We start from the raw sequence: 55644 nt of genomic DNA on the forward strand, positions 1-55644 counted from the left end.
GGTCGCGATACACTTGCGCCCGGGCAGGGTCCATTTCGGCCGGTGGCGCGAAATGCTCGGGATCACGCAGGTACCGGCCCATGGTGCTTTGCTGGTGATGCAACGATTGTTTATCCACGGTTCAAACCTCCTGTTGCAGGTGGCGAATGGTCTGCAACTCCGCCACCAGTTCGGCGAATGCCGGAAAATTGAAATCGCGCTCCAGCAAGGTCGGCCGAGCACCGAACCGGGCGTAGGCCTGGGCCAGCAACGACCACACCGCCGGCTTCACCGAAGCGCCATGGGTGTCGATTTTCAAGGTATCGGACTCGTCGAAATGCCCGGCGATATGCATCGCCACCACCCGGCCCGCATCGATGCCCGCAAGAAACGCCTGTGGATCGAAACCGTGGTTGATCGAGTTGACGTAGACATTGTTGACGTCCAGCAGCAGGTCGCAATCAGCCTCGCGCAACACCGCATTGGTGAACGTGACCTCGTCCATGTCCCTTTGGGGCGCGGCGTAGTAGGAGACGTTTTCCACCGCCAGGCGCCGGCCAAGGATGTCCTGGGCCTGACGGATACGCGCGGCGACGTGGTGCACCGCTTCTTCGGTAAACGGCAACGGCAACAGGTCGTACAGGTGACCGTCATCGCTGCAATAGCTCAAATGCTCGCTGTACAGCGGCACGTTGTAGTGATCGAGAAAGCCCCGGACTTCCTGCAAAAACCCGACGTCCAGCGGCGACGCCCCGCCCAGGGACAGGGACAGGCCGTGACAGGACAACGGATAACGCTCGGCCAGCGCCCGCAGCGCCGCACCATGAGCACCGCCGATGCCGATCCAGTTCTCCGGCGCGACTTCCAGAAAGTCGAAATGGCCGGCCGGGGCCGCTTGCAGTTCTTTGAGTAAACCGCGACGCAGGCCAAGGCCTGCGCTGGCCCTGGCTACGGGGGCAATGGATGTCTGCATGGTGTCGATCTCGCATGTGTCCAGGATTGCGGGCAGGTGCCCGCCTTGAGACACAGTTAATCGAAGGGGTGTATCGGGACTGTGTTCGACAGGGGTCGACAATGGGTGTCTGTGTATCGAAACCGGGGTTGGACACAATGGAATACACAACTCAAATCCCTTGTGGGAGCGAGCCTGCTCGCGATAGCGAGTTTACATTCAATGCTAATGGTGGCTGATCCGCCGCCTTCGCGAGCAGGCTCGCACACAGGGGTTTAGTGTCAGTCAGGGGGGCTTTCGTCGCTCGAGACAGCAGTACACACGCCCCGAACTAAACTTAACGCACACAGGGCCCGCTCAGCGTCCTGCACATCCCCACGACCACCGCCCAGCGGCGAACACCTCGCCAGACAATGCCCCTGGACCGTGATCCTGCTGAAGGAGCACACGTGATGGACGAGGCCAGACTCAACGATTTCATGGGCAAACTGGTGAATGACATGGGCGGCGCGGCGATGCTCGCCAACGTCATCCTCGGCGAAGAGCTCGGCCTGTACCGGGCGATGGCCGACAGCCAGCCAATGACCCCGGAAGCACTCGCCGCCAAAACCGGCTGCAACACCCGCCTGCTGCGCGAATGGCTCAGCGCCCATGCCGCCTCCGGCTACATGGAACACCACGACGGCCAGTTCCGCCTGCCCGAAGAGCAAGCCATGGCTTTGGCAAACGAAGACTCACCGGTCTATGTGGCGGGCGGGATCAGCGTGGTCGCGTCGTTTTTCCATGACAAGGACAAACTGGTCAACGCCATGCGCGGCAACGGTGCCCTCCCCTGGGGCGATCACCATCCGTGCATGTTCAGCGGTACCGAACGCTTCTTCCGCCCAGGCTACAAAGCCCATTTGGTCGCCGAATGGTTGCCGGCCCTCGACGGCGTGGTGGCCAAACTGGAAGCCGGGGCCAAAGTGGCGGACATCGGCTGCGGTCATGGCGCCTCGACGGTGATCATGGCCCAGGCGTTTCCGGATTCGCGCTTCGTCGGTTTCGACTACCACGCGCCGTCCGTTACCGTCGCCACCCAACGCGCCGAAGAAGGCGGTGTGTCCAGCCGGGCCAGGTTCTTCCAGGGCACGGCCAAAAGCTACCCCGGCAGCGACTACGACCTGGTCTGCTACTTCGACTGCCTGCATGACATGGGCGACCCGGTGGGTGCGGCCAAACATGCTTATGAATCGCTGAAGGACGACGGCACGGTGCTGCTGGTCGAGCCCTACGCCAACGACTTGCTCGACGACAACGTCAACCCGGTCGGACGCCTGTTCTACGCGGCCTCGACCTTCATCTGCACGCCCAACTCGCTGTCCCAGGAAGTAGGCCTCGGCCTCGGCGCCCAGGCCGGTGAAGCGCGGTTGCGCAAGGTGTTCAGCGAGGCTGGATTCAGCCGTTTTCGCCGGGCCACGGAAACGCCGTTCAACCTGATTCTGGAGGCGCGTAAATAATCCCGTAACCCCCCCCTGTAGGAGCTGGCTTGCCAGCGAAGGCGGAATGTCTGTCGAAACTCGATCGACTGGAAGATTGCCTTCGCTGGCAAGCCCGCTCCTACAAAGGTCGTTGTGCATCAGGGGCCTGTTCGGCGATGGGAAAATGCTACGCTGCACACATTCAAGTGCCCTGCGCAGTGCTGACCATGCTCGACCGCCAGACCCGTGACCAACTCGATCGACTCCATCAGCTCATGGCGGATCAGCCGTTTGCCGTGCTGACCGGTGCCGGTATCAGCACGCCCTCGGGCATCCCGGATTATCGCGACAACCAGGGCGTGCGCCGGGGCCGGCAGCCGATGATGTATCAGGAATTTCTCTCGGCCCCGGAGTCCCGGCGGCGCTATTGGGCGCGGGCGATGCTCGGCTGGCCACGGGTGCGTCTGGCGCAGCCGAACGTGGCCCACGACACCCTGGCCCGTTTGCAAGGCACGCGGCAGATCAGCGGGTTGATCACCCAGAACGTCGACACGCTGCACGACCAGGCCGGCAGCCATGACGTGATCGAGCTCCACGGCAGTCTGCACCGGGTTTTGTGCCTGGATTGCGGTCGGCGCAGCGAGCGCGATTCGATCCAGCGCCTGATGGAAATACAGAACCCGTACCTGGCCGGCGTCGACGCGGTACAGGCGCCGGACGGCGACACCTTGCTAGACCCGGCCTTCGAGGCACGCTTCCAGGTCCCGCACTGCCCGCATTGTGCCGGGGAACGGATGAAGCCGGATGTGGTGTTCTTTGGCGAGAACGTCGCGCAGGCCACGGCGGCCAAGGCGATGGCGGCCGTCGAACAGGCTGCGGGGCTGTTGGTGGTCGGCTCGTCGTTGATGGCCTATTCGGCGTTTCGCTTGTGCCGGGCGGTGGTGGATCAGGGCAAGCCGTTGATTGCGATCAACCTGGGCAAGACCCGGGCGGATGAGATGCTGGATTTGAAGATCGAGGGGGCGTGCGAGCGGTTGTTGCCATTGCTGGCCGAACATCTCTCTTCCTGACTCCAAAAACCTGTAGGAGCCGGCTTGCCGGCGAAGGGGCCGGTACATTAAACATGGTTGCTGGCTGACAGACCGCCTTCGCTGCGATGCGGCGACCCGACAAACCAGCTCCTACAGGTTCCGTTCAATTCAAGTCAGTCGCTCGCCCAGGTTTTCCTCTTTCAGCACATCAAACAACGCCTGCGCCGCCGCCGACAGTTCTCCCCCAGGCAACGTCAGCACCCCAAGCGCCCGCTCCACCACCGGATCGCGCAAGGTAATGCAACGCGCGCCCAGCTCACGCATCTGCCCGGCACACAAGGCCGGCACCGCGCTCACGCCCAGGCCACTGGCGACCATGCGCCCGACCGTCGCCAGTTGATGGCTTTCAAACTCCACCGGCAATTTCATGCCGCGGGCCTGCAAATGCTCTTCAAGCATGACCCGCACGGTGGACGGTCGCTGCAAGGTAATGAACGGTTCCTTGAGCAAGGTCTGCCAGTCGATGTCATCGAGTTCGGCCAGTGCCGAATCCAGGGGCACCACTGCGACGAATCGGTCGATGTACAACGGCGTGAATTGCAGCGACGAGCTCATGGTCGGCTCGAACGCCACCCCCAGTTCAACCTGGCGGTCACGGACCATTTCCAGCACCTGCTCGTTGATCACGTCATTGACCGTCACGTTGACGTTCGGATAACGGGCGCGGAAGGTCTTGAGGATCGGCGGCAGCAGGTTGCCGGCGAACGACGGCATCGCCGCCAGGGTCACGCGTCCGCGCTGCAGGGTAAAGCGCTGGCGCAACTCATCTTCGGCATTGTCCCAGTCGGCGATCAACCGGCGCGCGAGCGGCACCAGGGATTCACCTTCGGCGGTGAGCGCCACGTTACGCGTGTTGCGGGTGAACAAGCGCCCGCCCAGGCCTTCCTCCAACGCCTTGATGGTCAGGCTCAGGGCCGATTGCGACAGGTGCAGGCGTTCGCAGGCCACGGCAAAGCTCAGGCTCTGGGCCACGGCCAGAAAGGCGCGGATCTGCTTGACGGTCATACTCGATTTCTCCCGGGTATTGTAGGAGCTGCCGAAGGCTGCGATCTTTTGATCTTGATCCAAAAGATCGCAGCCTTCGGCAGCTCCTACATATTGTTGAGTTTTATCTATTAATCAACCTTAAAAAACAACTTAACAAATGAATACTCCGGCGAGACACTCCATCCCATTCGGCTAGCCAGCCGCCCACAAAGAATAAAAGAGGTGCATATGGCAGGTTTCGACAAGCGCGTGAGTTCCTACGAGGAAGCCCTGGCAGGTCTTGAAGACGGCATGACCGTGATCGCCGGCGGCTTCGGCCTGTGCGGTATCCCGGAAAACCTGATCAACGAGATCAAGCGCAAAGGTACTCGCGACCTCACGGTGGTTTCCAACAACTGCGGCGTCGACGGTTTCGGCCTCGGCGTACTGCTGACCGACCGCCAGATCAGCAAAGTGGTGGCGTCCTACGTCGGCGAAAACAAGCTGTTCGAAGAGCAACTGCTCAAAGGCGAAATCGAAGTCATCCTGACCCCGCAAGGCACCCTCGCTGAAAAAATGCGTGCAGGCGGTGCCGGCATCCCGGCCTTCTTCACCGCCACCGGTGTTGGCACTCCAGTTGCCGAAGGCAAGGAAGTCCGGGAATTCCATGGCCGCAAGTACCTGATGGAAGAATCCATCACCGGCGACTTCGCCATCGTCAAAGGCTGGAAAGCCGACCATTTCGGTAACGTGATCTATCGCCACACAGCCCAGAACTTCAACCCGCTGGCCGCCACTGCCGGCAAGATCACCGTGGTCGAAGTCGAAGAAATCGTCGAACCCGGCGAGCTGGACCCGGCGCAGATCCACACCCCTGGCATCTACGTCGACCGGATCATCTGCGGCACGTTCGAGAAGCGCATAGAACAGCGCACCGTACGCAAGTGATCCCCTGCCCCCGGACCGAATGAAGGAATAACGACAATGGCACTTTCCCGCGAACAAATGGCTCAACGCGTCGCCCGCGAAATGCAGGACGGCTTCTACGTGAACCTGGGCATCGGCATTCCGACCCTGGTCGCCAACTACATCCCCGAAGGCATGGAAGTCATGCTGCAATCGGAAAACGGCCTGCTGGGCATGGGTCCGTTTCCCACTGAAGAAACCATCGATGCCGACATGATCAACGCCGGCAAGCAAACCGTGACCGCACGGACCGGCGCGTCAATTTTCTCCTCTGCCGAGTCCTTCGCGATGATCCGCGGTGGCCATGTCGACCTGACCGTGCTGGGCGCCTTTGAAGTGGACGTGCAAGGCAACATCGCCTCGTGGATGATCCCCGGCAAACTGGTCAAGGGCATGGGCGGCGCGATGGACCTGGTTGCCGGCGCCGACAACATCATCGTCATCATGACCCACGCGTCCAAGGATGGTGAGTCCAAGCTGTTGTCCCAATGCAGCCTGCCGCTGACCGGCGCCGGGTGTATCAAGCGCGTACTGACTGATCTGGCTTACCTGGAAATCGAAAACGGCGCGTTCATTTTGAAAGAGCGTGCACCGGGTGTCAGCGTCGAAGAGATCGTTGCCAAGACTGCCGGTAAACTGATCGTGCCGGACCACGTTCCGGAAATGCAGTTCGCTGCCCAGTGAGGAATCATTCCATGCAAGAAGTCGTCATTGTTGCCGCCACGCGCACCGCGATCGGCAGCTTCCAGGGTTCACTGGCCAATGTGTCCGCGGTTGACCTGGGCGCTGCGGTGATCCGCCAGCTGCTGGCGCAAACCGGCCTGGACCCTGCGCAAGTTGATGAGGTGATCATGGGCCAGGTGCTGACCGCCGGCGCCGGGCAAAACCCTGCACGCCAGGCCGCGATCAAGGCCGGCCTGCCCTTCGCCGTGCCAGCCATGACCCTGAACAAGGTCTGCGGCTCCGGTCTCAAGGCCCTGCACCTGGGCGCCCAGGCGATTCGCTGCGGCGACGCCGAGGTGATCATCGCCGGTGGCCAGGAAAACATGAGCCTGGCCAACTACGTCATGCCCGGCGCCCGTACCGGCCTGCGCATGGGCCACGCGCAAATCGTCGACACCATGATCAGCGATGGCCTGTGGGATGCGTTCAACGATTACCACATGGGCATCACCGCCGAGAACCTGGCCGAGAAGTACAGCCTGACTCGCGAGCAACAGGACGCGTTCGCCGCCGCCTCGCAACAGAAAGCCGTGGCCGCCATCGAAGCCGGGCGCTTCGTCGATGAAATCACCCCGATCCTGATCCCGCAGCGCAAGGGCGATCCGCTGTCCTTCGCCACCGACGAACAGCCACGGGCCGGCACCACCGCCGAATCCCTGGGCAAGCTCAAGCCTGCCTTCAAGAAGGACGGTTCGGTGACCGCCGGCAACGCTTCGTCGCTGAACGACGGTGCCGCGGCCGTGATCCTGATGAGCGCGGAAAAGGCCAAGGCCCTCGGCCTGCCGGTGCTGGCGAAAATCGCCGCCTACGCCAACGCAGGCGTTGATCCGGCGATCATGGGCATCGGCCCGGTGTCGGCCACCCGCCGTTGCCTGGACAAGGCCGGCTGGAACATCGACCAACTGGACCTGATCGAAGCCAACGAAGCCTTCGCCGCACAATCCCTGGCGGTGGCCAAGGACCTGGAATGGGACTTGAACAAGGTCAACGTCAATGGCGGCGCCATTGCTCTGGGTCACCCGATCGGTGCCTCAGGTTGCCGTGTACTGGTGACCCTGCTGCATGAAATGCTCAAGCGTGACGCCAAGAAAGGCCTCGCCACCCTTTGTATCGGTGGTGGTCAGGGCGTGGCACTGGCGCTCGAGCGGGCGTAAGCCAACAGCGTTCAACAGAGGGCGCGGGGACCCACGAAGATCCGTGACCGTCTGGAAAAACACCCGGTGCGATGCAAGTCGCACCGGGTTCTTTTTTGCCTGCGTTTTTTCAGGTGGACCGCGTTAGCGTTCTTCGTCGGATCGCCGCCCGGAGCAAGTCGGATCGCCGCACCGCCGCTCCCACAGTGGACCGCGCTCGTCTGGACAACTCGGTCAATTGTGGGAGTGGCGGTGCGGCGATCCGACTTGCTCGCGAAGGGGCCCGACGAGTCACCCAAATGCTGCAGAATCAACCATGGTTGATTGGCCCCATCGAGGGTTGCGCAAAAGACCTTCCGCAAAATTCCCAAAGGCTTGAATTTTGTATACAAAATTCGCACACACATAAAGCAATCTACCCGATGCAATGTTACCGTTGCCACCTCACTCAGGTCGGAGACGTGCGCGTGTTGATCCTTAAACTGCTGGTGATTCCAGGCTTCCTGCTGCTGATTTCCCTGGCTGGCAAACGCTGGGGGCCGAGCGTGGCCGGTTGGTTGTCGGGGTTGCCGGTGGTGGTCGGGCCGATTCTGTTGTTCCTCGCCCTTGAACAAGGCGAGGCGTTCGCTGCGCAATCAGCCACGGCTGCGCTGTCGGCCATGTTCGCGATGATTGCGTTTTGCGTGACCTACGCCCAGATTGCACAACGGGCCGGGTGGCCGCTGGCGTTGCTGATCTCGCTGTCGGTCTGGGCGCTGGTGGCGATTGCCCTGTCGCTGATCCCGGCATCCCTGGTGTTTTCGGTGTGCGCCGCCGCCACCGCGCTGCTCGCCGCGCCGTACCTGTTCCCCACCGTGCAACCGGTGCTCAGCGGCCCGGCGCCGAAATCCGACAAGCTCTTGCTGCGCATGGTGGCCGGTGCATTGCTCACGCTGGTCGTGACACTGTTGGCCAGCACCGTCGGCGACCGCTGGAGCGGCCTGCTGGCGGTGTTCCCGGTATTGGGTAGCGTGATGGCGGTGTTCTCCCAGCAAACCCGTGGCCCGGCCTTTACCGCCGCGTTGCTGCGCGCCACCGCCACCGGCATGTACTCGTTCGCCGCCTTCTGCCTGGTGTTGGCGCTGGCCCTGCCGACGATGGGAATGAACGCTTTTGTGCTGGGCATCACGGTATCGGTGGCCATGCTGGGCGTGACCAAACGCCTGCTGGCGCGGCCGGCCGGCCCGACGACGGACACTGGAGGAGCAGCCATCAAACGCTAAGCTGCATCCTGTCATCGGGCCAGGATAATGCCCGCCCCAGTGCGCTGAAGGAACCGTACACCTGCCGGCCAAACCGGAACGTTTGGCCGGAACCAAAGCACGCGGCCTGTGTGGCAAGCCACCTCAGCATAGGTGGGTGGTCGGCCAAAAGAGAGTGACCGCTGGGTAGAGCGCGCTGGAATGCACCACAACCTCCATGGGATGATCGCGCCCCACCGCGCCGCCCATCCCCGGAGATCCCGATGTCATTGTTGAGTAAAAAAGCCCTTGTCCTGCTGCTGGCAGCCGCTACCGGCCTTGGGGCTTTGAATGCGCAGGCCGCCAAGGCCACTTCCAGCGATGCGCCAGCCCAGAAAGTCTCGATGCTCGGCAGCAAGTTCACCTTCAACCTGCCCAAGGGTTTCATCGCCAACCCGCTGCCGGCCAGCCCGGAGGGTGCGAGCGGCACCCTGTACAGCAATGAAACCACCAAGACCGTAGTGATCGCCGCTGAAAACACCCTGCCCAACGGTGTCAGCGTCAAGGATAACGACGGAAGGTTCCTCGACGGCACCGTGGCCGATTTCGATGCGGCGCAACACAAATCCCTGCCTGACTACAACAAGCTCAGCGAGAAAGCCCTGACCCAGAAAACCGGGTTGGGCCTGCGCCAGGTCGACGGCACTGCAACGCAGGGCGGTGGCATGACCCTCACCACCACGCTGATGGCCGCATCCGGCACTCGCATGGCGGTGATCCAGGTGATTTCCCGCCCAGGTGACATGGCGGCCCACGAAACCCTGGTCAAACAGATCGTCAGCGGAAAATAAGGCTCAGGGGTTGAGACGCTGCAACCAGGCGCTCAAATCCTGTATCTCGTCGGCGCTGATGTTATGACCGACACCGGGGTAGCCGTGGAACTCGGGTTCGAGTGACACGCTCTGCAACAGGCTGTTGGCTTCGGTGCCGTCGCTGTAGGGAAGGCGTTTGTCCTGCTCGCCATGACCGATGAAGATCGCCAGCGACTGGCGTTTTTCATCCGGTACAAGCTCGGACTTGAGCACCGGCAGAATTCGTCCGCTCAACGCTGCGATCCCACCGAGCGCCTCGGGATGCCGCAGACCCACTTCGTAGGACATGATCGCGCCCTGGCTGAACCCCACCAGGAACACCTTCTCGGGTTCGGTGTGATATTTCTTCGCGGCCTGTGCGACGAAGTCCAGCAGTAACTGGCCGCTGGACTTCAGATCATCGGTCTCGCCGTTGTAAGCCCCTTCGCCCTTCTTGCGGAACCACTGATAGCTGCCCGCCTCCATCACCAAAGGTGCCCGTACCGACAGGTAGGTGTAAGACGCAGGCAAGTCATCCTTGATATCGAACAGGTCCTGCTCGTTACTGCCGTAACCGTGGAGGAAAATCACCAGGGGTTGATGGTTCGAATCGGCGTTGGCCTGTTCCAGGTATTTGAGCGGCAAGTCGGTTTGCAGCGGGGTTTGGGCGTGGACGACAGTGGATGCCAGGAGCGTAAGCAGCGCGAGAATCTTCAACATGGGTCTTCCTTCACGGAATGCAGGATTCGGGGAAGAGCCTAACACTGGTCAGTAGGCAGGAACATCTCGGGCGTGGCGGATGCCGCCTTCGCGGGCAAGCCCGCTCCCACAGGGATCATCCAAACCCTGTGGGAGCGGGCTTGCTCCGGGCGGCGTTCCGACGAAGAGGCCAGTACAGACAAAGAAAATTTCCGGCTCAGTCGTTGATTAACTTGCCCACCCGAATCGCCTCGCGCCCCGCCACTTTCGCCTGCCAGGTCCCCGGCTGGGTATAACGCCCACGGTCGATGGCAAACAGCACGCCGCTGGTACCAGCCTGCACGGTGGTGACCTTGTCGTTCAACGGGTCGACCACCTCGAACAGCGCATCGCCCTTTTCCACCCACTCCCCGGCCTCACGCAGGAAGCTGACCACGCCGTGATGCGGGGCGAACAGGTATTGGGTGCCTTCGAATGGCATGCCTTCACAGCAGTCGGCCGGTGCCGCCGGCCAGGTGCCGGAGATGAAACCCTGCTCGGCGAGGAACCCGAGAATGGCCTCGCAATTGGCCTGGGCCTGATCGACGCGGGTGTCTCCCATGCTGCCCAGCTCCAGCGTGGTCGCCAGGTTGGCCGGTGGAATCGCCGCCGTCGGGAACGCCCTGGCCAGGCGCAACCATGGCGAAGAACAGGATTCATCGAACGAACTGCCGCCGGAGTCTTCACACAACAGCGCCACGCCGGCCTTCAGGCGCGCCGCCAGAGATTGCCATTGCGGCCAGTGCTGCGGCAACGCGTAGATGTGGATCGCGGCGTCAAAGTCGCAATGCAGGTCGAGGGTGATGTCGGCGTCGCAGGCATGGCGCAGCAACAGACGGTGCATCGCCTCCAGCTGCGATGTCGCGGCCGGCAAACCGTCAAGGACCTGGCCCATGGCCTGGCGAATCAGCGCGATGTTGGCCTGGGCATCGCTGCCGAGACGATCACCGATCAACGCGGCCACCGGCGCACTGAGTTCGACGAACGAGCGGTTGAAGTTCTTGCCGCTGCCCAGCTCGAAGCGCCCCATGTGGCTGCCTTGCAGGTGCTGATCGAGGCCAATGGGATTGGCCACCGGCACCAGTTCGATCACACCGTTCAATTGTCCCTGTTGTTCAAGTTCGGTCAGGCGTTTCTTCAACTCCCAGGCCGTGCGCATGCCCGGCAATTCGTCGGCGTGCAGGCTGGCCTGGATGTACACCTTGCGCGTCCCCGCGCCATAACGAAACACGCTGAGGGTGCGCTCGGTGCCCAGGTGGCTCCAGGGAAGTTTATGGTCGATGCGTTGCATGGGAAACTCCTACAGAACCTGTAGGAGCAAACTTGCCAGCGAAGGCGTCGGCACAGTCAACAATAGTGTGACGGTCAGATCGCTTTCGCTGGCAAGCCAGCTCCTACAGTTGGGATATGTGTCAGGCAGGATAAATCAGGAACACAAAAAAAATGGCAACCGCGCCAACGGTTGCCACTTTTTCAACCCGCTCGCTTACTCGCCGTAAACGTCAAACTTGAAGTACTTGTCCTGCACTTGCTTGTACTTGCCGTTGGCGCGGATTTCGGTGATGGCGGTGTTGAACTTGTCCGCCAGTTCCTTATCACCCTTGCGCACGGCAATGCCGGCGCCGCCACCGAAGTATTTCGGATCGTTGTACTCAGGGCCGACGAAGGCAAAACCTTTACCGGCATCGGTTTTCAGGAAACCGTCGTCCAGGTTGACCGAGTCGGCCAGCAACGCGTCAATGCGGCCGGAGACCATGTCCAGGTTGGCTTCCTGCTGGGAGCCGTAACGCACCAGGACAATCCCCGCCGGTTGCAATACTTCAGTGGCGAAGCGGTCGTGGGTACTGGCGCGCAGGACACCGACTTTCTTGCCCTTGAGCTCGGTCAGCGGGTCCTTGACGTCACTGCCTTCCTTCATCACGAAGCGCGCAGGGGTGTGGTAGTACTTGATGGTGAAATCGACGTTCTTCTTGCGGTCGTCAGTGATGGTCATGGACGACAGGATGGCGTCGATTTTCTTGACCTTCAGCGCAGGGATCAGGCCGTCGAACTCTTGCTCAACCCAGGTGCACTTGACTTTCATCTGCTCGCACAGCGCGTCGCCGATGTCCACGTCGAAACCGGTGAGTTTGCCATCAGGGGTTTTCATCGAGAATGGCGGGTAGCCGGCTTCGATGCCGATGCGGATCGGCTTGGCGTCATCAGCCACGGCGGTCAGGGACAACATCGACAGTGCCAGGGCACCGAACATCACTAGCTTCTTCATTTATAACTCCTGTGTGCGGAGGCTTTTATTGGCAGCTTCGATTGGCAGCGTTCGGTTATCGCTTTGTGAGCGGGAACCGAAGTGGCCGGCAGTCTAGAGCGGTGACAGGAGGGCAAATTACGCTGAGGCGACAAATATTTACAGAAAAGTGGCGGCAGGATGGAGGTATTGAGGTGCTCGCGCCATGACGGGGCAAAGTCTGTCAGACAAGTCGCGTTTTCAGCACAAACCTGCAGCGTTTGCGGCTGCATCCGACGGAATGAGCCGACTGGCGATGCTGGATGTTTTACGGCACATTGAGTGCCCTTGCGTCCCATCGAGACTAGCGTAATGCCCACGTTGAACCTGATCCAGCACCACCCCGCCGAAGGTCCGGGTGCCATCGCCATCTGGGCCGAATCCCGAGGGCTGGCGCTGAACGTGTTTCGCGCCGACCTGGGCCAATTGCCGTCCGTCAGCGCCGACCCCGTGATCCTGTTGGGCGGGCCTTATGAATCCAATGCCGGTCCGGCCTGGCTGGAAGCCGAACGGCAATGGCTCAGAGGCAGTCTCGATCAGGACGCGGCTGTGTTCGCCATTTGCCTGGGGGCACAGTTGCTGGCGTTGAGCCTGGGCGGGAATGTACGGCGGATGGACCGGACCGAAACCGGATGGACCACCGTGAGCTTTATCGATGGTCAAACGCTGAAGGTGCTGGAGTGGCACGAAGACGCTATCGACCTGCCGCCTGCCGCGCAGCTATTGGCCAGCAGCGAGCACTGTGTGCAGCAGATGTACCGCGCCGGGCCGGCGCGGCTGGGGTTGCAGTTTCATCCGGAGTGGAACGCCGAGTCGGTGGCCATGCTCAATGCGCATTTTGGCGATGAGTCGCCGTTGCCACGGGGTTCGCAGGAGACTGAGGCTTACGCAGCGGTGGCCGCGTGGTTGGAAGCGACACTGGATGAGTGGTGGGCGGCCGGAAATCAATAAAAAAGATCAAAAGATCGCAGGCTGCGCCAGCTCCTACAGGCACCGCAATCCAATGTAGGAGCTGGCGCAACCTGCGATCTTTTTCGGTTACATCAACACTCGCAACCGACCACGCTGCTGGCTTGCCGCTGTACCCCGACACTCAACTCAAACCCTTCATCCAGCCACCCGGTCACGCCACCAATCATCTCCTTGACCGGATACCCCAGGGCCGCCAGTTTCACCGCCGCCTTGTTGGCGCCGTTGCAATGAGGCCCGGCGCAATAGACCACAAACAGGCTGTTTTTCGGATACCCGGCCAAACCTTCGGCGGTCAGCAAGCGACCGGGAAGGTTGATCGCTCCCGGCACATGCCCGCGTTCGAACGCCAGCGGGCCACGAACATCCACCAGAACGAAATCGACTGCACTGCCCTGCTGGCTGGCGTGGACGTCGGAACAATCGGTTTCGAAGGTCAGACGGTTGCTGAAATGCATCAGGGCGATGGCCGATGGGGCGGCGGGAATTTCGCGAACCAGGCTGGTCATGTTGTGTACTCCAAGGTATCGGTGGGTGCAGGAAGACTTTATCCGCCAGCCACTTGCGGCTAAAGTGGCGCATAAGACACCAACCGGGAACTTTCCGCCAAATGCACCCCACCCCAGGAACGGTCGCGATTCTGGCCTACGACGGCCTCTGCACGTTCGAGTTCGGCATTGCCGTGGAGATCTTCGGCCTGCCACGACCTGAATTCGATTTTCCGTGGTACGAGCATCATATCGTCGCGGTCGATCAAGGCCCGATGCGTGCCATGGGCGGCATCCAGGTCCTGGCCGATGGCGGCATGGAAATGCTCGCCGACGCGCGGACCATCATCATTCCCGGCTGGCGCGACCGCAGCGCCGCAGTGCCTGTGGAGTTGATCGCCGCACTGCGCCAGGCCCATGCACGGGGGGCGCGGTTGCTGTCGATCTGCTCCGGTGTTTTCGTCCTCGCCGCCACCGGCTTGCTCGACGGGCGCGGCGCGACCACGCACTGGCGCTATACCTCAGAACTGGCCGAGCGGTTTCCCGGCATCCTGGTGGACCCGGACGTGTTGTATGTCGATTCCGGCCAATTGATCACCTCCGCCGGCAGCGCGGCAGGCATCGATGCCTGCCTGCATCTGGTGGCACGGGATTTCGGCACACAGGTGGCCAACTCCGTGGCCCGACGCCTGGTCACGTCGCCGCAACGCAGCGGTGGCCAGGCGCAATTCATTCCGACGCCGGTCAGTCCCACACCGCGCAGCGATCTTTCCCGCGTCATGCAGTGGGCACGTGAGCGTTTGCACGAGCCGCTGGAGGTGCGCGACCTGGCCAGCGAAGCCGCCATGAGCGAACGCACGTTCCTGCGCCGCTTCACCGAAGCCAGTGGCCAGTCACCAAAAACCTGGTTGCAGCACGAACGTCTGGGCCGCGCCCGCGAACTGCTGGAAAGCAGCGACCAGAACACCGAGCAGATAGCCGAACGTTGTGGTTATCGTTCGGTGGAAAGTTTCCGGGTGGCCTTTCGAACGGTGGTTGGCGTGCCGCCGTCGGTGTATCGGGAGCGGTTTGGGCGTGGGGGCAATGTTATTTCTTGAAGTGTTCTCAAGGGCCTCTTCGCGGGCAAGCCCGTTCCTACAGGGTCCGCGCAATCCTTGTGGGAGCGGGCTTGCTCCGGGCGGAGCTCCGACGAAGGCGTCAGACCGGGCAATTCAGTGCTCAAGGCTTGCGCAATAAATAGGTATCCATGATCCAGCCATTGGCCAGCCTTGCAGCCTTGCGCACTCGTTGGATTTCATCCGCCACATCCTTGAGCTTGCCGCTGATCAGGATTTGATCCGGCGTCCCCAGATAGGCCCCCCAGTAAATCTCGGTGTCCTGATCCACCACCTGACGGTAAGCATCCTGAGCATCGAGCATCACCACCAGGCTGTCGGCATCGCTCACCTGCCCTGCCGCCAGACGCCGGCCCGTGGTGATTTCAACCGAGCGGCCAATCTGGTTGAGCGGCACCTTGTGCTGTGCCGCCAACGCCTGGACGCTGGTAATGCCGGGGATCACCTCGAACTCGAACGCACAGGCGCCTGAGACCTGGATCGCCTGCAAGATGCGAATGGTGCTGTCGTACAGCGCCGGATCGCCCCACACCAGAAAACCACCACACTGGCCGTCGGACATTTCATCGTTGATCAGCCGTTCGAAGGTCTGCCGCCTGGCCAGGTTCAGGTCGTCGACACTGGTTGTGTAGTCCACTTCACCGCGCTCGCGCTCCGGGTTGTGGGCTTCGACAAAACGGTAAGCGTGGTCGGTGATGTAGCGTGAACAGATTTCGCGGCGCAAATCGATGAGTTTGTTCTTGCTCTCGCCCTTGTCCATGAGAAAAAAAACGTCGACCTGATTCAGCGCCTTCACCGCTTGCATTGTGATGTAGTCGGGATTGCCAGCACCGATACCGATGACCAGGAGCTTTTTCATCACAGCAAGTCCTCGGGCCCGGTGCCCGGCAAGCGCAGCCGCCAGCGGCCATGGAATCTCAACTCGACCGCCGACAGGGGTTCGACGTCGATCAGGCCGGACGATACGCCTTGCAACACCTGCGTGAGTGCGGCGCGGATGACGAAGGGATGGGTAATGGCAACGATGTGCCCTGGCGTCGACTGCAACGTGGTCAACCACGCGCCCACGCGCTCGCCCAGTTGCACCAGCGACTCGCCACCGTGGGGTGCCGAAGCCGGGTCGCCCAGCCAATGCTGGAGCGCTTCGGAATCGTTTTTTTGCAGATCGCCGATGCGCTCACCGCCCCAGCGCCCGAAGTCGCAGTCCTTCATCGCGTCAACAATCTCCGATGCGCTGCCGAACAGTTCAGCGGTTTGCCGAGTGCGCAACTCCGGGCCGCAGACGAGGCGTGGAGCGCCCTTGAACTGATTGCCACGGGAAAGCCTGAGCGCTTGCCAATCCATCTCCAAAGGCTCGTCCAGAGGAAAACGCGCCAATTTCTGTGCGACGGTTCGAGCATGACAAATCAGGGTTAAACGGGTCGCCTGCACCAGCAATCACTCTAAAGATGGAAAGGAACGACGGCGTCAGGTGACCGCCATCGCGCAATTGTGCCGCAACAAAGCAGCCCTGGGTGGTGTTTAATTTTCCTGCCTGAAACGGATCCTTCAGTCATTTCCTGCCAGGTTTTCTGTTATGGCTGACCGCAACCAAGGCAATCACCTACAAGACTTTACGACATCGGCGTAGTCCCTTGGTACAGGCACTTCGCCCCTTTTTCGGGCACGGCCAGACCACGCGAAAATTCACTAGACAGGCAGGACGCGATAATTAAATACTCCTTTCAACGGACTGTTAAAACATGTTCCACACTCATCCAGCAGGAGCCCGGATGCCCTTTCTCGAATACCCGATCAACGCGCCTGGCCAGGCATCGCCTGCGGCCGAATCGCCCGTTTCTTGTTTAACCCGGTCCATTCCAAAAAACATCTGACAAGAAAAAGAGTGGCGCCTGACAACGTTCAGACGACCACCGATTGAATGTGTGGAAAAACCGACAGTGAAAGTCAGGTTCGGCTCAAACCGCCGAATCGTTTAATACAGGAGTGTCTCCATGCTGGTCTTGCGTCCAGTCGAGTCAGCCGACCTGCCCCAGTTGCAGAGGCTGGCTCGTGAAAGCCTCGTGGGCGTTACATCCCTGCCTGACGATAGCGAACGGTTGCGCGGAAAAATCCTCGATTCGTGTGCGTCGTTCGAAAAGGACGTTGATGTTCATGGCCCGGAAAACTATTTCTTTGTACTCGAAGACCTGACGACGCAGCACCTGGTCGGCTGCTCGGAAATCCTCGCCACGGCGGGGTTCAACGAGCCGTTCTACAGCCTGCGCAACCGGCACTTCACCAGTGCCTCGAGGGAACTGAACATCGAGCACGGCGTACCGGCCTTGTCGTTGTGTCACGATCTCAGTGGCCACACCTTGCTGCGGGGCTTCCATATCGATGCCGCGCGTGTGCGCAGCGCGCATTCCGAACTACTGTCGCGGGCGCGCCTGTTGTTCATCGCCACCCACGCCCGGCGTTTTTCCGAAACGGTGATCACCGAAATCGTCGGCTACAGCAGTGATGAAGGCCACTCGCCATTTTGGGATGCCGTGGGCAAGCATTTCTTCGACTTGCCCTACGTCGAGGCCGAACGGCTTTGCGGCCTGCGGAGCCGCACCTTTCTCGCCGAACTGATGCCGCAGTATCCGATTTACGTGCCCATGCTGCCCCAGGCAGCACAGGACTGTATCGGCAGCATCCACCCCGACGGCCAGGAAGCCTTCGATATCCTCGAGCGTGAAGGCTTCGAAACCAACAGCTACATCGATTTGTTCGATGGAGGCCCGACCCTGTATGCGCGCACGTCGGGCATTCGTTCCATCGCCCACAGCCAGTGCGCTATCACGCGGCCTGGATCGGTGATCGATGCCCGCGGCAGCTTTCTGGTGAGCAACGAGTCCTTGAAGGATTACCGGGCCATCGTCGCCGATCTTGATTACATCACCGGGCAACCCGTCACGCTGGACGCAGCCATGTGCAAGGCGCTGAAGGTGACCGAGGGCAGCCCGATCAGGCTGATCGCCCTGTGAATAGCCGCCCGCGACGTCACCGCCCGAGCACACACGAACAAGGAACAGCCGCATGATTGTCCGTCCGGTCCAGATCACCGATCTGCCCGCCCTGTTCACGCTGGTGCGTCAGGCCGTTCCGGGACTTACCAGCCTGCCGGCCGACGAAGAACGCCTGGCCCACCGGATCCGCTGGGCCCAACGCACTTTCGCCGGGCAGGTCGATCGGGCCGATGCCGATTATCTGTTCGTGCTCGAGGACGACGAGCAGCAAGTGGTGGGCGTCAGCGCCCTGACGGGTGGCGTCGGCCTGCGCGAACCCTGGTACAACTACCGGGTCGGACTGACGGTCAGTGCGGCACCGGACCTGGGTATCGAGCGCCAGATCCCGACCCTGTTCCTGAGCAATGAATTGACCGGGCAATCGGAAGTCTGCTCGCTGTACCTGCGCCCCGATCAGCGCCAGGGAAGCAACGGCCGTTTGCTTTCGCTCGGGCGTTTGTTGTTTGTGGCCGAGTTTACGCAGCTGTTCGGCAACCGGCTCATCGCCGAGTTACGCGGCAGTGCCGACGAACAAGGTGGCTCGCCGTTCTGGGACAGCCTCGGCCGGCACTTTTTCAAGATGGACTTCAGCCACACCGATCACTTGTCCGGGCTGGGCAACAAATCGTTCATCGCCGAATTGATGCCGCGCCAGCCGCTGTACACCTGCCTGCTGACCGAACAGGCCCAGGCGGTGATCGGCAAGGCCCACCCGAATACCGAGCCGGCCCTGAAAATCCTCAGCGCCGAAGGGTTTGCCCACAAGGGCTACATCGATATCTTCGACGGCGGACCGGTCCTTGAAGCCCCGGTTTCCGGGATCCGCACCGTGCGCGACAGCCAACCGCTGTCACTGGCCATCGGCTCGCCGGACGATAAAGCACCCCTCTGGCTGATCCACAACCGCCGCCTGGAAAGCTGCCGCATTACCTGCGCCCCGGCACGACAGGAGGGCAACAGCCTGGTGGTTGACCGCCTGACCGCCAAGCGCTTGCAACTGCAACCCGGCGACTCGGTGCGCGCCGTGCCGCTGCTTGACCAACGGCAACAAGCCGAGGCGGCGTGACTTATCAGCTCCATCGTTGCGACGTCAATCTGCCTGACCCGGCAAATTCGTCATCATTCTCCTCCTGTGCGCGTGATAGCCTTTTATTTCTTCGGCGTTGACACTTTTGCTCAAGCCCCTCCATTCCATTGGTGGAACTCATATGTCCAGGCTTTCCCATCAAGATTTGCGCCGCAATTTTCGCCAATTGTTCGCCTCCGACACCTGCTACCACACAGCCTCGGTTTTCGACCCGATGTCGGCCCGCATCGCCGCCGACCTGGGCTTCGAAGTCGGGATCCTTGGTGGTTCGGTCGCCTCGTTGCAAGTGCTGGGCGCCCCTGACTTTGCCCTGATCACCCTCAGCGAATTCGCTGAACAGGCCACCCGCATCGGCCGTGTCGCCCAGTTGCCGGTGATTGCTGACGCCGACCACGGCTACGGCAACGCGCTCAACGTCATGCGCACCATCGTCGAACTCGAACGGGCCGGCGTCGCCGCGCTGACCATCGAAGACACCCTGCTGCCTGCGCAGTTTGGCCGCAAATCCACCGACCTGATCACGGTCGCCGAAGGTGTCGGCAAGATCCGCGCGGCACTGGAAGCCCGCTGCGATAAGGAAATGGCGATCATCGCCCGCACCCATGCGGGGATTCTGCCGGTGCAGGAAATCATCAGCCGCACCCGGCAATACCAGCGCGCCGGGGCCGACGGTATCTGCATGGTGGGCGTAAAGGACTTCGACCATCTGGAGCAGATCGCCGAGCACCTGAGCGTGCCGCTGATGCTGGTGACCTACGGCAACCCGCTGCTACGCGATGACAAGCGCCTGGCCGAACTGGGTGTGCGCGTGACCATCGACGGCCATGGCGCTTACTTCGCCGCGATCAAGGCGACCTACGACAGCCTGCGCGAGCAACGCCAGATACTCACCCAGACGTCGGACCTGAACGCGACCGAACTAACGCACACCTACACCCAACCGGAGGAGTACATCCGCTACGCGGAAGAATTCATGAGCGTGAAGGAGTGACGCTTTAAACCGACACGCCGCCTTCGCGAGCAGGCTCGCTCCCACAAGTGATCGCGGGTGTACGCAAATGACGTGCTCACCGCAAATCCACTGTGGGAGCGAGCCTGCTCGCGATGAGGCCATCACAGCCAACATCCAGGCCGCCTGACACGCCGCCATTGTCGGATCGCCGCCCGGAGCAAGCTCGCTCACACAGGTCTTGCTGTGGACAGTCACACCGAGTCGAGCAGTTCGCGATGGGGTTTGCCATTGCCGCAACAGATCACTCGATTACGCCCGCTGGTCTTGGCTTCGTATAGCGCATGGTCGGCGTCATTGAGCCAGAGCATCGCGTCGGCGTGGGCCGGGTTGAATGACGCCAGCCCAATGCTCAGGCTGACTTTCAGCGCCGGGTTCTGCTCGTCCCCCAAGGTGGCGAATCGATCGCGCAGGGCCTCCATGACGGCGGCGGCGCGGTTCAGGGGCAGGTCCGGAAGGATCACGCAGAACTCGTCACCGCCGTAGCGCCCTGCGACATCGGTCGCTCGCAGGCTGTGCCTGAGCATTTTGCTCAACTGACGCAGGACGATGTCACCGGCAACATGGCCGTAGGTATCGTTGATGGCTTTGAAATGGTCGATATCGATCAGCGCAATCGCCCCGCCTTTTTGCTGACGTTTGCAACGCTGGAACTCGACCTCCAGCTGGTCCTTCCAGGTGCCATGGTTCAGCAAGCCCGTCAGGCTGTCGGTGCGGCTCAGTGCCAGCAGTTCACGTTTCTGACGGCCGAGGGTATGGGCCTGGCGGAAGCAGATCCAGCCCAGCGCCAACGGATACAGGCACAGCAATGGCAAACAGGCATAGAGCTGCACCGGGCTGGTGGCAGGAATGAACGCCGGGGCGAACATCTGCAAGCCAACACCGACGCCCAGCACTTGCGCGGCCGTCCCGGCCAGCAGGAAGCGCAGGCCGCCGATGGCCACGTTGTTCATGGCCATCATGGAAATGGTGGTCGCGCTGGGCAGTGGATTGAAATGCATCGCGGCAATCCAGAAACCGCCGAGAAAGGCATCGATCAGCAGATTGCGGTGTTCGGCGTGATAAGGCGTCCTGGCCCGGCGCGTCCATTGGTAAGCCAGGTGCGGCCAGACCAGGCCGTTGAACCACATGAATCCCCAGACCCAGGGCGCCGGATCGAGTGGATACATCGCCACACTCACGCACACCAATCCCAGGGCCAACCCGAGGATTCGCGATGTATAGAGCCTCCTGGCCAATGAAACCCCCTTTCCTCCCGATTTTGCCATAGGGCCTCTGTGCCACTCGACGGAATGCGAAAACAGCCTGTGCCTGTGTACTGGAGTCTATCAGGGTGAGATCAAATAGCCATCACCGACTGACAGGCTGAATATCGCGACATCACGCTCGTGTAAAAGCAAAAGCCTCGTCTCCAGAAACGGCTATACATGAAAGAAGGGTTGATCAATGACCATAAGAGGAGGCCCATGCAGACCTTTCAAGTATTGATCATCGGCAGCGGGTTTGGCGGCCAATGTGCTGCAATCAATCTGCTCAAGGCCGGCATCGACGATTTCCGCCTGCTGGAACGACGGGATTTCTTCGGCGGCACCTGGTGCCAGAACACCTATCCCGGCGCGGCAGTCGATGTGCCCTCGCCGCTTTACTCATTGTCTTTCGCCCCTTATCGCTGGACGCAAATGTTCGCCGGACAGGCCGAACTGCGCCGCTACACCCGCCATGTGGTGGAACACTTCGGCCTGCGGGACAAGGTAGAACTGAGCGCGAATGTCGAGCGCGTCGAATGGGACGACGCCAACAAACGCTGGACGCTGTACACCGCCGACAAAGGCACGTTTTGCGCGCAGTTCCTGATCAACGCGACCGGGCCGCTGAGTCAACCAGTGGTGCCGCACTTCGACGGACAGGAACGCTTTCAGGGCAAGACTTTTCACACCAACAACTGGGATCACGGCTACGACTACCGGCAAAAATCCGTGGCCATCGTCGGCAGCGGCGCCAGTGCGGCCCAGGTCATTCCGGCCATTGCCCCGGACGTCGGGCACTTGCATGTGTTCCAGCGCACGCCCCACTGGGTATTGCCCCGGGCTGATCGCAGGTTTGGCCGCTTCGAGCGCTGGCTGCTGGGGCTCAAACCCGCCTACAAGTTGCTGCGCTGGGGTATCTACTGGCAATTCGAAACCCGGGTGTTTGGCTTCAAGTATTCGAAGCCGGCGGTGCACATGGTCCAGCGCCAGGCCCTGCGTTTTCTCAAACACCAGGTGCCGGACACCGAACTGCGGCGCCAGCTGACGCCGGACTACACCATCGGCTGTAAACGGGTAATTCTGTCCAGCACGCTGTACCCGGCCCTGGCCCGTAGCAACGTGACGCTGCACAGCCGCGAACAAGGTATCGCGTCCATCGACGAAACCGGCATCGTTACCCTCGAGGGTCAACACATCGACGTGGACCTGATCGTCTGGTCCACCGGCTACGATGCCACCGACGGGGTGATTTGCTACCCGGTAACGGGCAAAAACGGCACATGTCTCAAGGAGGTCTGGGCGCAATACCCGCGGGCCTACCTTGGCACCGCCCTGCCCGACTTCCCCAACCTGTTCATCGTCACCGGGCCGAACACCGGTATTGGCCACACCTCGGCGCTGTTCATCATCGAATCCCAGATGAATTACATCCTCGATTGCATTCGCACCTTGAAGGATCAAGGTTTACGCAGCATCGAAGTTCGCCATGAGGCGGAACGTACCTACACTGAAATGATCCACCGGGAAATGGAACGCACCGTGTGGAAGTCCGGTGGTTGCCACAGTTGGTATCAAAGCAGGAGCGGTCATGTGATTGCCATGTTTCCGGGGTTCAGCTTCAGCTTTCATCGCTTGACCCGAGCGCTGAAACCCGCCGATCACATTTTGTCCTGAGCAGATACAAGGGAGACGCGTGATGCTTTTGTTGTTCGTCGTTCTCGCAGTGTTCGTCGCCTGGAGCTGGCTGACCTACCCGGCCATCGGCTACTGGCTCTATGACTTGAACATGGCGGCCGAGGCCAAGTTGTACCGGCTGCACAAAATCGTCGTGCCCATCCCCGAGATGACCGTCTCGACCTGGCAAGGCGGACCGTACGAGGCCACCAGCAATGTGCTGATGCTCCATGGCTTCAGCGCCGACAAGAACCTCTGGCTGCGTTTCGCCCGGCACTTTGTCGGCAGCCACCGGGTGATCATTCCGGACATCGCCGGCCATGGCGAAACCGGCTTCAAGGCCGGCGGCGGCTATGACATCCCGCTACAGGCCAAGCGCATGATCCAGCTGCTGGACGTGTGCGGGGTGGAGAAAGTCCATGTCATCGGCAATTCCATGGGCGGCTACATGGCCGCATGGCTCGCGGCCACGTACCCCGAGCGCATTGTGTCCGTGGCGCTGATCGACCCGGCGGGTGTCACCGCGCCCGAGCCCAGTGACCTCGAGCGGCATTTGGCCAAGGGCCACAACCCGTTTCTGATTCACTCGCGCGAAGAATTCCAGCGCTTCTACGCCATGACCATGGCTTCGCCACCCTGGGTACCGAAGCTGGTTCTCGATGCCGTCGCCCAGCGCTATGAACAGTCCCGCGAGGAGCTGGAAGAAATCTTCCGCGAAATGCGCGCCAGTCCGCCGATGGAACCGCATCTGCCCGACATCACCGCCCCGGCCCTGTTGTTGTGGGGGCGCAAGGACCGGCTGATCGATGTCAGCAGCGTGGCGGTCTGGAGCAAGGGCATCGCCGACCTGCGCGTGCATATCTGGGACGCCGTCGGGCACATGCCCATGGTGGAAGCCCCCACCGGTTCGGCGCGGCTGTATCGGGAGTTTTTGGCATCGCTGCGCTCGGAGAGCCCACAGGATCAACGACTGCACTAGGGAGCGTTCTCAATTAGTGTCCCCTAGGCATGCAGTCCTTTGCAGAATGAAGTTCGTCAGAAACTTCGTTTGTCGGCGTCGCGCAAGGCTGCGATCTTTCGTCCATCCTTTACGTCACCGCGCCAGGAATCCTGTTCATGAACCACCCGAACTTCGTCAGCCCTGACCTGATCCGCCAACGCTTCTCCAAAGCGATGTCCGACATGTATCGCGAGGAAGTGCCGTTGTACGGCGCGTTGATGGAATTGGTGGAACAGACCAACCGCCGCGTGCTGGACAGCGACTCGCAAGTCGCACAACAGCTCACGAGCACCGGCGAAATCGAGCGCCTGGACCTGGAGCGTCATGGGGCGATCCGCGTCGGTACGGCCGCTGAACTGGCGACCCTCGCCCGCCTGTTCGCGGTGATGGGCATGCATCCGGTGGGTTACTACGACCTGACACCCGCCGGCGTGCCGGTGCACTCCACGGCTTTTCGCGCGGTGCATGAAGCGGCGTTGCAGGTCAGCCCGTTTCGGGTATTCACCTCGCTGTTGCGCCTGGAATTGATCGAAGACCTGGAGCTGCGAGCGTTCGCCCAGTCGATGCTCGACCAGCGCGCGATCTTCACCCCCACGGCCCTCTCCCTCATCGAACGTGCCGAATCCCGGGGTGGCCTGACCGAGCAGGAAGCCCTGGCGTTCGTCGAACAGGCTCTGGAAACGTTTCGCTGGCACCACAGCGCCACCGTCACTGCCGAGCAGTATCAACAACTCAGCGCCCAGCATCGTCTGATCGCCGATGTGGTGGCGTTCAAGGGCCCGCACATCAACCACCTGACACCACGGACCCTGGACATCGACATCGTCCAGGCGCAAATGCCGGCCCATGGCATCACCCCAAAGGCGGTGATCGAAGGCCCGCCCCGCCGCCAATGCCCGATCCTGTTGCGCCAGACCAGTTTCAAGGCCCTGGACGAGCCGATTGCCTTCACCGATCAAAACCAGGCTCGCGGCAGTCACAGCGCCCGTTTCGGCGAAATCGAACAGCGCGGTGCCGCCCTCACGCCCAAAGGCCGGGCACTGTACGACCGCTTGCTCAATGCCGCGCGGGACGAACTCAAGGACTTCCCCAACGAAGCCAACGCCGAGCGTTACAACGCGCTCATGGCGCAGCACTTCAACGAACTCCCTGACACCTGGGAAGACATGCGCCAACAGGGCCTGGCTTACTTCCGCTACTTCGTCACGGAACAAGGCCTGGCGGCGGGTGACCTGACAAACGCCGCCCTGGAAGACCTGCTCGGCAGCGGTTGCCTGCGGGTTGAACCGCTGGTGTACGAAGACTTCCTGCCGGTCAGCGCGGCGGGGATTTTCCAGTCGAACCTTGGGGATGCGGCGCAGACCCGTTACGGCGTGCACTCCAACCAGCAAGCCTTCGAACAGGCTCTGGGGCGGCCGACGATCGATGAACTGGAGCTGTATGCCGACAGCCAGCGGCGTTCGATCGAGCAGTGTTTCGCGGCGTTGGCCGATGTTGTTCAAGTCAATAAAAAACATGACTGAACGATGTCTCACCGCTCAATAAAAAACGGGCGACCTGTTGGTCGCCCGTTTTTTATATATCCGAAACTTTCAATACAGCAAAAAAGTGTTCGCCCAGTGCACTGGCCTCGGCAATCCATGCACTGGTAAAGAGCCCTGCACTGGGCGAACGGAAAGTATTTTAGTAGAAGTGGCTAAATATGTCCGTGCGGTAAAGATGAAATTTATCGACACCATATGTAATAAAATGTCGACTTAAATCCTATCCCGCACCGAGCCACAAACTCACCAGTTCGACCATACGAGTTGATTATTCCTATACAAAAGCTGCACAAAAACAATCAACCCGTTCAGAGCCAATATCAGTGCCTGCTGGTCACCGTCAATACATCGGTATAAACCACGTTAACGCTTTGCCCGACTTTCAAGTCCTTGAGTTTGGCCTGGACCTCGGGTCGTTTGACGTCAACCGTCTTGGACTGGCCTTCCGGGTTTTCGAAGGTCACCTTGTGCTTTTTCACGTCAATGTGGGTGATTTTCAGCTGCACTTTCACCTGGCGGTAAGCTTCGCCGCCGGGGTTGGCGCTACCTGGCGCTGCGCGCATTTCACCGGTGGCTTCGGCGGTGCCCGGCAGGCCTTTGTCGACATCGGTGTCGAGGTAGGCCGCAACGGCGCTGGTAACCCGGATATCGACCGTATCGCCGACCTTGAGGTTTTTGAGGTTTTTCGCCTTGTCGGTCAGTTGCACAGGGAACTCATTACCCTGCGGACCTTTAAGGACCACGGAATGATTCGCGGTATCAACCGAAACGACTGTGGTGGTGACCTGATCAGCCACCACGACTTCGGACAACGGGATATCGGCGGCCACCGCGCCAAAACTGGCGGCAGACAGTAAGGTAGCGAGGGTGATGGCTTTGGTCAGTGCATGGCGTTTCATAGGCAGAACATTCCCTGTGATTGATGGCAACAAACGGCGTTGAAGCCAGGCTCAACGCCCTGTGTGCGATGAGCATAGACGCTGTTTGGCGAGTGGTCGCCGCGGGCCTCTGATTTTCGTGGCTAGTACCCGGTCATTTCCAGATATCCGATCCCTGCATGGCTGCCACTGAGGCGCACCGGGCCTTCCCAATATGGAATGCGCAAGTCCATCCAGGCCTGGGGATTGAGCGCGGTGATGGTGATATCGAAGTGTCTGGCGGGGATCTTGATCGACCAGCGCACGGGCATCTCGCGTCCTGCCACACGCGCGGTGTCTTGTGGCGTGAGGCTGATGTCGCTGGCGTGCAGCAATTGTGTCTGGCCCCGGGCGTCGATCCAGGTGCCGATGAGGTAAGGCTCGCCGTCCTTTTGCCGCATGCGATACAGCATCACCTGCTCGCCGCTGTCCAGGTGCAGGGAGAACCAGTCCCAACCGGTCTGATTGCTTGTCAGGGGCTGGCTGCTCCATTCGCGGTCAAGCCAGGCCGGGCCACTGACCTGAAAGGTTTGGCCGTCGATGTCCAGCGTACCGCTGGCCTGGAAAAACGGCTGGCTGTAGTAATACGAGGCCTGACCCTGCTCGGATTTCTGGCTGAATCCCTGGTCCCCCTGAAGCACCAGCGGACCTGTCGAGGTCAACCGCAACCGGTAACTGAAACGCCGGTCACGAGCAATGAGCTGCAGGTCGGCTAACGGGTCGTCGGCAGTCGCCTGACTGCGCAACTGCCAGTCGTCGATCCACGCATTGAACGGCGTGAGGCTGATACCGGCCTGACCGACGCCACCACGGGCATAGCGTTCAGCCGCGTGATGCACCGTCGCCGACGTCACCGCCGCGTGACCGAGCCAGATCGTCTGATTCTGCCAACCCGCCACCTCGGGGGTGGCATTCAAGGCACTGCGGAACAACGTCCATTGCGCGCCGAACTCATGCCCCTGATCGTCCTTCAGGTTGGCCGTGACGTACCACCATTCGATGCGAAAGCCGTCGTGCGGGCCGTGATCCGCCGGGAAGCTGAACACCCGACCGGGCACCACCTTGGTGAACGCAGCGGCCTGGTTGCCCAGCCCGGCAAAACCCTTTTCTACCGGTGCCGGTTGATCGCAACCGCTCGCCAGCAGCGTCAGGAGCAACACGCCGAGCTTAATCTTCATGGGCGAACGTCCGCAGCAGGTCCGCCGGTTGCGTGCGGTACAAACGGTACAACGGCCAGGCCGAAGCCAGCAGCGTCGCCACCAGCGCCAGCCCCATCAATTGCAACAGTTGCCATGGAAACACCCGCAACGGCAGGCGCCAGCCAAAGGCCTGCACGTTGATCACCGTGTCCAGGCACCACGCCAGGGCTATGCCCAGCGGCAACGCCAGCACCAGGGTCAGCAGCGCCAGCAACCAGGTTTGCCCGAGGTTGAGCAACATCAAATGCCGACGTGTCACCCCCAGTGCCCACAGCGGCGCCAGTTGCCCGAGACGGCTCTGGCTTTGCGTCAACAGACTGATGAACAGCGCCACCCCGGCCACGCACAGCGTCAGGCTATTGAGCGCGGCGGTGGCGGCAAAAGTGCGTTCGAAGACTTGCGTGGACCAACCCTTGAGCCGCGCCTGATCGACGATGCGGCTGTCGTCGAGGGTAAAACGCGCCTGTAACGCCGCGACGAACGCAGGGATCGACGCCGGCTCGATGCGCAGGTTGAAGCGGCTCGGTGCCAATTGCGGCCAGCCGCGCTGCAGGTGATTGATATTGACCAGAATGTGGCCCTTGGGATTGCCGTAGTCGGCGTAGATCCCGACGATCCGCGGCGACCACGGGCCGGTTGGCGTCGGCAGCGTCAGGTGATCGCCGAGCTGCACGCGCAGGCGCCGGGCCAGTTGCTCGCTGAGCATCACCGCATCGTCCCTGGCCAGTCGCTCCCAAGGGTTGTCGCCCAAGGTCTCGAGCAGCGGCCAGTGCTGGCGATAGGTCGGATGGTCGATGATCCCCGACAAGTCCGTCGGCCAGCCCTGCAACTGGATCGACACCTGCCAGTGGGGCAGCACTGCCGCCAGTTGCGGCTGCTGGTCGAGCCAGCTGTGCAGCTCCCGGGCCTGGGCCGGGTTCTGTGGGTTGAGGTAAAGCTCGGCCGTCAGCCGTTGCTCGAGCCAGTCGCTGAAGGTTTGGCGGAACCCCGCGGTCATGCTGCCGGCACCGATATTCGCCGCCATGGCCAGCAGCAGCGCCATCAACGCCAGGCTCAGGGCCGGCAGTTGCTGACGGCAATCGGCGACAAACCACTGGCCGAGCACTGAGCGACTGCGCTGCGAACCGAGACTGAGCAGCGAACTGAGCACCACCGGCAGTGCCAGTGCGGCACCGATCAACAGCGCCGCCATCAACACGAAGCCAATGACCAGGCTGTCACCGAAAATCAACGCCAGCAGCGCGATCACCCCGGCCATTGCCGCCACCCCGCCCTGGCGTCGCAACCAGCGGGCATGGGCCTGATGCCAGGCCTGCGGGTCGGCCAGCGCCAGCAAGGGCAAGCGCGCCGCCCGCAGCAGGCTGCTGGCACCGGCCAGCAACGCGCCGATCAGGCTCAAGCCGATACCGCTGAACCACCATGTCAGGCTGAGGCTCAACTGCCCCGCCACTTCGGCGCCATACAAGCCACGCAGGCTGGCGGCGACATCGGGCAACAGCACACCGGCCAGCAGGTAGCCGCTGACCACCCCGGCCACACCGCCGATCAGGGCCAATCCACCCAATTCGACGGCGAGACAAGCGATCAGCATCCGCGCACTCACACCGCAGGCACGCAGGGTCCGGAGCAGGCTTCGCCGTTGCTCCAGCGCCAGCCCGATGGCGGCGTGCACGATAAACAGGCCGACAACGAACGACAGTACCCCCAGGGCATCGAGGTTCAGGTGAAAGCTTTCGGTCAGGCGCGCCAGGTTGTTTTCTTCACCGGCGCTCTTGAGTTGCAGCTGTCCCTTGAGCGAATCCGGCAGCGGCGCAGTGAAGTCCTTCGGCAACAGCAGACGCGACAACTGATCCGGCAACCCCAGAATCTGCTGGGCAAAACCGATGTCCACCAGCAGCACACCGGGCGCCATATCAGCCTGCACATGCAACGGCGGCAGTGCCGCGCCAGCCAGGTTAAAGGGCCGGTCACCCTCACGCAAATCCAGTGCCTGCAAGGTTTGCGACGATATCCAGGTAGTGCCCGGCGGGCTGAAAAAATCGACCACCTGTTCAATCGCCAGGGCCTGCCCGGCCACCGCCGCGCCCGCCGGCAGCGACACCGGCTCGATGCCCATCAACTGCAAGCGCTGCTCTTCATGGCCCTTGAGCGTGACTCGCCCTTGCAGTACCGGTGACACCGGCCACCCCGCTCGGCGCAGATCGATAAACCATTGCTGTGGAAACGTGCCGCCGCCGGGCGCACTGAGGCTGGCCTGAGGTTCGCCACCGATCAACCGACTGGCGCGGGCATAACTGTCGCGGGCCTGGCTGTTGAGTGCCTGGACGCCGGTCAACAGACTGGTGGCCAGCCACAACCCGGTCAGCACACTGAAAAACTGTACCGGGTGCTGCCGCCAGTGGCTGAGCAGGGCGCGCAGGGTTTCGCCGAAAATGCGCATGTCAGCGCGCCCCCACACCGGCAAGACGACCACCGCACAGCAGCGCTTTTTCCGCCAGCCGCGCCGCCACGCCGGGACTGTGGGTGACCATCAACAGGCTGGTGGGACTGTCGTCGAGCAATTCCAGCAGCAACTGCAACACCTCGGCGCCGGTGGTTTCATCGAGGCTGCCGGTGGGCTCGTCGGCCAGCAGCAGTTGCGGGCGCGACGCCAGCGCCCGCCCCAGCGCGACCCGTTGCTGCTGACCGCCGGACAGTTGCTCCGGGTAGCGCCGCAGCAGCTCGCCCAAGCCCAGGCGCTGCACCAGGTGCGCCTGCCAGTGTGGGTCATGGCGCCCGGCCAGACGCGCCTGAATCGCCAGGTTGTCTTCGACCCGCAGGCTGCCGATCAGGTTGAATTGCTGGAACACCAGGCCGATTTCCGTACGACGCCAGTTCGCCAGTTGCCCTTCATTCATCTGTTCCAGACGATGCTCGCCACTGCGGATGCTGCCGCGATCGATCCTGTCCAGCCCGGCGATCAGGTGCAGCAAGGTGCTTTTGCCACTGCCCGACTCGCCCATCAGCGCCAGGCTGCTGCCGGGCCTGAGCGTCAGGTCGACGCCTTGCAGCACCGGCAGCGGCCCCTGCGGTGTGGCGTAGCTTTTGAACACGCCATGGACTTCAAGCATGGGTCAACCTGCTGGATATGCCTGGTCCAAGGATAGCGGCCCTGAATGTTTTTTGTCCGTTGCTGATGATCGCCCTGCCCGAGCCCCGCCCTACCCTCGAAGCTGGTCTGACCATAACGATAAAAACGGAGACGCCATGCCTCGTTTCACCTTGAGCCCTCGTGGGCTGCTCGCTTGCCTGATCACTGCCTGCCTTGCGCAATCGGTGGTCGCCGCCGACGGACCGGTCGCGGCCAGCCCGCAAACCACGGCCAGTAACGCCGCCGTGCTGCAACAACTGCCCTTCACCGACCGCACCGACTACGAGTCGGTCACCAAGGGCCTGATCGCGCCGTTCAAGGGCCAGGTCAAGGACGCCTCGGGCAAGGTCATCTGGGATATCCAGGCCTATGACTTCCTCGCCAGGGATCAGGCCCCGGAGTCGGTCAACCCGAGCCTCTGGCGCCTGGCCCAACTCAGCGCCCATGCCGGACTGTTCGAAGTCAGCCCTCGACTGTATCAAGTGCGCGGCCTTGACCTCGCCAACATGACCATCATCGAAGGCGATGACGGGCTGATCATCATCGACCCGCTGACCATGGCCGAAACCGCCAGGGCAGCACTGGACCTGTACTACCAGAACCGTCCGCACAAACCGGTGGTGGCGGTGATCTACAGCCACACCCACGTCGACCACTTCGGTGGCGTGCGCGGGGTCATCGACGAAGCCGACGTCAAAGCCGGCAAGGTCAAGGTGTTCGCCCCCGCCGGGTTCATGGAACACGTGATGAGCGAGAACGTCTACGCCGGCAACGCCATGAGCCGCCGCGCGCAGTTCCAGTTCGGCAGCCTGCTGCCCCGGGGCGAAAAAGGCCAGGTCGATGCCGGCCTGGGCAAGAGCACGCCGAGCGGCGGCACCGTCACCCTGATCCCGCCCACCGACCTGATCGACAAGGAACTGGAAACCCGCACCATCGCCGGCCTCGACGTGGAGTTCCAGTTGACCCCGGGCACCGAAGCACCGGCGGAAATGAACCTGTACCTGCCGCAGTTGCGCGCCTTGTGCATGGCAGAAAACGCCACGCAAATGATGCACAACATCCTCACCCCGCGCGGCGCGCAAGTGCGCGACGCCAAGGCCTGGGCCGAGTACCTGGACAGCAGCCTGGCGCGTTACGGTGACAAGAGCGATGTGTTGTTCGCCCAGCACAACTGGCCGACCTGGGGCGGCGAACGCATCCGCACCTTCCTCGCCGACCAGCGCGACATGTACGCCTTCCTCAACGACCGCACCCTGCACTTGCTGAATCAGGGCCTGACGTCGCTGGAAATCGCCGATTCGATCAAGAAACTGCCTGGCACCCTCGACCAGAAGTGGTACACCCGTGGCTACTACGGCTCGCTGAGTTTCAACACCCGCGCGGTGTATCAGCGCTACATGGGTTTCTATGACGGTAACCCGGCCAACCTCAATCCACTGCCACCGGTAGAAACGGCCAAGCGTTCGGTCGAAGCCATGGGCGGCGAAGCGGCCGTGCTGGGGAAAATGCAGGCGGCAATGGCCAAGGGTGAATACCGCTGGGCCGCGCAACTGGGCAATCAGTTGCTGTTCGCCAACCCGGACAACGGCGATGCGCGCAAATCCCAGGCCCAGACGCTGGAGCAAATGGGCTATCAAAGTGAAAACGCCACCTGGCGCAACATGTACCTGACCGGTGCCATGGAACTGCGCGATGGCGTGCCACCCCAAGCGGGCACGTCGGTATCGGTGGACATGGTTCGGGCGATGAGCCCGCAGATGTTCTTCGACTTCCTGGCGGTTCGCCTGGACAGTGAAAAGGCTGTAGGCCATGACCTGACCCTGAACTGGACCTTCGAGGATCAGAACAAGGACTTCAACCTGACCCTGCGCAATGGTGTGCTGACCCACCGTGCCGGGCTCAATCCCCAGGCGGACGCCAGCGTGACCATGAGCAAGGCCACCCTGGAACAGATCAGCCTCAAGCAACTGGATATCCCGGCGGCGATCCAGAAAGGCCTGATCAAGTTGCAAGGCAATGGCAAGAAGCTTGGGGAGTTGATGAGCAGCCTCGATACCTTCGCGCCGCAGTTCAATATCGTCACGCCTTGAACCGGTGACGCGGCAAACCGCGTCGCCTCCATCTCGAGCAGGTCGGATCGCCGCACCGTCGCTCCCACACTGGATCTGTGTCATTCACAAATACTGTGAACAGCCTGGATCCCTTGTGGGAGCGACTGACGGGTCTTATTTGGCCGTAAATTTGGTGTAGCTATTGATCAGGTTGCGATAGTTCGGCAGGCGCTCAGACAGCAGGTTGGCCAGGCCTTCCATGTCGTTACGCCAGTCGCCTTGCAGCTCGCAGGCCACAGAGAACCAGTTCAGCAGGTGCGCACCGGCGGCCGACATGCGTGCCCAGGCCGCTTGCTGCACGGTGGTGTTGAAGGTGCCGGAAGCATCGGTCACCACAAACACCTCAAAGCCTTCGGCAATGGCCGACAGGGTCGGGAACGCCACGCATACGTCGGTCACCACACCGGCGATGATCAGTTGCTTGCGTCCGGTGGCCTTGATCGCCTTGACGAAGTCTTCGTTGTCCCAGGCGTTGATCTGGCCCGGGCGTGCAATGAACGGCGCGTCCGGGAACTGCGCCTTGAGCTCCGGCACGATCGGACCGTTCGGACCGCTGTCGAAACTGGTGGTTAGAATGGTCGGCAATTTGAAGAACTTGGCGATGTCACCCAAGGCCAGCACGTTGTTCTTGAACTCGTTGGGCGAGAAATCCTGTACCAGCGAGATCAGACCGGTCTGGTGGTCGACCAGCAATACCACGGCATCGTCTTTGTTCAGGCGCTTGTAAGGTACGTTGCTCATTGGAAACTCCTTGGTGGATGGTTGTCGCAGTCAACGCCGACCTGTTGGGCCGGCGCTTTTTTAAATGGGTCAGAAGGCAAAACACGAGCAGCCAAAGGCGCCCCAGAAACCGGCGAAATCGCTGACCGGCGCGTTCGACAGGCGCGCCCGTTCATGACTGTGGGAATGCACCGCGCACGGGCCGCTGCAATGGTGAACCTGGGCCTGCATCGGCGACGTCGGGCGCCAGTGGCCCGGGACCTTCACCACCGGCGACCAGTCCGGCAGCACCGGTACGCTGGCCGGCCCGAGCTTCTCGAAGTCACCGGCGCCGTACACCACCTTGCCGCCGACCACGGTCAGCACCGACTCGATCCACTTGATCGCCTCTTCATCGACGCTGAAAAAGTCCGCGCTGAGGGCCGCGACGTCGGCCAATTGCCCGACCTTGATCTGGCCTTTCTTGCCTTGCTCCGACGAGAACCAGGCGCTGCCATGGGTGAACAGTTCCAGTGCAGTCAGGCGCGAAAGGCCTTCGGCGTGCAACTCCATGCCGCCGACGGTGCGACCGCTGACCATCCAGTACAGCGAGGTCCACGGGTTGTAGCTCGACACCCGCGTGGCGTCAGTACCGGCACCGACCGGTACGCCCTCGGCCAGCATGCGCTTGATCGGTGGCGTGGCTTCGGCCGCTTTGGCGCCGTAACGCTCGACGAAATATTCACCCTGGAACGCCATGCGATCCTGAATCGCAATGCCGCCGCCCAGCGCCCTCACCCGCTCGATGTTCTGCGGGGTGATGGTTTCGGCGTGGTCGAAAAACCACGGCAAGCCGTTGAACGGAATGTCGCGATTGACCTTCTCGAACACATCGAGCATGCGGCTGATGGATTCGTTGTAGGTGGCGTGCAAGCGGAATGGCCAGCGTTGCTCAACGAGATGGCGCACCACTGGCTCCAGTTCGGCTTCCATGGTTTGCGGCAGGTCCGGGCGCGGTTCAAGGAAGTCTTCGAAGTCCGCCGCCGAGAACACCAGCATTTCCCCGGCACCGTTGTGCCGCAGGTAATCGTCGCCCTGGTGCAGCTTCACGCTGCCGGTCCAGTTCTTGAAGTCGGTCAACTCTTCCTTGGGCTTCTGGGTGAACAGGTTGTAGGCGATGCGCACGGTCAGTTGCTCATCCTTCGCCAACTGTTCGATCACCTGGTAATCGTCCGGGTAATTCTGGAAACCGCCGCCGGCATCGATGGCACTGGTCAGGCCCAGGCGATTGAGTTCGCGCATGAACTGGCGGGTCGAGTTGACCTGATACTCCAGCGGCAGCTTCGGCCCCTTGGCCAGCGTCGAGTACAGAATCATCGCGTTGGGCCGCGCCACCAGCATGCCGGTCGGCTCGCCGTTGGCGTCGCGCACGATCTCGCCACCCGGCGGGTTCGGCGTGTCGCGGGTGTAACCGGCTACGCGCAACGCGGCGCGGTTGAGCAAGGCGCGGTCGTACAGGTGCAGGACGAACACCGGTGTGTCCGGTGCGGCCTGATTGAGCTCTGCAAGCGTTGGCATACGTTTCTCGGCGAACTGGAATTCGTTCCAGCCACCGACCACCCGCACCCACTGCGGCGTCGGCGTGCGGTCAGCCTGATCCTTGAGCATGCGCAAGGCATCGGCCAGTGACGGCACACCTTCCCAACGCAGTTCCAGGTTGTAGTTCAAGCCACCACGGATCAGGTGCAAGTGCGAGTCGTTGAGCCCGGGAACCACACAACGGCCCTTGAGGTCGATCACCTGGGTGTTCGAACCACGCAGGGCCATGGCCTGGGCATCGCTGCCGACCACGACAAAACGACCGTCGCTGATCGCCACGGCGCTGGCGAGCGGTTTTTCGCGGTCAACGGTGTGGAATTGACCATTGAACAGAATCAGATCGGCGTTCATCACGGTTCCTCGTGCAAAGTAGCGGGAGACAGCCAGGGCGCAAACAGACGCGTCGCCATGGGCATGAAGATGTAAACCACCGACAGCACGATGGTCAGGGTGATCAGGAACGTGGCAACCACGTAGTTGGAGAGCAAGGCGTTGAGCCGCAACAACGGCCCCCAGAGCAGCGGCACCAGCAAGGTGTGCGGCAGGATCACCAGCAGCGTCACCACTGCTTGCTTCCAGCGCGGCGGTGGCGTCCCGGCTTCGGCCTGGGGCGAAAACCAGAACTCGTTGACCGGATTGACTTCGGTCTGGTCGCCATCGGCGAGCATCGGCGCGGCTTCGTCGACCAGTGCCTGGCGTTGCGGTGAATCGAGCCAGTTCTGCATCGCTTCGGTCGAGCAAAAACGCAGCACGCAGGTGTAGGTATCGAGGCCGGTGTGCTTGCCACGCACCACATCCACGCCCAAGTGCCCGACGTTCTGTGCGGCCACCTTGACGATGTTGCGCAGCCAGGCTTCATAAGGCACTTCGAAACCGGCCTTGACCCGGTGTTTGACGATCAGGGTCACCACCTCATCAGGCCCGGGACTTGCCGGCTCACGGCGATTGGATTCAGACATAACGCAAGGCTCCGGCGAAACGGACATTGAGCGCCAGCCGTCCCGGCCCGGCGATGAAAATGCTGGTGAAGACAATCAGCAACAGCCAGCCGAACTGGCCTTCGAAGAGGGTCCACTGCGGATGCACGATCAACATCGACACCCACAGCACAAACAGAATAGGCAAACATGCCAGACGCGCCAGCAACCCGCCGACGATCAGCAGCGGGCACACGACCTCGGCGAAAATCGCCAGCACCAGCGTCAGGTTCGCGCCCAGGTGGAAAGGGTCTTCGATGTTTTGCAACTCGGCACTGTAGTGCAGCAGCTTGGGCAAACCGTGCACCCACAACAGGAACAGCCCGCCGCTGACCCGCAGGAACAGCAGCCCCCAGTCTTGCGCCCGATCATCGCGTCGCGAAGCGTCCATGGCCTACCCGCACAAATGAAAAAACACCGGCGCCGATGCGCCGGGACTGGATTCGATAGTGCCGGGACGGGGGGAGGAAAAATTGAATGTACGTGCTCTGTTTGCGGGAAGACCGAGATCGACCAAACGACATGGAACCCTGTGGGAGCGAGCTTGCTCCCACAGGTTTATTTGTTGTTGCCTCTACCGGGTTATTCCTGCGGGTCGAGATTATCCAGCGCCCGATTCACCGCCAGCTCACCAAGCATGATGATCTGCGCAATCCCCAGCAGCGCGTTGCGATGAGGGCTTTGCAGAAATCCCGCAAGGTCACTGGCCATGATGCTGGCCGAGGCCAGGGATTCGCAGGCGTGGGCCAATAGAGTTTCGGTATTGATGTCGGGGGCGATGACAAACATCGTGCTGGGTTTGTGCGATGGAGCCGGATCTTTCGGGGGATTGAGGTAGTGATCCAGTGCGCGGTCGGCGGCTTCGTGGAGCTTTCTGGAGTCGAGCGAATCGTAGGGGGAAACGTCGTCGGATTGCGGGGGATTCGGGGTTGGTTTGAACATGGCGGAGCTCCTTTATACCTGGTAAAACCACCAAAACCCGTCGCTAAACAAGTAAGGGTGGCAGCTGTACGCAGGTTAGCGAACCGGGAGGTATAAGACCCGGCAGACCCGAAGGTCTCCCGCGCACAGCCACCATGTCGAAAATTGCAAACACACGAATATGTGCAATAGAGACTGGAGCCTTGTTGCGCTTATACCTGGTCGGGTCGCTAAACCCGGTCGCTGAAGTTACAGCGACAGGGAAACGATAAAGACCGAGTACAAGACTCACAAGCCGGCGGATTCTGGCGTAGTTGTAGGCAACGACGCAAGGCGGTGTGCCTTTCAGGAATAGAGGCTGACGGCTTTTAAACAGGGCTGTCAGAACACTGCATATTCCCTGTGGCGAGCTTGCTCGCGATGGCGGCATTACATCCGGCACTGGTGTTGACTGATCCACCGCTATCGCGAGCAGGCTCGCTCCTACAGGTGCTGAGTACATCTGTGAGAGATTGGTTGGCTGGCTGGCCGCCTTCGCTGGCAAGCCAGCTCCTACAGTTGATCGGCGTACACAGACGCTTCTCACCACTCATCAGGCCGAGCGTTAGCTCGCCTGCAGCTCTTGATCTTGATCCACCCGCCCCCTCGGCAGGCTGAGTGGAGGTGTTCATCCGGGGATGGGCGCGCAGCGCCGTTCGACGCAGTCGAACTCATTGCATGTAGGTCGAAGCGAAGCCGACCGGAGGGCAATGCCCCCGGATGAATACCGCAGCGAAGGAACGCCGAGCCTTAGCGAGGGGCCGTACGTTCGGGGCGAGCGTTTTTTTGGTTACTTTTTTTAGGCGCTTGTAAAAAAAGTGACTCGCCGTAAGGGCGAAACCGCCAGCCGCCGTTACCGAAGAAACGGATATGTACTCGATCATGAAGGAATATCCAAAGCCACAGACATGAACTGACTGATCCGCGACCGCAACCACCGCTCCGCCGGATCATTGTCATGCACCCCGCTCCAGGCCATCGACAACTGCGCCGCCTCAATCTCGAACGGCGGATCCTCGGCCCGCAACCCACACCCCTCCACCAACGCACACGCCGCATAATCCGGCACGGTGGCAATCATCTCGGTCCCGGCGAGCAACGCCCGCAACCCACTGAACTGTGGCACCCCCAGCACCACACGACGACAGCGCCCGACCTTCGCCAGATCCAGATCGATATTGCCGCTCAAGTCCCCCGAGAACGACACCATCGCATGGGGCCGCTCGCAGTACTCATCCAGGGTCAGCGTCCCCGGCCGGGTGTCGCCGCGCAGCACCTTGCAGGGAATATCGCGCAGCTTCTTGCGCTTGGCATTGGCCGGCAGATCCGTGGTGTAACTCACGCCCACCGAGATTTCCCCCGACGCCAGCAGCGCCGGCATCAACAGGTAATTGGCCCGCCGCACGACCACGACGATGCCCGGTGCTTCCTCTTGCAACTGACGCAGCAACGGTGGAAACAAACCAAACTCGGCATCGTCCGACAGACCGATGCGGAACACATCGCAACTGGTCTCCGGGTCGAATTCCTTGGCCCGGCTGACCGCGCCGGAAATGGTGTCCATCGCCGGCTGCAACTCCTTGAGAATCGCCAACGCACGCGCCGTCGGTTCCATGCCGCGACCGTTGCGCAACAGCAACGGGTCGTCGAACAGATCGCGCAAACGCCCCAACGCGGCGCTCACCGCCGGCTGACCCATGAACAGTTTTTCGGCGACGCGGGTCAGGTTCTTTTCGAACATCAGGGCTTCGAAAATCACCAGCAGGTTCATGTCGACGCGACGCAGATCGTTACGGTTCATAGGCTCGGGTTCCTTGTGTGGTCGGCCAGGCGCGAGAACTGCCGACTTTACTCGATCAACGGCACGTTCGCCGCTCGTTTGTACGGTCCGTATTCCACCGGCACCCACTGGAAATGCTTGCCTTCGGCGGTGATATGACCGATGCCGGGGAATGGCAGGTGCGCCGCCGTCACCCAGGTCTTGCTGGTGGCAGCGGCACTGAACACCTGGTTGCGGCTTTTGATCGCATGCTGGCTGTCGACGTCGAAACCGATCGATACCTCAGGGTGCAGGAATTGCACGGCGAGGTTGTGCACCAGGTCGCCCATGAACAGGATGCTTTGCCCTTGCGAGGTGAAACGGTACGTGGTGCTGCCCGGCGTGTGTCCGGCTTCCAGTTGCGCCTCGACCACGCCCGGCAGCGGCGACTGGCCGGGGGTGAAGGTCTTGAATCGGCCGGCGGCCACGTAAGGTGCGGTGGAATCCTGGGCGATTTTGAAGTAGCCCTTGGCCGCTTCCGGTGCCTTGGCCAACGCCTGCGGGTCGAGCCAGTAGTCGGCTTCGGCCTTGGCCGCGTACACCGTGGCATTGGCGAACAGCGGTTGCTGCTGGCCATCCACCAGACCGCAGACGTGATCCAGGTGCAGGTGGGTGATCAGGATGGCGTCCACCTGCTCGGGTTTGTAGCCGGCCGCTTGCAGGTTGGCCGCAAGCTGGCCGGCGGTAGGACCGATGCATTGCCCTGCCCCGGTATCAATCAGGACAAGCTGTTTACCGGTATTGACCAGAAAGGCGTTGAAGGCGGTCTGCACACCCGGGGTTTCAATCGAACGACGGGCCAACAGCGCGCGGATCTGGCTCTGGCTCATGCCTTGCAACAGCTTCGGCGACAGGTCGTTATAACCGTCGAACAGCGCCGTCACTTCGTAATCCCCCAGCGCCAGCCGGAAGTAACCGGGTACTTGCGAGCCCACCTGCGCAGGCGCCTGGGCCAGCGCGTTGGCGGATATCAGAACCAGGCCGATGGCGCCCAGCGTTCCCTGCCATGTCCGTTTCATCTGTTCACCTTTTCAAACCAATCGACGGTCCGTTGTGGCCCGCTCCAGATTGCGCATCTTGTGCCCATCGACGTCGCCCGCACTTGCAACGATGTGCTGTGTTCACAACCTCGGGCATGGAATTAACAACGTTTAACTCGTCAGCCACAGCGGGCGCCGCCAACAATGAAGCCCTCAGCGCAGAACTGTTTTTCCAGAGTAACGGTGCTGATCGCTCAAACCGGGCGCCAGTGCTTTTCCTCCCCCGACCGGACAATGGCCATGGCTTTCCCACAGCACACCTCCGCCCGCGCACTTGCCAGCGAACCACGCAAGACCAACACCGGCGGCCTCAGCTCGCAGCGCGAACGGCTGGTCAAACAACTGATCCTCGAACGCCTGGGCGACAGCCTGGAAGTCAGCGAACTGGCACAGGCCTGCGCCCTCTCGCGCAGTCACTTCTCCCGCGCGTTCAAGTGCAGCACCGGCCTCTCGCCCCAGGACTGGATCCGCCAGCAGCGCGTGGCCCTGGCCAAGCAATTGATCCAGTACACCGACATGAGCCTTACGCAGATCAGCCTCGAATGCGGCTTCTGCGATCAGGCGCACTTCTGCCACATTTTCACCCGCAGCGAAGGCATCAATCCGTTTGCGTGGCGCAGTCAGGTGGTGCATGGCCTTAAAAGCAAAAGATCGCAGCCTTCGGCAGCTCCTACGGGCATGCACGCAACCCTGTAGGAGCTGGCGAAGCCTGCGATCTTTTGATCCGGCTTTTTAACTTTTCAAGAACGCCAACAGGTCAGCGTTGAGCTGATCCTTGTGGGTGTCCGTCAAACCGTGAGGGGCGCCCGGGTAAATCTTCAGGGTCGAGCCCTTCACCAGCCTTGCAGAGGAGACTCCCGCCGCTTCGTAGGGCACGACCTGATCCGCGTCGCCATGCACCACCAGGGTCGGCACGTCGAACTTCTTCAGGTCTTCGGTGAAGTCGGTTTCCGAGAACGCCTTGATGCAGTCATAGGCGTTCTTGTGCCCGGCCATCATGCCCTGCATCCAGAACCAGTCGATCATGCCCTGGGACGGTTTCGCGCCGGGTTTGTTGAAGCCGAAGAACGGGCCGCTGGCGAGGTCGATGTACAGCTGCGAACGGTCGGCCAGCGAGGCCTGGCGGATGCCGTCGAACACGTCCAGCGGCAGGCCGCCGGGGTTGGCTTCGGTCTTGAGCATCTGGGGCGGCACCGCGGAAATCAGCCCGGCCTTGGCCACGCGCCCGGTGCCGTGGCGACCGATGTAACGTGCCACCTCGCCACCGCCGGTGGAGAAGCCGAACAGCACGACGTTTTGCAGATCGAGCAGCTCGATCAACTGCGCCAGATCGTCGGCGTAATGGTCCATGTCATTGCCCGACCACGGCTGGCTGGAACGCCCATGACCGCGACGGTCGTGGGCGATGACCCGGTAGCCCTTGGAGGCCAGGAAAATCATCTGCGACTCCCAGCTGTCGGCGTTCAGCGGCCAGCCGTGACTGAAGACAATCGGCTGACCGGTGCCCCAGTCCTTGTAGTAGATCTCGACGCCGTCGCGGGTAGTAAAGGTGCTCATGGGTGATGCCTCCTTAACGAGGGTTGGGGTGTGAATCAAACCGGTAGCGGGTTCATGCGATCCGCCAGGCGCGCCACGCGCTCGCCCAGGTGCGCGGCAGTGCAGCGATCCTCGGGCGGAGGGGCATCGTCGGGGGATTGTTCGACATTCGACTGGGCCATGGCGCCCAGTGAGCTGCCCAGGCGATTGAGTTGGCCGTTGAACGCGCCGGTGCTGGAACGCGCCGGCAGCAGGTCGAGGCCGACCCAGATCATCGAGTGCTGGGCGGCGAATACGGCCATTTGCAACAAGGTGCTGAGTTTGTCGCCGCACAGGCAGCCGGAATTGGTGAAACCGGCCGCGAGTTTGTCGCGCCAGGGCTGGGCCAGGTAGAACGCCGCCGTGGCCTCCATGAATGCCTTGAAGGCCGCCGAGGCGCTGCCCATGTAGGTCGGCGCGCCGAAGATGATGGCGTCGGCGTTGTGCAGCCGCTCCCAGTGCTCGTCCACCTCCTGGACCGGAATCAACTGGCAGGTGCTGCCCAGGTGCCGTTCCACGCCCCCGGCCACGGCTTCGGCCATGACCCGGGTGTGCCCGTAGCCACTGTGATAGACCACCACCACGTTGCTCATTGCTCTGTCCTTGCGATGGATTGAATCCCTTTGTAGGAGCGAGTTTTGGCGCAGACCGGACGCGCGACGAGTTAAACGTTGTTAAATTTCCATGGCGCGCAAAAAGCCTCGGCAACTGCTGTCCGTCTGTCGCGCCCAATGATCACGGGACCGACAGCCATTGGCCGATACGTTAGAGTCAATGCCTGCCCCTTCAGTCACCCGGGCGGCGCATTGCGCTGGGTAAAAAACCTGAGGAATATGCTCGAAAACCGCGTATTAGACGGATGCAGCAGGAGCGACTCGTTGACCCTTTCCCCCGAACAGGCTGTTCATTTCGGCCCCTACCGGGTCTACCCCGGACAACGCCTGGTGATGGAGGCCGACCAGCCCTTGCGCCTGAGTCGGCGCGCCATGGACATCCTGTTGATCCTGCTGGAACACGCCGGCAACGTGGTCAGCAAGCAACAATTGATCGCCCGGGTCTGGCCCGGCAGCGTGGTCGAAGACATCAACCTGCGGGTGCAAATGGCCGCGTTGCGCAGGGCGCTCGGCGACGGTCAGGCCGGCCAGCGCTACATCATCACCGTGGCCCAGCGCGGGTACAGTTTCGTCGCACCGCATTCACTGGAACAGGCCGAGCAAGCGCCGGAGCCCGCACGTACCGCGTCGAGCCGGCATAACCTGCCGGTGCGCCGCACGCGCATGATCGGCCGGCAGACCCTGGTCGACAACCTGATGGAGCAACTGCCCCGCCAGCGCTTCATCACCCTCCTCGGCCCCGGCGGCATCGGCAAGACCACCGTAGCCCTGCGGGTCGCCGAACAAATGATCGGTCGCTACCGGGACGGCATTCACCTGCTGGACCTGGCCCCGATCAACTGCCCGCTGATGATTAACGGTCATCTGGCGACGCTACTCGAACTGGCCCTGCACGACGACGCTCCCCTGAGCGGACTTGCAGACTCTCTGCGCGATCGCCACATGCTGCTGATCATCGACAACTGCGAACACTTGGTCGACGCCATTGCCCAGCTCAGCGAAGACATTCTGCGCAGTGCGCCGCACGTGCACATCCTCGCCACCAGCCGCGAGAGCCTGCGGGCCGAAGGGGAATTCGTCCAGCGTCTGGAGTCACTCGACTGCCCGCCGCCCATCGCCGTCCTCGACCGCGCCCAGGCCATGACCTTTTCCGCCCTGCAACTGTTTGTCGAGCGGGCCATGGCCAGTCATGACAGCTTTGAACTGACCGATGATGAACTGCCGCTGCTGATAGACATTTGCCATCGACTGGACGGCATACCACTGGCCATCGAACTGGCAGCGGCGCAAGTGGGCAACTTCGGATTGCACGGCTTGCTGGCGCAGTTGCAAAGCAGCTTCCGGTTGCTGAACCAGTCCTGCCAGACGCCCCTGGCACGCCATCAGACCCTGCGTGCAACATTGGACTGGAGCTTCGAACTGCTCACTGCCTGCGAAAAGACCTGCCTGCGCCGACTGAGTGTGTTTTGCGCTGGTTTCACCCTGGAGTCGGCAGCCGCGGTGATTGTCGGCGAACACATAGAACCGCGCGAGGTGTTCGGTTCAATCACGCAACTGGTCGCCAAGTCGTTGCTGAACGTGGAAGTGGGCGACGAAGACGTGTACTACCGTCTGCTCGACACCACCCGCGGCTACGCCCTGGAAAAACTTGCGCAAACCGCCGACCTGCCCGGCACGCGGGAACGCCATGCCGAGCGCTGCCTGGTGCTGATGCAACAGGCGCAGGACGACTGGGAGAAAACCTCGACCGACCTGTGGATCGAGCGCTATGGCCGGGCTCTGGAGGACATCCGTGCAGCCCTCGATTGGGGTTTGCACGCTCAAGGGCCGCAGGCACTGGCGATACGCCTGGCCGCGAAGTCCACTCCCCTGTGGCAGGAGTTGTCACTGTTCAAGGAACACGGCGGTTATGTGCGCAAGGCCCTGGCCTTGCTCGAGCAGTCACCCGAGCCTTGCCCGCGCCTGAAGATGGCCCTCATGCTGGCCCTGGGCAGCGCCTGTTATCACGCGCAGGGGGGTACCGACGAAACCGTCGGCGCCTTCGTCAGCGCCCACCGCCTGGCCCGACAGTGCAACGATGTGGCTGGCCAGTTACTGGCGATTTCCGGTCACCTGGCGGTCAATCTCTGTTGCGGTCATTACCGGATGGCCCAGGAGCAGAGCCGACAATTCGATCAACTGGGGCTGCATGACGACGCCCTGATGTCCCTGAGCATGCATCGATTGCGGGTACTGGCCCTGCACTTCTGCGGTGACCAGCATCAGGCTCGGGAGCATGCCGAACAGGTGCTGCAACGCATGGCCCACAGCGGTCATCTCAACCGTTTCACCCATGGTTTCGGCGTGCAATACGACCAGAGCGTTGCGGCGCTGACCATCCACGCGCGCATCCTCTGGCTGCAAGGCCAACCGGAGCAGGCCTGGCGCGCGGCCCGGCAGGCACTGGACATCGCATTGCAGATCAACCACGGCACATCGATCTGCTACACCCTGGCGCTCTCCGGCTGCCTGATCGCTTACTACAACGGCGACACCCGCTGCGCCCGCGAACTCCTGCGCCTGCTCCTGGAACAGGCGCAGAAACACTCGGTTCTACTGTTCTACAACTGGGCGCAATACTACGCGCAGGTTATCGGCGGCACCGATGTTCGACCGACCGGCCGCCAAAGTGTCGGTTTGATCAAAGACATCATGGTCACGCTGGATACGGCATACGTCGACGATGGTTTGCTCGAACGCGCGCAAAACGGTGTGTCGGGCTGGAGCACGGCAGAGATTCTGCGGGCCAGGGCCAAGACATTGCTGGCAACGGATTGCCCGGTCAATGTAGCAACGGCCGAAACCGTGCTGCTCAAGGCACTCAAGGTGGCAAAAGCCCAGGGTGCCCTGGCCTGGGAGCTGCGCAGCGCCACCTCGCTGGCGCAACTGTGGCAGCGTCAAGGCCACCGCCAAAGGGCGTATGACCTGCTGGCACCGATCTACCAGCGCTTCACCGAAGGTTTTGCCACGCCAGACCTGATGACGGTTCGCCGGCTACTCGACGAGTTGCAATGCCACCTGCCCGCCTGAAGGCCAGCGCGCTTGACTGATGTAGCCGGCATAACGCATTTCAAGGGCACGCAAATCGCCACTGAGTTCGAGTTTTTCCAGTGCGTAGGTGCGGGTGGTATTGAGGAAGTGGTAACGGGTCACACCGCCACCCTGCTCCTGGGACAGCAGTGACTTGAGAGCGAGGTTCTCCATCACCTTGATCAGCTCGGCCACCGGCAGCACGTCGCAGCTGATTACGCCAATCGCTGCCTCCTGGGTAAACGCCATTTTGAACACCGCCAGACGCTGCAACACGGTTTGCTCCACGGCAGTCAACCGTTCGTAGCTCCAGTCCAGAGCGGCTTTGAGGGTCTGATGTCGGGGAACGGCTGTGCGGCGGCCCTGAGTCAGCAGCTGAAAACAGTTGTCGAGTTGCGCTTGCAACCCCACCAGCGCCAACGCATCGATTTGCGCCGCGGCCAGTTCAATCGCCAGCGGCAGGCCATCGAGGCGTCGGCAGATATCCCGTACGGTCCTGAGGTCTTGTTCGCGCAGGGTGAACCCGTGCAAACGAGCCCGGGCACGGCTGACGAACAACTGCACCGCCGAATAGCCCATGACCTCGGCGACGCTACGCAGCCCTGACGCCGGCGGCACTGCCAGCGGTGGCAGACGCAATACGGTTTCGCCAGACGCCTTGAGGGGCTCGCGGCTGGTGGCGAGGATCGACAGCCGGGGCATCGAGTGCAGCAGTGTTTCGATCAACGTCTGGCAGCGTTCGAGCAGGTGTTCGCAATTGTCGAGCACCAACAAGGCATGCCGCTGCGCCAGCGTCTCCAGCGTGGTGCCGACCTTCAGTTCAAGGGTTCGAGTGAGGTAATCAGTCACTTGCGCCGGGTCATCGATCGCCGCCAGGTCCACCAGCCACACGCCATGCCGATAGTGCTGCAACAACAGTTCGGCCACGCGCAGCGCCACGGTGGTCTTGCCGATCCCGCAAGGCCCGACCAGGGTCATGAATCGGCGCACCGGCAACTGCCGCACCAGGCTGCCGACAACCGCATCGCGCCCGGTAATCGGCGTGAGCCGCGCCGGCAGGTTGTGCAGGAGCTTTTGTACGGTCCCGCTCGGGAACGCTACAGGCTCTGGCGAAAGCTGCACCGGGGCGACAAAACTGTAGCCGCGCTGGGGAATGTTGACGATGTAGCACTGGCCGTTCTGCCCATCGCCCAGGGCACGACGCAGGGCGGCAATGTGCACCCGCAGGTTGATCTCTTCGACCACGGAGCGCGGCCAGACCTGCGCAATCAACTCTTCCTTGCTGACCACTGAACCTGCGTGCTCGACCAGCACCTGCAACACGTCAAGGGCACGGCCGCCCAGGCGCAGCGGTCGATCGCCCTCCAGCACCAGTCGCTGACTGAGGTGGAAAGCGTAGGGCCCGAATTGCAGCACCGCTTCGCTGTTTATATCTCTGAGGCTGTTCATGGGCCGTCACCCGCTGGAAACCTGGCTTCCAGCCCAGGCCCCGCACCGTCCTTGCAATGAGTTCAGCGGTATCTTGGCAGGCCTCGGTGACCATACAACTGCCACGGGGGGAGCGTCACGGCCATTGCGGTGCGCACGACGGACATGCGCGCTAGCTGAACTGCTCGCGGTATTGGGTCGGGGTCAGGCCGAGCTTTTCACTGAATAGAAAACGCATGTGCCGCACACTGCCGAAGCCACTTTTGAACGCCACGGTTTTGAGCGGCAACTCGGTGGTTTCCAGCAGGTTCCTGGCGCAATCGATGCGTGCGCTTTGCAGAAACTCCATCGGCGTCATGTTCACTTCCCGGGCGAACACCCTGGCGAAGTGGCGCGGGCTCATGTTGGCCAGACCCGCCATGCGCTCGATGCTGTAGGTTTCATCGAGATGTTCAAGCACATGGTTCTGCACGCGGGTAATCGCCGTTTCGTGAGGCGCCACCGCCGCCATCAACGGGCTGAACTGCGCCTGTCCGCCCTGGCGCTTCATCACCACCAGCAACACCTTGGCCACGTCCTGGGCGACTTTCTTGCCGTGGTCCTGCGCCACCACCGACAACGCCAGGTCGATCCCGGCAGTGACGCCACCGGAGGTGATCAGGTTACGGTCCTGGACAAAGATCTGATCGGTCTCGACGGTCGCCTTCGGAAAGCCCTTGATCAGCCGCTCGGTGTAGTGCCAATGGGTGGTGACGCGATAGCCGTCGAGCAAACCTGCATGCCCCAACACGAACGCCCCGGTGCAGATCGAGCCATAAGCGGCGGACCGGCTGACGTTGTGCCTGAGCCAGTCGAGCAATGGCGGATGCCGTTCGTTGTAGGCACCGGGACCACCGGGCACCAGCAGCAAATCAAAACCCTCGCAGGCCTGATCGATGTGCCGGTCGGCATGCACGCTCACCCCGTTGGACGCCCGCAGTGCGCCGGGCTCAGTGCCGATGGTCGACAGCACATAGTGATCGTCGGGTTTCAGATAACGATTGGCGATGGAAAACACTTCCATGGGCCCGGCCATATCGAGCAGGAGAAAGTCGGGAAACAGCACCATTGCCACGGTTTTCATGGATTGGAATTCACTGGGATCAAATCAGGAAGCATTGACTGACATTGAAACCTGTGGGATCGCCGCACCGCCGCTCCCACAGGTTTGGTCGTCGGGAGTTAGGGCGAATTATGCCTCAAACACCGGCGATTCATTTCACAAAAAACCGTCAACCACAACGAGACAGTATTTCAATTTCTACCTACTTATTGCATCAACCAGTAACCATTAACCTTCTCCTCAGTCGGACGAATTCACGTCCCCACAGGAGATTTCATCATGCTGACTCTTCGCAAAGCCTCGGATCGTGGCCTGGCCAATCACGGCTGGTTGAAGTCGTTCCATACCTTTTCCTTCGCCAGCTATCGCAACCCGAAAGAGCAGGGTTTTTCTGACCTGTTGGTGATCAACGACGACCGCGTTGCCGCTGGTAAAGGCTTCGGCCAGCACCCGCACCGCGACATGGAGATTTTCTCCTATGTGCTTGAAGGTGCCCTGGAACACAAGGACACCCTGGGCACCGGTTCGGTGATCCGCCCCGGCGACGTGCAACTGATGAGCGCAGGCAGTGGCGTGGCCCACAGTGAGTTCAACCACTCCAGCACCCGGGCGGTGCACTTTCTGCAGATCTGGATCGTGCCCGACGTCAGTGGCGCCAAACCGCGTTATCAGCAAGAGCACTTCAGCCCCCAGAAAAAACGTGGGCGCCTGCAACTGATCATCTCGCCGGACGGCGCCAAGGGTTCGTTGAAGGTGCGTCAGGATGCACGGGTGTATGCCGGACTGATCGACGGCAAGGAAAGCGCCACCCTGGAACTCGCCGCCAACCGCTACGCCTATGTACACGTGGCCCGGGGCAGCGTCGAACTCAACGGTGTGTTGTTGCAGGAAGGCGACGGTATGCGGGTTCGTGATGAACAGGCGCTGACTTTGAGCAACGGCGTGGATGCTGAAGTATTGGTCTTCGACTTGCGCCCACAGGAACTGCCGGAAATGCCATGACAAAACCCTGTGGGAGCGAGCTTGCTCGCGATAGCGGAGTGTCAGACGACATCAATGTTGAATGACACAACGCCATCGCGAGCAAGCTCGCTCCCACAGGATTTGTGTTGTCTGGAATTATTCACCAGTCCCGGCAAACCCCGCGACAATCTCATCGATCACCGCCCGGACCCGGGCCGTATGCCGCAGGTCGGCATGGGTTACCAGCCAGATGTCATAGGGCAACGGCCGCGAGCGCTCCGGCCACAACCTGACCAGCCCCTCCTTCTCCCCGATGTACACCGGAATTTCCCCGACCCCTATTCCCGCAGCAATCGAGCGGCGCACCAGCAGGCTGGAACTGAGGCTCGCGACAATCCGCCCGCGCGCCACCGGTTCCGAGACCAGCGTCAGGTCCTTGTTGCCCTGCAAGTACGGTTGATACACCACCAGGTCATGCCCGGCGAACGCCGATCCGGGCTCCGGCACGCCGAGGGCATCGACATAGGCTTGCGAGGCAAACAGACCCACCGGCCAGCGGGCGATTCGGCGAGCGATCAGGTCCGGGTTGTCCGGTCGGGTGTTGCGTACGGCGATGTCCGCCTCGCGTTTGGCCAGGCTGAGGATCTGCGTGGTGGCGTCCAGTTGCACCCGTACATCCGGGTGTTGTCGATGCAGACGAGCGATCGCCGGGATCAGGAAATCGATCGCCAGGGAGTCGGTGGTGCTGACGCGAACCGTGCCGGTCAGGCGTTCGTCCAGGCCCTGGATCTGGCGTTCCAGCTCCAGCGCCGAATGCTCCATTTTCTCTACGGCCTTGAGTGCCGCTTCGCCGACAGCCGTCAGCGCATAACCTTCGGAGGTACGCAGGAACAAGGTCGCACTCAATGACTTTTCCAGCGCCGTGATGCGCCGGCCGACCGTGGCCTGGTCGACCCCCAACACCCGCGCCGCACCACGCAACGTCGATTCACGGCAAACCGCGAGAAATACCCGGGCGTCATCCCAATTCATCACACTCTCCTGATGATGCAATTACGCATCATCATAGCGCGTAATCGCTGCATTAATGCTTCGAAAAACCTCGATATGCTGGAGGCCTGAGTGACCTTACAGGACAATGCACATGCACAGTTCATCGCCTCCCCTTACCCCGGCGCCCAGCGCGATCTGGCTGCCGATCTTCGCCGGCCTCTGCGCCAGCCTGGTCAGCATCGGCCTGGCGCGTTTCGCCTACACGCCGTTGATTCCCTCACTGATCCAGGCCCACTGGTTTTCCGCCAGCGACGTGGTGTACCTCGGTGCAGCCAATCTGGTGGGCTACCTGATCGGCGCACTGATCGGCCATCCGCTGGCACGCCGGACCTCGAACAAGACCGCCCTGCGCCTGATGATGCTGGCAGTGACGCTGGCGTTTTTCGCCTGTGGTTTTCCGTTGTCGATGAGCTGGTTCTTCGGCTGGCGCCTGCTGTCGGGGATCGCCGGTGGCGCGATCATGGTGTTGGTGGCGGGAACCGTATTGCCTCACGTACCGGCAACCCGCAGGGGCCTGGCCAGCGGTGCGATATTCCTTGGCATCGGCTTGGGTATTGCCGGCTCGGGAACGATCGTGCCGCCGCTGCTGAGCCTCGGCTTGCAGCAAACCTGGTTCGGCCTTGGCTTGTTGGCCCTGGTCCTCACCGCCGCCAGTTGGTTTGGCTGGCCAACCGCTGCGCACCCGGTCGCCGCTGCGCCGTCGGATACCTCGTCGCCTGCCCCCACCGACCCGAGCGTTTACCTGCTGTTCGCCCAATACGCGTTCATGGCCGCCGGACTGGTGCCGGCCATGGTGTTCCTGGTGGATTACGTCGCCCGGGGGCTCAATGCCGGGGCGCATGTCGGCGCGCTGATCTGGGTGATGTATGGCCTTGGCGCGATTGTCGGGCCAGTGAGCTACGGTTTTCTGGCCGACCAACTGGGCGCGAAAACGGGGATCCGCATCGTGCTGGTAATACAGGCGTTGGCGGTTGGCCTTTTATCGATCAGCAGTTCGTTCGCGGCATTGGCTTTGCTGGCGGTGATCCTCGGCTCCTTCCCGCCCGGCATCGTGCCGCTGGCGTTGGCCCGGGTGCATGAATTGATCCCCAACCATCACCAGCAGCAGATTGCCTGGAGCCGCGCCACCGTGTCGTTCGCGACGTTCCAGGCCCTCTCGGGGTTTGCTTATTCGGCGCTGTTCAATGCCAGTGGTGGCCATCATGCCTTGATGTTCGTGATTGCCGCCGGGGCCATCGTTGTAGCGCTGTTGCTGGAACTGGGCAGCCGACTGCTCAGTCGCTCGACCAAATCGCCAACGCTCAATGCAGGTGTATGAAATGACACTCCCGCAGACCATGACCCTGATCGAAATCACCGAACCCGGTGGCCCTGAAATCCTGCTACCGGACCGACGATGGCTCAGGGCTCGCAGGGTTCCTGTAGGGTGGCGACCTCAACGCCCTGCTCCCCCTGATAGCGGGCCCGATAGCGCCCCGGGCTTTCCCCGGTCCACTTCTTGAACGCCCGATGGAAGGCGCTGGGTTCCTGGAAACCCAGTTGCTCGGCGATATCGCTGATGCTCGCGTCGCTCTGACGCAGTTGCTCGAAGGCTACGCCACGGCGTACTTCGTCCTTGATCTCCTGATAGGAACAGCCTTCACGCTCCAGTTTGCGGCGGAAGGTGCTGGGGCTCAGGTGCTGTTCCAGGGCAAAGGCCTGCAATGTCGGCCATTCGCTGTAATGACTGCCGCGCAAGCGCTGATGAACCTGTGACGCCAGGCCATGCTGGTTACGAAAGCGGATCACCAGCCATTGCGGCGCGGTGCGCAGAAACACCTTTAGCGAAGCCAGGTCCTGCGCCACGGGCAGGCGCAAGTAGTGGCTGGCAAATTCGATTTCGGTGCGCTCGGCACCAAAGGTCAGGTTTGGGCCCCAAAGCAGGCGATCGTCACCCAGCGACAGGCGCGAATGGCGGAAGTCCGCGCGATCAATGGGAATGCGCCGGCCACCCAGCCAGCACAGCAGGCTGATCATCAACACCAGGAACGTTTCTTCACCAAACCGACTGGCATCGTTATCCGTCGAACGGGTTTCCAGGCTGATCACCGCACGCTTGCCACGCACGGCCAGCGAGCCGCGAAAGTCGCACAGGAACAACCCGAAGTTGGCCAGGCATTGGCGCATGGCCTTGTGCAGATCGGGTTCCTGAATCAGGGCACGGCAAATCAGGGCGAAACTGCCCGGCGGCATGCCATGGGAGTCGAGCCCGAAAAACTCGTCGTCGAGCTCGCGAATCTGTATCAGCCACAACGCCGCAAACGCGTTGGCCGGCACCCGCGCCGTGGGTTGGTGCATGACCGCCGGATCAATGCCCGCTTGTTCGAGCACGGCCGTCACGCGCTGCGGGTCATCCCTCAGCCCATGGATCATTGCCTGCACGAAATAGGCGGCAACCGAGTCCTTTTCCCGCATTGGTACGCTTCTCTCTCATCACCCGAATGGCAAAAAACATCATTGCCGTTGAACAGTTTTGGCATAGGACAACCGCCCTGCCGGCTCTAGACTCGCGGCAATAGTACGCCTTCGGCTGCAGTCGCGGCCAAGGTATCGCAGGGTTTGATCGAAGGATGGGAACATGAATCTGCAAAACATCGGGGTGATCGGTGCGGGCACCATGGGCAACGGCATCGCACAAGTCTGCGCCATGGCCGGTTTCAACGTGACCTTGCTCGACATATCAGAAAGCGCGTTACAAAAAGCCGTCGCAACCGTCGGTAAAAACCTGGACCGGCAGATCGCCAAGGAAACCCTGACGCTGGAGCAGAAACAGGCCACCCTCGACAAAATCCGCACCAGCACCGATTACGGCAGCCTGCAAAACGCGCAGCTGGTCATCGAAGCGGCGACGGAAAATCTCGACCTGAAACTGCGTGTGCTGCAACAGATCGCCGCGCAAGTCAGCAGCGAATGCGTCATTGCCTCCAACACCTCGTCGCTGTCGATCACCCAACTCGCCGCCAGTGTCAGCCAGCCTGAGCGCTTCATCGGCCTGCATTTCTTCAACCCGGTGCCGGTGATGGGCCTGATCGAAGTCATCCGCGGCCTGCAAACCAGTGACGCGACCCACAAACTGGCGCTGGACATGGCGACCACCCTCGGCAAAACCGCGATCACCGCCGGCAACCGTCCGGGCTTCGTGGTCAACCGGATCCTGGTGCCGATGATCAACGAAGCGATCCTGGTGTTCCAGGAAGGTCTGGCCAGCGCCGAAGACATCGACGCCGGCATGCGCCTGGGCTGCAATCAGCCTATCGGCCCGTTGGCCCTGGCGGACCTGATTGGCCTGGATACCCTGTTGTCGATCCTCGAAGCTTTCTATGACGGTTTCAACGACAGCAAATATCGCCCGGCGCCGTTGCTCAAGGAAATGGTCGCCGCCGGTTACCTGGGACGCAAAACGGGGCGCGGCTTCCATGCCTATGCCTGAGCGTTGCTCGCGCTTTGCCGAGTACCGGGACAAAGTCCTGGAGCTGTTTGCCTGCAAGGGGTTCGGCCAGGTCGGCATGCGTGAGCTCGCGACGTGCCTGGGGCTTTCTCCAGGCTCGCTGTATCACCATTACCCGAGCAAACAGCATCTGCTGCTCGACCTGATCGAGGAGTTCTACGAGGAGTTGCTGGCCACCCTGGGACGTATCCAGCAAAAAGCCCCGGGCAAACGCGACAAACTCAACAGCCTGATCCGCGCCCATCTGAATCTGCATCGGGAGATGCCTTGGCATTTCCGCCTGGTGGAGCGCGACAGCGGTTGCCTGAACGAAGAGCAACAGGCTCGGGTTCAACAATTGCGCGAGCAATACGAACGTACGCTGCTGAAGATGCTGGGCGCGAAGTCCCGTTTCAGCGAGCAAGGCCTGCTGGCCGCCGGGCATGCCATTGGTGCCCTGCTCAACAGCGCCCCCACCTGGCTGACGCCCCATGTGCTGGACGAGCAGGAACGTGAGGAGCTGCTGGAAAGCATGGTCAGCGGCGCCATCGAACGTGTGCTTGCACCACGGCGTATGCCGGAGGCGATAAGCCTCGCGCGTCCTATCGAAAAAACATCTAAAGAAACACAAGCTTCGACAAAGATTTAGCGCTTTGCTTGTCGGCTCGACACAATCGGAATTCGCCGAAAAAACCGGCGTCCAAACCGATGTATGTACTCGAGCACCTGGAGCCGACCATGAAAATCAATCCCTACCTTATCTTCAACGGCGACTGCAAAGCGGCCTTCACGTTCTACGCGCAGTGCCTGCAGGGCCAGATCGAAGCCATGTTGACCTTCGGCGAAACGCCGGCCGGTGAGCATTTCCCCAAGGATCTGCACAACCTGATCATCCATACCCGCCTGATCGTGGGCGATCAGGCCATCATGGGCTCGGACACCACACCGGATCGCCCCATCGATAAAATGAGTGGCTGTTCGATTTCACTTAACGTCGACAGCATTGCCGAGGCCGAGCGGGTCTTCAATGCCCTGGCGGACGGTGGCAACGTGCAAATGCCGCTGGAAACCACGTTCTGGGCGGCGCGCTTTGGCATGCTGGTCGACCGTTTTGGTGTGTCGTGGATGGTCAATTGCGAAAAGGATCAGTAAACGGCCTTTGTCGAACGACAGTATTGAAGGCACAAAAAAGCCCAACCTGAAAAGGTTGGGCGTTCTGGCAACTCCCGGTCTGTCTGCTACCGTCAACTAGCCACATGGATAGCGGCGCAAACTCAAAGGCATCGTGATCAAGTACCAATAGTTTCCCCCACGCCCCGGAGACACCGTCAGCGGAGGTTGAATTTGAATGATGTGGTGATCGCCCTCATCGTTTTCGCCTGCCTGTTCGGCAGCGCACTACTGGGCTCGTACGTAAGGGAGCGATTACCTAGCCATCATCTGAGCGATGACTCCGTCGCGGTGGTAAAGCTGGCTACCGGCCTCATCGCAACGATGTCGGCGCTGGTTCTCGGCCTGCTCGTTTCCTCAGCCAAAAGCACCTTCGATACGGCTAATGCCGAACTGGAGGGTGCGGCGGCGAAAGTGGTTCAATTCGACCGCATGCTGGCCCGCTACGGTGCCGGCACCCAGGACATCCGCACCGAGCTCAAGCACAACTACGCCGAAGTCACGGAAGTACTCGCCTCTCGCGATCACCGTCAGATTGCAACGCTCGATAGCCCCGAAGTCATCCGTCGCTCTGAAGGTCTACAACGCCAGGTCGAATCACTGTCGCCGGGCAACGATGATCAACGCTCACTCAAAGCCGCGGCATTGCAAGACATGGACACGGTTTTTGCCACCCGCTGGTTGACCCTGCTGCAAGCCAATCAATCGATCCCACCGGTGATGCTGGTGATCCTGGTGTCGTGGCTTGCGATTATCTTCGGTTCCTTCGGCCTGTTTGCACCACGCAACGGGACCATTGTCGTCGTGCTGTTGATGTGTGCCCTGTCGACCGGGGCAACAATCTTGCTGGTGGAAGAGCTCAATCGGCCGCTTGATGGTTTTATCTGTGTGTCTCTGGAACCGTTGACGCATACGCTGGAACGGTTGGGGCAGTAGTTTCGATTTCCTGCGGACAAAAACAAAACCCCTACCTGCAGACGCAGATAGGGGTTTCGGAATTTAATCTTGACGATGACCTACTCTCACATGGGGAAACCCCACACTACCATCGGCGATGCATCGTTTCACTGCTGAGTTCGGGATGGGATCAGGTGGTTCCAATGCTCTATGGTCGTCAAGAAATTCGGGTACCGAAGCGTCTTTCGACGTTTCAGTAAATTGGGTATGTGATAGCTTTCGGTGTTTTGCGAGCGTCGAACTTTCGGTTCATTGCGTCTTCACACAC

General features: G+C 61.4%; 51 protein-coding genes and 1 rRNA gene (1 of these 52 cut by a window edge). 24 read left to right on the forward strand and 28 right to left on the reverse strand.

Features of this window, described 5'->3' with window-relative positions:
* Both AC1D19_RS23240 and AC1D19_RS23245 read right to left on the reverse strand, forming a co-directional pair.
* Positions 1 to 118 carry the 5' portion of an HvfC family RiPP maturation protein gene (locus tag AC1D19_RS23240; RefSeq protein WP_477764662.1) on the reverse strand. Its footprint begins 638 nt before the window's first position, so 118 of the gene's 756 nt are visible here — the first part of the coding sequence; its start codon is at positions 116 to 118; its stop codon lies off the left edge, out of view.
* Positions 119 to 121: 3 nt separating this feature from the next.
* Positions 122 to 952 carry an HvfB family MNIO-type RiPP peptide maturase gene (locus AC1D19_RS23245; protein WP_477764663.1) on the reverse strand — a complete coding sequence of 277 codons (831 nt, stop codon included), beginning with the start codon at positions 950 to 952 and terminating at the stop codon, positions 122 to 124.
* A gap of 431 nt (positions 953 to 1383) precedes the next feature.
* Here AC1D19_RS23245 and AC1D19_RS23250 point away from each other — a divergent pair, with 431 nt between their 5' ends.
* A complete protein-coding gene (locus AC1D19_RS23250; RefSeq protein ID WP_477764664.1) occupies positions 1384 to 2430 on the forward strand; it encodes a class I SAM-dependent methyltransferase in 1047 nt (348 codons plus the stop codon).
* A 188-nt stretch (positions 2431 to 2618) separates the two neighbouring features.
* Positions 2619 to 3461: an NAD-dependent protein deacetylase gene (locus tag AC1D19_RS23255; protein WP_477764697.1), complete on the forward strand. Its 843-nt coding sequence runs from the start codon at positions 2619 to 2621 to the stop codon at positions 3459 to 3461.
* Positions 3462 to 3590: 129 nt separating this feature from the next.
* Here AC1D19_RS23255 and AC1D19_RS23260 read toward each other — a convergent pair whose 3' ends face one another.
* Entirely contained in the window at positions 3591 to 4487 is an 897-nt protein-coding gene (locus tag AC1D19_RS23260; RefSeq protein WP_477764665.1) for a LysR substrate-binding domain-containing protein, read from the reverse strand.
* A gap of 210 nt (positions 4488 to 4697) precedes the next feature.
* On the opposite strand from AC1D19_RS23260, the gene AC1D19_RS23265 reads away from it, so the two are divergent.
* The 5 genes from AC1D19_RS23265 (at position 4698) to AC1D19_RS23285 (ending at position 9341) form a co-directional block, all read left to right on the forward strand.
* Positions 4698 to 5396 (forward strand): CoA transferase subunit A, encoded by a 699-nt coding sequence (locus AC1D19_RS23265; protein ID WP_046816298.1) that lies wholly within the window; start codon positions 4698 to 4700, stop codon positions 5394 to 5396.
* Between the two features lie 36 nt (positions 5397 to 5432).
* Positions 5433 to 6098: a CoA transferase subunit B gene (locus AC1D19_RS23270; RefSeq protein ID WP_008026717.1), complete on the forward strand. Its 666-nt coding sequence runs from the start codon at positions 5433 to 5435 to the stop codon at positions 6096 to 6098.
* A gap of 11 nt (positions 6099 to 6109) precedes the next feature.
* Positions 6110 to 7291 carry an acetyl-CoA C-acetyltransferase gene (locus AC1D19_RS23275; RefSeq protein ID WP_477764666.1) on the forward strand — a complete coding sequence of 394 codons (1182 nt, stop codon included), beginning with the start codon at positions 6110 to 6112 and terminating at the stop codon, positions 7289 to 7291.
* A 446-nt stretch (positions 7292 to 7737) separates the two neighbouring features.
* The gene (locus AC1D19_RS23280; protein WP_477764667.1) at positions 7738 to 8532 is read left to right on the forward strand and encodes a hypothetical protein; all 795 of its coding nucleotides are present in this window, start codon (positions 7738 to 7740) and stop codon (positions 8530 to 8532) included.
* Positions 8533 to 8774: 242 nt separating this feature from the next.
* A complete protein-coding gene (locus tag AC1D19_RS23285) occupies positions 8775 to 9341 on the forward strand; it encodes a DcrB/PsbP domain-containing protein (protein WP_477764668.1) in 567 nt (188 codons plus the stop codon).
* A gap of 3 nt (positions 9342 to 9344) precedes the next feature.
* Here the strand turns inward: AC1D19_RS23285 and AC1D19_RS23290 are convergent, their stop codons facing one another.
* The 3 genes from AC1D19_RS23290 to AC1D19_RS23300 form a co-directional block, all read right to left on the reverse strand.
* Positions 9345 to 10061: an alpha/beta hydrolase gene (locus AC1D19_RS23290; protein ID WP_477756906.1), complete on the reverse strand. Its 717-nt coding sequence runs from the start codon at positions 10059 to 10061 to the stop codon at positions 9345 to 9347.
* Between the two features lie 196 nt (positions 10062 to 10257).
* Entirely contained in the window at positions 10258 to 11370 is a 1113-nt protein-coding gene (locus AC1D19_RS23295; RefSeq protein WP_477764669.1) for a succinylglutamate desuccinylase/aspartoacylase family protein, read from the reverse strand.
* 195 nt (positions 11371 to 11565) lie between these two features.
* Positions 11566 to 12345, reverse strand: coding sequence for an ABC transporter substrate-binding protein (locus AC1D19_RS23300; RefSeq protein ID WP_477760334.1), 780 nt, complete (start codon positions 12343 to 12345; stop codon positions 11566 to 11568).
* A 330-nt stretch (positions 12346 to 12675) separates the two neighbouring features.
* Here AC1D19_RS23300 and AC1D19_RS23305 point away from each other — a divergent pair, with 330 nt between their 5' ends.
* Complete coding sequence (locus tag AC1D19_RS23305) at positions 12676 to 13314, forward strand: type 1 glutamine amidotransferase (RefSeq protein ID WP_477764670.1); 639 nt, start codon at positions 12676 to 12678, stop codon at positions 13312 to 13314.
* Positions 13315 to 13406: 92 nt separating this feature from the next.
* Here AC1D19_RS23305 and AC1D19_RS23310 read toward each other — a convergent pair whose 3' ends face one another.
* Positions 13407 to 13841 (reverse strand): rhodanese-like domain-containing protein, encoded by a 435-nt coding sequence (locus AC1D19_RS23310; protein ID WP_477764671.1) that lies wholly within the window; start codon positions 13839 to 13841, stop codon positions 13407 to 13409.
* A 101-nt stretch (positions 13842 to 13942) separates the two neighbouring features.
* Between AC1D19_RS23310 and ftrA the strand changes: the two genes are divergently transcribed.
* Entirely contained in the window at positions 13943 to 14917 is a 975-nt protein-coding gene (ftrA, locus tag AC1D19_RS23315; protein WP_477764672.1) for a transcriptional regulator FtrA, read from the forward strand.
* 121 nt (positions 14918 to 15038) lie between these two features.
* Here the strand turns inward: ftrA and cobF are convergent, their stop codons facing one another.
* Together cobF and AC1D19_RS23325 are read right to left on the reverse strand one after the other, a co-directional pair.
* The gene (cobF, locus tag AC1D19_RS23320; protein ID WP_477764673.1) at positions 15039 to 15794 is read right to left on the reverse strand and encodes a precorrin-6A synthase (deacetylating); all 756 of its coding nucleotides are present in this window, start codon (positions 15792 to 15794) and stop codon (positions 15039 to 15041) included.
* Positions 15794 to 16366 (reverse strand): histidine phosphatase family protein, encoded by a 573-nt coding sequence (locus tag AC1D19_RS23325; RefSeq protein WP_477764674.1) that lies wholly within the window; start codon positions 16364 to 16366, stop codon positions 15794 to 15796. The genes cobF and AC1D19_RS23325 overlap by 1 nt, the downstream gene beginning before the upstream one ends.
* 563 nt (positions 16367 to 16929) lie before the next feature.
* Here AC1D19_RS23325 and AC1D19_RS23330 point away from each other — a divergent pair.
* From AC1D19_RS23330 to AC1D19_RS23340, 3 genes are all read left to right on the forward strand, one after another.
* Positions 16930 to 17946: an arginine N-succinyltransferase gene (locus AC1D19_RS23330; protein WP_477764675.1), complete on the forward strand. Its 1017-nt coding sequence runs from the start codon at positions 16930 to 16932 to the stop codon at positions 17944 to 17946.
* Between the two features lie 52 nt (positions 17947 to 17998).
* Complete coding sequence (gene astA / locus AC1D19_RS23335) at positions 17999 to 19033, forward strand: arginine N-succinyltransferase (RefSeq protein ID WP_477764676.1); 1035 nt, start codon at positions 17999 to 18001, stop codon at positions 19031 to 19033.
* A gap of 142 nt (positions 19034 to 19175) precedes the next feature.
* Complete coding sequence (locus AC1D19_RS23340; protein WP_477756347.1) at positions 19176 to 20045, forward strand: isocitrate lyase/PEP mutase family protein; 870 nt, start codon at positions 19176 to 19178, stop codon at positions 20043 to 20045.
* A gap of 212 nt (positions 20046 to 20257) precedes the next feature.
* Here AC1D19_RS23340 and AC1D19_RS23345 read toward each other — a convergent pair whose 3' ends face one another.
* Positions 20258 to 21331: a diguanylate cyclase gene (locus tag AC1D19_RS23345; protein WP_477764677.1), complete on the reverse strand. Its 1074-nt coding sequence runs from the start codon at positions 21329 to 21331 to the stop codon at positions 20258 to 20260.
* A gap of 198 nt (positions 21332 to 21529) precedes the next feature.
* Between AC1D19_RS23345 and AC1D19_RS23350 the strand changes: the two genes are divergently transcribed.
* The 3 genes from AC1D19_RS23350 (at position 21530) to hglS (ending at position 25507) form a co-directional block, all read left to right on the forward strand.
* Positions 21530 to 22984: a flavin-containing monooxygenase gene (locus AC1D19_RS23350; protein ID WP_477760338.1), complete on the forward strand. Its 1455-nt coding sequence runs from the start codon at positions 21530 to 21532 to the stop codon at positions 22982 to 22984.
* Positions 22985 to 23006: 22 nt separating this feature from the next.
* The gene (locus AC1D19_RS23355) at positions 23007 to 23963 is read left to right on the forward strand and encodes an alpha/beta fold hydrolase (RefSeq protein WP_477756766.1); all 957 of its coding nucleotides are present in this window, start codon (positions 23007 to 23009) and stop codon (positions 23961 to 23963) included.
* A 137-nt stretch (positions 23964 to 24100) separates the two neighbouring features.
* Positions 24101 to 25507: a 2-oxoadipate dioxygenase/decarboxylase HglS gene (gene hglS, locus AC1D19_RS23360; protein ID WP_477764678.1), complete on the forward strand. Its 1407-nt coding sequence runs from the start codon at positions 24101 to 24103 to the stop codon at positions 25505 to 25507.
* 341 nt (positions 25508 to 25848) lie between these two features.
* Here hglS and AC1D19_RS23365 read toward each other — a convergent pair whose 3' ends face one another.
* The 4 genes from AC1D19_RS23365 to AC1D19_RS23380 all read right to left on the reverse strand — a co-directional run bounded on the left by AC1D19_RS23365 (position 25849) and on the right by AC1D19_RS23380 (position 30754).
* Positions 25849 to 26427: a hypothetical protein gene (locus AC1D19_RS23365; protein WP_477755074.1), complete on the reverse strand. Its 579-nt coding sequence runs from the start codon at positions 26425 to 26427 to the stop codon at positions 25849 to 25851.
* Between the two features lie 122 nt (positions 26428 to 26549).
* Entirely contained in the window at positions 26550 to 27623 is a 1074-nt protein-coding gene (locus tag AC1D19_RS23370) for a lipocalin-like domain-containing protein (protein WP_477764679.1), read from the reverse strand.
* Complete coding sequence (locus AC1D19_RS23375; protein WP_477764680.1) at positions 27613 to 30084, reverse strand: ABC transporter permease; 2472 nt, start codon at positions 30082 to 30084, stop codon at positions 27613 to 27615. Before AC1D19_RS23375 ends, AC1D19_RS23370 begins: the two co-directional genes overlap by 11 nt.
* A gap of 1 nt (position 30085) precedes the next feature.
* Positions 30086 to 30754 (reverse strand): ABC transporter ATP-binding protein, encoded by a 669-nt coding sequence (locus AC1D19_RS23380; protein ID WP_477755077.1) that lies wholly within the window; start codon positions 30752 to 30754, stop codon positions 30086 to 30088.
* Between the two features lie 136 nt (positions 30755 to 30890).
* Here AC1D19_RS23380 and AC1D19_RS23385 point away from each other — a divergent pair, with 136 nt between their 5' ends.
* Positions 30891 to 32864, forward strand: coding sequence for an alkyl/aryl-sulfatase (locus tag AC1D19_RS23385; RefSeq protein WP_477764681.1), 1974 nt, complete (start codon positions 30891 to 30893; stop codon positions 32862 to 32864).
* Positions 32865 to 32999: 135 nt separating this feature from the next.
* Here AC1D19_RS23385 and ycaC read toward each other — a convergent pair whose 3' ends face one another.
* From ycaC to AC1D19_RS23420, 7 genes are all read right to left on the reverse strand, one after another.
* Positions 33000 to 33626, reverse strand: a complete 627-nt coding sequence (gene ycaC / locus AC1D19_RS23390; RefSeq protein WP_095942850.1) for an isochorismate family cysteine hydrolase YcaC — start codon at positions 33624 to 33626, stop codon at positions 33000 to 33002.
* 69 nt (positions 33627 to 33695) lie between these two features.
* Positions 33696 to 35534: an amidohydrolase gene (locus tag AC1D19_RS23395; protein ID WP_477755079.1), complete on the reverse strand. Its 1839-nt coding sequence runs from the start codon at positions 35532 to 35534 to the stop codon at positions 33696 to 33698.
* Complete coding sequence (locus tag AC1D19_RS23400; protein WP_477755080.1) at positions 35534 to 36142, reverse strand: antibiotic biosynthesis monooxygenase; 609 nt, start codon at positions 36140 to 36142, stop codon at positions 35534 to 35536. The genes AC1D19_RS23395 and AC1D19_RS23400 overlap by 1 nt, the downstream gene beginning before the upstream one ends.
* On the reverse strand, positions 36135 to 36551 hold the full coding sequence (locus AC1D19_RS23405; RefSeq protein WP_218432098.1) for a DoxX family protein: 417 nt from the start codon (positions 36549 to 36551) through the stop codon (positions 36135 to 36137). The genes AC1D19_RS23400 and AC1D19_RS23405 overlap by 8 nt, the downstream gene beginning before the upstream one ends.
* A gap of 191 nt (positions 36552 to 36742) precedes the next feature.
* Positions 36743 to 37102 (reverse strand): DUF6124 family protein, encoded by a 360-nt coding sequence (locus tag AC1D19_RS23410; protein WP_477755081.1) that lies wholly within the window; start codon positions 37100 to 37102, stop codon positions 36743 to 36745.
* Positions 37103 to 38000: 898 nt separating this feature from the next.
* Positions 38001 to 38921: a LysR family transcriptional regulator gene (locus AC1D19_RS23415; RefSeq protein WP_477764682.1), complete on the reverse strand. Its 921-nt coding sequence runs from the start codon at positions 38919 to 38921 to the stop codon at positions 38001 to 38003.
* A 47-nt stretch (positions 38922 to 38968) separates the two neighbouring features.
* Positions 38969 to 39958, reverse strand: a complete 990-nt coding sequence (locus AC1D19_RS23420) for an MBL fold metallo-hydrolase (protein ID WP_477764683.1) — start codon at positions 39956 to 39958, stop codon at positions 38969 to 38971.
* Between the two features lie 261 nt (positions 39959 to 40219).
* Between AC1D19_RS23420 and AC1D19_RS23425 the strand changes: the two genes are divergently transcribed.
* A complete protein-coding gene (locus AC1D19_RS23425; RefSeq protein WP_477764684.1) occupies positions 40220 to 40675 on the forward strand; it encodes a helix-turn-helix domain-containing protein in 456 nt (151 codons plus the stop codon).
* Positions 40676 to 40711: 36 nt separating this feature from the next.
* Here the strand turns inward: AC1D19_RS23425 and AC1D19_RS23430 are convergent, their stop codons facing one another.
* A complete protein-coding gene (locus AC1D19_RS23430; protein ID WP_477764685.1) occupies positions 40712 to 41536 on the reverse strand; it encodes an alpha/beta fold hydrolase in 825 nt (274 codons plus the stop codon).
* A gap of 35 nt (positions 41537 to 41571) precedes the next feature.
* Positions 41572 to 42147 carry a flavodoxin family protein gene (locus AC1D19_RS23435; protein ID WP_477764686.1) on the reverse strand — a complete coding sequence of 192 codons (576 nt, stop codon included), beginning with the start codon at positions 42145 to 42147 and terminating at the stop codon, positions 41572 to 41574.
* Positions 42148 to 42432: 285 nt separating this feature from the next.
* Here AC1D19_RS23435 and AC1D19_RS23440 point away from each other — a divergent pair, with 285 nt between their 5' ends.
* Positions 42433 to 45237, forward strand: coding sequence for an ATP-binding protein (locus tag AC1D19_RS23440; protein WP_477764687.1), 2805 nt, complete (start codon positions 42433 to 42435; stop codon positions 45235 to 45237).
* On the opposite strand, the gene AC1D19_RS23445 is transcribed toward AC1D19_RS23440, so the two are convergent.
* The gene (locus AC1D19_RS23445) at positions 45202 to 46686 is read right to left on the reverse strand and encodes an ATP-binding protein (RefSeq protein WP_477764688.1); all 1485 of its coding nucleotides are present in this window, start codon (positions 46684 to 46686) and stop codon (positions 45202 to 45204) included. The two genes, AC1D19_RS23440 and AC1D19_RS23445, sit on opposite strands and share 36 nt — an antisense overlap.
* 151 nt (positions 46687 to 46837) lie before the next feature.
* Entirely contained in the window at positions 46838 to 47788 is a 951-nt protein-coding gene (locus tag AC1D19_RS23450; RefSeq protein ID WP_477764689.1) for a GlxA family transcriptional regulator, read from the reverse strand.
* Positions 47789 to 48046: 258 nt separating this feature from the next.
* On the opposite strand from AC1D19_RS23450, the gene AC1D19_RS23455 reads away from it, so the two are divergent.
* Positions 48047 to 48769, forward strand: a complete 723-nt coding sequence (locus tag AC1D19_RS23455) for a pirin family protein (RefSeq protein WP_477764690.1) — start codon at positions 48047 to 48049, stop codon at positions 48767 to 48769.
* Between the two features lie 117 nt (positions 48770 to 48886).
* Here the strand turns inward: AC1D19_RS23455 and AC1D19_RS23460 are convergent, their stop codons facing one another.
* Complete coding sequence (locus AC1D19_RS23460) at positions 48887 to 49762, reverse strand: LysR family transcriptional regulator (protein WP_477764691.1); 876 nt, start codon at positions 49760 to 49762, stop codon at positions 48887 to 48889.
* A 112-nt stretch (positions 49763 to 49874) separates the two neighbouring features.
* Between AC1D19_RS23460 and AC1D19_RS23465 the strand changes: the two genes are divergently transcribed.
* Positions 49875 to 51101 (forward strand): YbfB/YjiJ family MFS transporter, encoded by a 1227-nt coding sequence (locus AC1D19_RS23465; RefSeq protein ID WP_477764692.1) that lies wholly within the window; start codon positions 49875 to 49877, stop codon positions 51099 to 51101.
* Positions 51102 to 51184: 83 nt separating this feature from the next.
* Here AC1D19_RS23465 and AC1D19_RS23470 read toward each other — a convergent pair whose 3' ends face one another.
* Complete coding sequence (locus tag AC1D19_RS23470) at positions 51185 to 52237, reverse strand: AraC family transcriptional regulator (protein ID WP_477764693.1); 1053 nt, start codon at positions 52235 to 52237, stop codon at positions 51185 to 51187.
* Between the two features lie 163 nt (positions 52238 to 52400).
* Here AC1D19_RS23470 and AC1D19_RS23475 point away from each other — a divergent pair, with 163 nt between their 5' ends.
* The 4 genes from AC1D19_RS23475 (at position 52401) to AC1D19_RS23490 (ending at position 55355) form a co-directional block, all read left to right on the forward strand.
* Entirely contained in the window at positions 52401 to 53252 is an 852-nt protein-coding gene (locus tag AC1D19_RS23475) for a 3-hydroxybutyryl-CoA dehydrogenase (RefSeq protein WP_477764694.1), read from the forward strand.
* A complete protein-coding gene (locus AC1D19_RS23480; protein WP_477764695.1) occupies positions 53239 to 53898 on the forward strand; it encodes a TetR/AcrR family transcriptional regulator in 660 nt (219 codons plus the stop codon). The genes AC1D19_RS23475 and AC1D19_RS23480 overlap by 14 nt, the downstream gene beginning before the upstream one ends.
* Before the next feature lie 89 nt (positions 53899 to 53987).
* Positions 53988 to 54401: a VOC family protein gene (locus AC1D19_RS23485; protein ID WP_477764696.1), complete on the forward strand. Its 414-nt coding sequence runs from the start codon at positions 53988 to 53990 to the stop codon at positions 54399 to 54401.
* Positions 54402 to 54602: 201 nt separating this feature from the next.
* Positions 54603 to 55355 carry a bestrophin-like domain gene (locus AC1D19_RS23490; protein ID WP_477756100.1) on the forward strand — a complete coding sequence of 251 codons (753 nt, stop codon included), beginning with the start codon at positions 54603 to 54605 and terminating at the stop codon, positions 55353 to 55355.
* Positions 55356 to 55422: 67 nt separating this feature from the next.
* Here the strand turns inward: AC1D19_RS23490 and rrf are convergent.
* Positions 55423 to 55538, reverse strand: a 5S ribosomal RNA gene (rrf, locus tag AC1D19_RS23495).
* Positions 55539 to 55644 lie beyond the last annotated feature (106 nt).

The organism is Pseudomonas sp. P1_C12, assembly GCF_056406435.1.

Coding starts and splice junctions, on each gene's coding strand:
- AC1D19_RS23250 (WP_477764664.1), top strand. CDS start 1,384: ATGGACGAGGCCAGACTCAACGATTTCATGGGCAAACTGGTGAATGAC.
- AC1D19_RS23420 (WP_477764683.1), bottom strand. CDS start 39,958: ATGAAACGGACATGGCAGGGAACGCTGGGCGCCATCGGCCTGGTTCTG.
- AC1D19_RS23485 (WP_477764696.1), top strand. CDS start 53,988: ATGAAAATCAATCCCTACCTTATCTTCAACGGCGACTGCAAAGCGGCC.
- AC1D19_RS23370 (WP_477764679.1), bottom strand. CDS start 27,623: ATGAAGATTAAGCTCGGCGTGTTGCTCCTGACGCTGCTGGCGAGCGGT.
- AC1D19_RS23415 (WP_477764682.1), bottom strand. CDS start 38,921: ATGAACCGTAACGATCTGCGTCGCGTCGACATGAACCTGCTGGTGATT.
- AC1D19_RS23365 (WP_477755074.1), bottom strand. CDS start 26,427: ATGAAACGCCATGCACTGACCAAAGCCATCACCCTCGCTACCTTACTG.
- AC1D19_RS23345 (WP_477764677.1), bottom strand. CDS start 21,331: ATGGCAAAATCGGGAGGAAAGGGGGTTTCATTGGCCAGGAGGCTCTAT.
- AC1D19_RS23470 (WP_477764693.1), bottom strand. CDS start 52,237: ATGCGGGAAAAGGACTCGGTTGCCGCCTATTTCGTGCAGGCAATGATC.
- AC1D19_RS23265 (WP_046816298.1), top strand. CDS start 4,698: ATGGCAGGTTTCGACAAGCGCGTGAGTTCCTACGAGGAAGCCCTGGCA.
- AC1D19_RS23340 (WP_477756347.1), top strand. CDS start 19,176: ATGTCCAGGCTTTCCCATCAAGATTTGCGCCGCAATTTTCGCCAATTG.
- AC1D19_RS23305 (WP_477764670.1), top strand. CDS start 12,676: ATGCCCACGTTGAACCTGATCCAGCACCACCCCGCCGAAGGTCCGGGT.
- AC1D19_RS23300 (WP_477760334.1), bottom strand. CDS start 12,345: ATGAAGAAGCTAGTGATGTTCGGTGCCCTGGCACTGTCGATGTTGTCC.
- AC1D19_RS23410 (WP_477755081.1), bottom strand. CDS start 37,102: ATGTTCAAACCAACCCCGAATCCCCCGCAATCCGACGACGTTTCCCCC.
- AC1D19_RS23430 (WP_477764685.1), bottom strand. CDS start 41,536: ATGAGCACCTTTACTACCCGCGACGGCGTCGAGATCTACTACAAGGAC.
- AC1D19_RS23395 (WP_477755079.1), bottom strand. CDS start 35,534: ATGAACGCCGATCTGATTCTGTTCAATGGTCAATTCCACACCGTTGAC.
- AC1D19_RS23445 (WP_477764688.1), bottom strand. CDS start 46,686: ATGAACAGCCTCAGAGATATAAACAGCGAAGCGGTGCTGCAATTCGGG.
- hglS (WP_477764678.1), top strand. CDS start 24,101: ATGAACCACCCGAACTTCGTCAGCCCTGACCTGATCCGCCAACGCTTC.
- AC1D19_RS23290 (WP_477756906.1), bottom strand. CDS start 10,061: ATGTTGAAGATTCTCGCGCTGCTTACGCTCCTGGCATCCACTGTCGTC.
- astA (WP_477764676.1), top strand. CDS start 17,999: ATGATTGTCCGTCCGGTCCAGATCACCGATCTGCCCGCCCTGTTCACG.
- AC1D19_RS23270 (WP_008026717.1), top strand. CDS start 5,433: ATGGCACTTTCCCGCGAACAAATGGCTCAACGCGTCGCCCGCGAAATG.
- AC1D19_RS23245 (WP_477764663.1), bottom strand. CDS start 952: ATGCAGACATCCATTGCCCCCGTAGCCAGGGCCAGCGCAGGCCTTGGC.
- AC1D19_RS23260 (WP_477764665.1), bottom strand. CDS start 4,487: ATGACCGTCAAGCAGATCCGCGCCTTTCTGGCCGTGGCCCAGAGCCTG.
- AC1D19_RS23465 (WP_477764692.1), top strand. CDS start 49,875: ATGCACAGTTCATCGCCTCCCCTTACCCCGGCGCCCAGCGCGATCTGG.
- AC1D19_RS23425 (WP_477764684.1), top strand. CDS start 40,220: ATGGCTTTCCCACAGCACACCTCCGCCCGCGCACTTGCCAGCGAACCA.
- AC1D19_RS23405 (WP_218432098.1), bottom strand. CDS start 36,551: ATGGACGCTTCGCGACGCGATGATCGGGCGCAAGACTGGGGGCTGCTG.
- AC1D19_RS23380 (WP_477755077.1), bottom strand. CDS start 30,754: ATGCTTGAAGTCCATGGCGTGTTCAAAAGCTACGCCACACCGCAGGGG.
- AC1D19_RS23475 (WP_477764694.1), top strand. CDS start 52,401: ATGAATCTGCAAAACATCGGGGTGATCGGTGCGGGCACCATGGGCAAC.
- AC1D19_RS23350 (WP_477760338.1), top strand. CDS start 21,530: ATGCAGACCTTTCAAGTATTGATCATCGGCAGCGGGTTTGGCGGCCAA.
- AC1D19_RS23455 (WP_477764690.1), top strand. CDS start 48,047: ATGCTGACTCTTCGCAAAGCCTCGGATCGTGGCCTGGCCAATCACGGC.
- AC1D19_RS23310 (WP_477764671.1), bottom strand. CDS start 13,841: ATGACCAGCCTGGTTCGCGAAATTCCCGCCGCCCCATCGGCCATCGCC.
- AC1D19_RS23255 (WP_477764697.1), top strand. CDS start 2,619: ATGCTCGACCGCCAGACCCGTGACCAACTCGATCGACTCCATCAGCTC.
- AC1D19_RS23450 (WP_477764689.1), bottom strand. CDS start 47,788: ATGAAAACCGTGGCAATGGTGCTGTTTCCCGACTTTCTCCTGCTCGAT.
- AC1D19_RS23385 (WP_477764681.1), top strand. CDS start 30,891: ATGCCTCGTTTCACCTTGAGCCCTCGTGGGCTGCTCGCTTGCCTGATC.
- AC1D19_RS23480 (WP_477764695.1), top strand. CDS start 53,239: ATGCCTATGCCTGAGCGTTGCTCGCGCTTTGCCGAGTACCGGGACAAA.
- AC1D19_RS23435 (WP_477764686.1), bottom strand. CDS start 42,147: ATGAGCAACGTGGTGGTGGTCTATCACAGTGGCTACGGGCACACCCGG.
- AC1D19_RS23400 (WP_477755080.1), bottom strand. CDS start 36,142: ATGTCTGAATCCAATCGCCGTGAGCCGGCAAGTCCCGGGCCTGATGAG.
- AC1D19_RS23330 (WP_477764675.1), top strand. CDS start 16,930: ATGCTGGTCTTGCGTCCAGTCGAGTCAGCCGACCTGCCCCAGTTGCAG.
- AC1D19_RS23295 (WP_477764669.1), bottom strand. CDS start 11,370: ATGCAACGCATCGACCATAAACTTCCCTGGAGCCACCTGGGCACCGAG.
- ycaC (WP_095942850.1), bottom strand. CDS start 33,626: ATGAGCAACGTACCTTACAAGCGCCTGAACAAAGACGATGCCGTGGTA.
- AC1D19_RS23460 (WP_477764691.1), bottom strand. CDS start 49,762: ATGAATTGGGATGACGCCCGGGTATTTCTCGCGGTTTGCCGTGAATCG.
- AC1D19_RS23375 (WP_477764680.1), bottom strand. CDS start 30,084: ATGCGCATTTTCGGCGAAACCCTGCGCGCCCTGCTCAGCCACTGGCGG.
- AC1D19_RS23285 (WP_477764668.1), top strand. CDS start 8,775: ATGTCATTGTTGAGTAAAAAAGCCCTTGTCCTGCTGCTGGCAGCCGCT.
- AC1D19_RS23275 (WP_477764666.1), top strand. CDS start 6,110: ATGCAAGAAGTCGTCATTGTTGCCGCCACGCGCACCGCGATCGGCAGC.
- cobF (WP_477764673.1), bottom strand. CDS start 15,794: ATGAAAAAGCTCCTGGTCATCGGTATCGGTGCTGGCAATCCCGACTAC.
- AC1D19_RS23355 (WP_477756766.1), top strand. CDS start 23,007: ATGCTTTTGTTGTTCGTCGTTCTCGCAGTGTTCGTCGCCTGGAGCTGG.
- ftrA (WP_477764672.1), top strand. CDS start 13,943: ATGCACCCCACCCCAGGAACGGTCGCGATTCTGGCCTACGACGGCCTC.